We start from the raw sequence: 55447 nt of genomic DNA on the forward strand, positions 1-55447 counted from the left end.
TGGCCTTGCGGGGCCCGTTGATGCACGTCAACCGGGCGCGGGCCGCGGGCGCGTCGCGCGGGCGCCAGCAGCAACGGCGCAACGCCGGCCTATTCCAGCGGGCCGGGGCGGCTGTTGCGGTAGTTGCTCAGGTAAGGCGCGAGGCTCTCGGTGCCGCTGCCGCTGCGCTGGCCGGGGGGCGGCAGGGAATCCGTGGGGGGCTCGTCGCCGCTCGGGGCCGGGGCTGGCCGGGTCAGTCTTTGCAGCAGGCGCTGGAACAGCGTGCGCGCGCCTTCACGCGCGGCTGCGTCGCCGCGCTCGTCTTCGTTCCGTGCGGGCTCCATGCCGTCCCGTTCTTCGCCATTCATGTAGCACGAAGGTTGGCTGCGCCACGGATGAGAATCAAGCCCATCCGTGCAACACGCGTAACGGAGCTCAATACGACTTGGGCAGGCCCAGGACCTTTTCCGCGATGAAGCTGAGGATCAGGTGCGGCGTGATCGGGGCGATGCGGGGCAGCATCGCCTCGCGCAGCCAGCGTTCGACGTGGAACTCCTTCGCGTAGCCCATGCCGCCGTGCGTGAGGACGGCCGTCTCGCAGGCGCGGAAGCCCGCCTCGGCGGCGAAGTACTTCGCGGCGTTCGCCTCCGCCCCGCAGGGCTGGCCCTGGTCGTACAGCCAGGCGGCGCGCTGCACCAGCAGCCAGGCCGCCTCCAGTTCCACCCAGCACCGGGCCAGCGGGTGCTGGATGCCCTGGTTCTGGCCGATGGGGCGGTCGAACACGATCCGCTCGCCGGCGTATTTCGCGGCGCGCTGCAGGGCGACGCGGCCCAGGCCCACCGCCTCGGCCCCGATCAGGACGCGCTCGGGGTTCATGCCGTGCAGGATGGACTCGAAGCCGCGGCCCTCCTCGCCGATGCGGTCGGCCACCGGCACCTCCAGGCCGTCGATGAACAGCTCGTTGGAATCCACCGCCTTGCGCCCGTGCTTGTCGATCTCGCGCACCTGCACCCGGGTGCGATCGAGGTCGGTGTAGAACAGGCTCAGGCCGCGCGCCGGCGCGCTCGCCTCGCCGATCGGGGTGGTGCGCGCAAGCAGCAGCACCTTGTGCGCCACCTGCGCGGTGGAGATCCAGATCTTCTGCCCGTGCACCACGTAGCGGTCGCCCCGGCGCACGGCGGTGGTGCGCAGCTTCAGCGTGTTGAGCCCCGTGTTCGGTTCGGTCACGGCGAAGCAGGCCTTGTGCTCGCCGCGGATGATGGGCGGCAGCCAGCGTTCCTTCTGTTCCGGCGTGCCGAACACCACCGCGGGGTGCAGCCCGAACACGTTCATGTGCAGCGCCGAGGCGCCCGACATGCCCGCGCCGGAGGCGGACACCGCCTCCATCATCGTGGCCGCTTCGGCGATGCCCAGCCCCGCGCCGCCGTACTCGCGCGGCATCGCGATCCCCAGCCAGCCGCCCTCGGCGATCGCGCGATGGAAATCCTCGGGAAAGCCGCCATCGCGGTCGCGCCGCAGCCAGTAGTCGTCGCCGAACCGCGCGCAGATCGCCTCCACGGCGGAGCGCACCGCCTGCTGGTCGGGGCCGGGCGCGAAGTCCACTTCAGGTGTTGGTCTGCTCGGGCGGGACGTCGTGCGGATCCGGCAAGCCCGCGCCGGCGGCGCCGCTGCCCGCGCCGGCGCCCGCCGCGGGGTTCGCGCCCAGCGCATAGCTGGTCATGGTCAGCGACCCCATGGTGCCGCCTTCCGCGAACACGTTCGCCGTCTCGCCGGCCGCCTGGCACAGGCCGGCGAGGTAGGCGAGCGGCAGGAAATGCTCCGGCGTCGGCACGGCCAGCGGGAAATCCGCGTGCTGCGCCACGCCGGGCAGGCTGACCGGATCCGAGGTCATCACGCCCCGGACGGCGCGGTCGAAACGCTCGGCCCATTCGAAGCCGGCCTCGGGCTTCTGCCAATCCAGCCGGCGCAGGTTGTGCACCACGTTGCCGCTGCCCACGATGAAGATGCCGCGTTCGCGCAACGGCGCCAGGCGCGCGCCCAGGTCGACGTGGTACGCCACGTCCGCGCCGCTGTGGATGGACAGTTGCAGCACGGGGATGTCCGCCTGCGGAAACATGTGCGCCAGCACCGACCACGTGCCGTGGTCCAGGCCCCAGCTGTCCTGGTCCAGGCCCACGTGCGCGGGCCTGGCCACGTCGACGATCTCGCGCGCGACCTCCGGCGCGCCCGGCGCCGGATAGTCGAAGGCGAACAGCTCGCGCGGGAAGCCATAGAAGTCGTGGATCACGCGCGGCTGCGCCATCGCCGTGACGGCCGTGCCCGGAATGAACCAGTGCGCGGAGATGCACAGGATGGCGCGCGGACGCGGCAGCGACCGGCCGAAGGCAGCCCACTGCTGCGTGAAGCGGTTGCGCTCCAGCGTGTTCATGGGGCTGCCGTGGCCGATGAAGGCGGCGGGCATCGGGTGGGTGGCGGGCATGCCGCGATTGTGGATCACGCCGCGTCCGCGGGCAGTCCCCGGAGTACCGTTGACATGCGTCAACCTCATCCGGCGCGCTCGGACCAGACTGCATGGAGGCGGCCGCGAGCGGCCGCCGAGGAGTGCAGCGATAGACACCCGGAGCCCCTCCCGTCTCGACCTGCCGCGCTACCTGGCGGCATTGCCCCTGTTCGCCCACGCGGACATCGGCGAGCTGAAGCGGCTGGCAGAAGGCAGCACGCTGCGCGGCTACGACCGCGGCCAGGACGTGTTCCGCGCCGGCGAACGCTGCGAGGGCCTCCACCTGGCCGTCATGGGGCACGTGAAGCTGTACGTGCTGTCGGCGCTCGGGCAGGAGAAGGTGATCGACATCGCCGGCCCGGGCCAGACCTTCGCCGAGTCGCTGATGTTCACCGACGGTCCCTGCAACGCGCACGCGCAGGCGCTCACGGGCGCGCTGGTGCTGACGATCCGCAGGGAGACGGTGGTCGCGGAAATCGAGCGCTGTCCGCGCTTTTCCCTGCGCATGCTGGGCCTGGTTTCGCGGCGCGTGCACGGCCTGGAGCGCGACGTGATGGACTACTGCCTGTGCAGCGGTGCCGAGCGCGTGGTGGCCTACCTGCTGCGCGACTTGCCCGATGCGGCCAGTTGCCGCGGTGAGCTGACGGTGTCGCTGCCGGTGAGCAAGGCCACCGTGGCCTCGCGACTGTCGCTGACGCGGGAGTATTTCTCGCGCGTGCTGCACGAGCTCGAATCGCAGGGCCTGATCGAGATGAAGCGGCGCGAGATCCGCATCCCGGATGCGAGCCGGCTCGCGGCCTGCCAGCTCCATTGAGCGCGGACGCACCGCCCCACGGCCTTGATCTGCGACAGGGACCCCGCGAAACATCCTGCAACAGCGCCGGCGGACACCACGAACGCGGCTAGCATGCCGGACTCCATGCGATCTCCCCTGACTTACCTGCCCGCGCCGGTGCGCGGCGTCCTCGCGTGCCTGGCCCTCGCCGCCAACACGGTCCTCTGCACCCTGCCCCTGTTCGCGTTCGCGCTGGTGAAGCTGGCCCTGCCTTTCGCCTTCGTGCGCCGCCGGGTGGACCCCGTGCTGCACGCGATCGCCGGCGCCTGGGTCGCCGGCAACAGCCTGTGGATGCGCCTGCTGCACCGCACGCGCTGGGAAGTGCAGGGCCTGCCCGCGCCGCGCAGTGGCTGGTTCCTCGTCAACTGCAACCACCAGTCGTGGGCCGACATCTTCGTGCTGCAGCACCTGCTGCACGGGCGCCTGCCGATGCTGAAGTTCTTCCTCAAGCAGCAGCTGCTCTACGTGCCGGTGATCGGCCTGGCCTGGTGGGCGCTCGACTTCCCGTTCATGAAGCGGCACGGCAAGGAGGCGCTGCGGCGCAATCCGGCCAAGCGCGCCGACGACCACGAGGCCACCGTGCGCGCCTGCCGCAAGTTCGCACTGGTGCCCACCAGCGTCATGAACTTCGCCGAGGGCACGCGCTTCACGCCCGCGAAGCACGCGCAGACGGCATCGCCCTATCGCCACCTGCTCAAGCCCAAGGCGGGCGCGATGGCGCTGACGCTGGGCGTCATGGGCGACAAGTTCGATGCGCTGATCGACGTGACGATCGCCTATTCGCCGGGCATCCCGGGCTTCTGGGATTTCGCGTGCGGCCGCGTCAAGCGCGTGGCGGTGCACATCGAGGAACTGCCCGTGCCCACCGAGTTCATCGGCCTGGACTACGCCGGCAACTCGCAGGGCCGCAAGCGCTTCGGCCGCTGGCTCAACGCCCTGTGGGAGAAGAAGGACGCCCGCATGGGCGTGCTGCTGGGAACCGCGCCGGCGGAGACGATGCCGCAGGAGTTCGCGGGGGAGCCGGCGGAGGTGTAAGGCAGGAATCCAACGGCCGGACGCAGAGGACGCAAAGGGTACGCAGAGGACGCAAAAGAAAAACCCTTAAGGTTTTCTTTGTCTTTTTTGCGTCCTCTGCGTACCCTTCGCGTCCTCTGCGTCCGGCAGTCCGGTTTTCAGGCGGCCGATCGCCGCCCTCGCCCTACCCGTGCAGCTGGGTGTACTTCTCCAGCAGCTCGTCCCGCGATTCCACGAAGTCCGGATGCTGCACGATGCAGTCGGCCGGGCAGGCCAGCTTGCATTGGGGTTCGTCTTCCGCGCCGACGCACTCGGTGCACTTGAGCGGGTCGATCACGAAGATGATGTCCCCGGCGGTGATCGCCTCGTTGGGACACACGGGACGGCAGGCGTCGCACGCCGTGCAGCCGTCGTTGATCAGCAAAGCCATGTCGGTCTCCTCTCCTGCCTGAATCAAGCGGCCGCGCGCTGCTGCAACTCCTGCAGCTTCGCGTGGCGGTAGGCGCCCCACAGGGCGGCGCCGATCGCGCCGGCATAGATCGCGTCGGGATGCGTCACGACCTCCACCGGCACCTTCTCGTTGGCCATCTCCTCGCGGATCGCCGCGGTCAGCCCCACGTCCATGCCCAGGCCGCCGGTGATCAGCGCCTGCCCCGACTTGATGCCCGTCACCTTCAGCAGCTTGACGATGCGCGAAGCCATCGACAGGTGGATCCCCTTGAGGATGTCCGGCGTGGCGATGCCGCGGCTCACCATGTTGATCACGTCCGTCTCCGCCAGCACGGCGCAGATCGAGCTGACCTTCTCCGGGTCCTGCGAGCTCTTGGACAGCGCGCCGATCTCCTCCACCGCCACGCCGAGGTAGCGCGCGATGTTCTCGAGGAACTGCCCCGAGCCCGAGGCGCACTGCGAGGTCATCTTGTACGACAGCACCTTGCCGCGCTCGTCGACGTAGATCGCGCGGCCGTTGAGCGCACCCACGTCCACCACGGCGTTGATGCCGGGCGACAGGAACACGCCGCCGCGCGCGTGCGTCGTCATCGAGTAGAAGTGGCCGGTGGCGAACTTCACGTTCTCGCCCTCGCCCGTCGTCGCGATGTAGGCGATGTCGTTGGCGGCCAGCCCCGCCTCGTGCAGCACGGACTCGAGCCCTTCCTGCGCCAGCGTCATGGGGTCGCGCCGGCGCATGCGCTCGCAGCGCTTGGCCACCCAGTGGGTGCTGCCGTCCTCGTCGACGCGGAACAGGGTGCTCTTGACCGCGCCCGAGCCGATGTCGATGCCGATGGTGTGAATGGTCATGCCGCAACCCTCCGTTCGATTTCCTTGCCGTCTTCCACCACGGCGCGCCACGCGAAGGTGGCGGCGCCGAGCGCACCCGTGTAGATCGAGTCGGGGTCGATGTTCAGCTGCAGCTGGCCGTAGTTCTCGAACACCAGCTCCTTCAGCGCCTTCACCGCCGCCTCGTTCTTGGCCACGCCGCCGGTGAACGTGAACTGGTCGCGCACGCCGCCCGAACGCGCCAGGATCGACATGGCGCGCAGGATGATGGCGCGGTGCAGGCCGGCCATGATGTCCTCGCGCTTGTCGCCCAGGCTCAGGCGGTCGCGCAGCTCGGCGCCCGCGAACACCGTGCAGGTGGAGTTGATGCGCACGGCCTTGGTCGACTTCATGGCCATGGGGCCCAGCTCGTGCAGGCCCATGTTCATCTCGTCGGCGATGTAGCCGAGGTAGCGGCCGCAGCCCGCGGCGCAGCGGTCGTTCATCTGGAAGCTTTCCACGATGCCGTTCGGGTCCACCTGGATCGCCTTGGTGTCCTGTCCGCCGATGTCCAGCACGGTGGCCGTTTCCGGGTACATCACGTGCGCGCCCAGGCCGTGGCACAGGATCTCCGAGCGCACGTGCTCCTTCGAGAAGGGCAGGCGCGCGCGGCCATAGCCGGTGCCGATGACGTAGGTCTCCTCCATCTCGGTGTCCAGCACGCCCTTGATCGGCGCTTCCACCCTGGTGCGGCGGTCCAGCGTTTCCGGCAGCGCGTGGAAGGTGTTCTCCAGCGCGGCCAGCAGGTGGTGCCGCATCTGGTCGCCGTAGACGTGGTTCTCGACCTCGATGATCGAGCGGTCGAACAGGTTCAGCAGGTACTCGTAGCGCGTGCCGGCCTCCTTGGCGACCTGTTCGCTGATCGCCATGTACTGGCCGCCGGCGATGTCGCGGAAGAAGTCGCTCTTGCGCTTGGCGCCGGGGGCGAACAGCAGGTGCGCCTCGCCCTTCAGGCGCAGGAACACCTCGCCGAGCGCCTCCGTCACCACCCCGGTGGCGGCGCCGAAGTGGCCCGTCTCGACGTTCTTGGCGCAGGTCTCCTCCAGGTCGCCGAGCTGCTCGAGGTACTGCTCGGCGCGGAAGTCGCGTTCGAGCTGCTCGATGAAGGTGTCCAGGCCGCCATTGAGCGCGCCGGTGCGGCCCAGCGCCTGCCGGAACAGGTAGAAGCGGCCATTGAGCATGGCCTCCTGCTTGGCGACGGCCGCGGCCGTGTCGTAGTTCGAACGCGAGTTGGTGATGCCGCGCCCGATGATGTTCTGGTTCTCGTCGACCACCACCGCCTTCGTGGTGGTCGAACCCAGGTCGATGCCGATGAAACAGCGCATGGATGGGCCTCCTCTTATTGCACCGCGTGCAGCGGGATCACGGGACGCACGCCTTCGCCGATGCCGGTGGTGCGCTTCTGCTTGACCATCTGGAAGTAGCTTTCCAGCCGGTTCTTGACGTTGGCCGCCGAGAAATAGCGCGGGTCGACCAGGTCGGTCTCGATGAACGCCGCCGGCTTGCCGGTGCGCTTCTCCACTTCGCGCAGGATCAGCAGCTGCCCGGCGGAGAAGCTGTTGCAGCTCTTGATCGAGTTGATCAGCAGGCCGTCGGCCTGGTACTCCTCGATGTACTTGCAGATCATGTCGATGCGCGAGGGCAGGTTCAGGTTGGTGTAGCAGCCCAGGCAGTAGTCGGCCAGCGACTCCAGCGGATGGTCCGGGTCGTGCCGGAAGCCGAAGTCGTACAGGCCCCCCACCTTGGCGTAGGTGGACGACACCACGGTCGCGCCCTCGTCGTAGAACATCTTCCAGAACTCGCGGAAGCTGGTCCAGTTCGGCGGGCCCTCCACCACCAGCCGGTAGTTCTCCTGCTTCATCTCGCCTTCCGGCGTGATGGGGCCCTTGCCCAGGCGCACGCGCTCGTCGATCTCGGCGCGCAGCACCTCGTAGTAGCGCGTCGCCTCGGCGGTGCCGCGGAAGGCCGTGAAGATCGGGCCGATGTAGTACACCGCGCCGAAGTAGCCGTCGATCGGCGAGGGCCGGTTCTTCGCCGACTGCAGCACGTGGACCAGGTTCTCCTCCGCCTTCACCGACTCCCGCATGTACTGGCGCAGCAGGTCGATGTCGAACTTGACGCCGGAGATTTTCTCCAGCCCCGGGATCACCGTTTCCTTCAGCTGCCGCACGACGTAGTCGCGCATGTTGGGGTCGATCCGCCCCGAGCCCTGGTAGGGCACGTGCAGCATCAGCGTGGGGACGTTGTACTTGTGGCGGATCAGCTCGAACCACTTCATGAACGTGAAGCAGCCCGTGTACGACAGCAGCAGCACGTCGGGCGTGGGCAGCGGCTCGCCGGTGGGGCCGATCTCGCCGCCGAGCATCATCCCGAGGTCCGCCTTCACGTAGGTGCAGACGTCCTCGGAGTGGCCGTCGCGCTCGGCGTCCATGATGAACTTGCCCGACTTCTTGCGCATGCCGTTCTGCAGCGCGTTGGTCTCGGGGAGACTGCGCGCCAGGCCGAAGCACATGAGGAGTTCGTTCAGGTTCCCCGGCACGAAGGTGGCCGCCACCTTGCGGCCGATCTTGTGCGCCTCGGCGAGTTCGCGGTAGTTCTGGTTGATGAGCTCCTTCTGGAGGTTCATCGCGTCGTCCTTGATGGCGACGGGCTTCGGCTTCTTCGAAGCCGGCAACTGGATCACGGTGTCGTTCATGCTGCGTCGCTCCAAAGCTTGATCGAATCGGCGAAGGTGCCGGCCTGCTCGCGGATGGGCGCCATCTGCCCGGTGTTCTCGGCGTACTTGAAGGCGGTGTAGGGGACCTTGGCCTTGGCCAGCACGTCCTGCAGCATCGGCCGCTCGAGCAGCGCCGGGTCGCAGAAGGAAGGCGCGGCGAACACCACGCCCTCGGCGCCGCGGGTCTTCACCTGCTTGAGGAGGAACACGCCCTTTTCCTCGCGCGTGGCGTCGTACTTCGCCGCCATCGAGGCGGAGCGGTGCAGGAAGGCCTTGGACAGTTCGTCCAGCGGATCCGCATCGGCCGGCACTTCGTCCAGCAGCCAGCGCGTGACCAGCATGTAGTCGTCGTCCACCACGTAGCAGCCCGCCATCTCCAACGACTTGATCAGCGCCAGGGGCGGCTGCTCGCAGAAGGAGCCGGTGACCACCACGCGCGCGTTGTCGCGCTTCGGGCGCGGGATCTTGTCGGTCTCGCGGAGGTACTCGCGGATCAGCTGGGTGTGGTCTTCCGGCGGCAGCACCATGCCGGCGCGCAGCACCAGGTAGACCTCGGAGGTCGGTGCCTGCTGCGGCTGCGCGGCGCGGTAGGCATACAGCTCGCGCACGGCGGCCCGGTTGTCGTTGTAGACGCGGATCGAGTCATTGAGCTCCTCGTCGGTGACGGGCGAGCCGCGCAGCTTGCCCAGGTCCTCGCGCAGGCCCTGCATCTCGTGGATGTAGAACTTGCCGCCGACGCTGTCCAGGTAGTTCTGCGGCACGTCGAAGTAGCGCACGTACTTGTCCGGGAACAGGATCTGCCACATGCCCGAGAGGTTGCGGATCACGTCGCAGATCGAGGGGAACAGCATGCCGTCCAGGCAGTCGAGGCGGCCGGTGAGCCCCAGTTCGATGGTGGAGCGCGGGATGCGGCAGATGTAGCTCTGGTAGTAGGCGTCGCCCTGGATCACCTCCAGGCTGTCGCCGCCGCCGAGGATGCCTACCGGCAGCATGCCCGCGGCGTGCACCAGCTCGCGCGGCACGTACCAGGGCATGTAGCCGATCGCCTTGCGGCCCGGAACGGCGGCCTTCCACTCCTTGACGGCGGTGAAGTCCAGGTCGTCGAACAGCTGCTGGCAGCGCTCGACGATGGCCTGCACGGGATTGAGGACTGCGGTCATGTCTTGCGCTCCTTCATTGATGGGTCCAGGCCGGCTGGCGCTTCTCGAGGAAAGCGGCCAGGCCTTCATTGGCGTCGTGCGTGCGCATGAGCCATTCCAGGTACAGGCGTTCGAGTTCGGCCAGGCGCTCGCGCACCTGCTTCTGCATCACGCCGCGGGCAGCGACGGTGGCGCAGGCCAGCGCCGCGGCGCTCTTGCCCACCAGGTGCTGGTCGAACCACAGCTTGGCGGCGTTGGCGGGGTCCTCGGTCAGTTCCTGCACGAGGCCGATCCGCAGTGCCTCTTCGGCGGTGATCGAGCGGCCGGTGAGCAGCAGGTCCTCGGCATCGGGCTGGCTCACGCGATACGGCAGCAGGGCGGAGGCAGCGGGAGCGAACACGCCCAGCTTGATCTCCGGCTGGCCGAACTGCGCCGAGGGCGCGGCGAAGATGCGGCCGCAGGCCAGCGCGAGTTCGAGGCCGCCACCGAGGCACTGGCCGTGCACGGCGACCATCACGGGCACCGGGAACTCCAGCAGCTCGAGCAGCAGCCCGTGCAGCGACGCGAGCATGGAGGCGCACTTGGCCGGCAGGTGTTCCTCGACGCTGGCGCCGAAGCTGAAATGCGGGCCCTCGGCGTCGATCAGCACGCCGCGCAGCATCACGTGGCGGCGGTACTGCGCGAGCGCCGCGTGCAGCGCCGCGATCATCGCGGCGTCGACCAGGTTGGCCTTGGGCTTGTTCAGGCGCAGCCGCAGCAGCGCGCCGTCGCGTTCGAGCCAGGCCTTCAGGGGCGAAGCGTTGGCGTCCATCACTTCTTCGCCTTCGGCTGGATCTCGTCGTGCAGGCTGCCGACCCAGCTCTGCCCCGCGGCGAGCTTCTGGCGCAGCAGCACGAAGTCGACTTCGCGGTCGTCCTTCGGCCCTTCGTTGAACGCCGTGAAGCCCGAGCGCGCCTCGGTCATCATGTTCAGCGCCAGCCAGTCGCGCGCGTCCTCCTTGTTCGCGTTCCAGGCCGCGAGCTTGGGCTTGCGCAGCTCCTCGATCGTCTTGAGCGTGCACTCCGGGAAGGTCATGAGGATCTTGGCGCACAGTTCCTCCACCTTCGCGTCCAGCAGCGACAGGTCCACTTCGCCGCGCGCCATCACGGCCTTGCCTTCCTTGGCCGCGTCGCCGCTCTTGAATTCGCCGAAGGCGTTGCGGCCGTAGTCGTCCACCATGCGCTGCGTTTCCACCAGCGGGTTGGCGACGAACTTGCCGTCCACCTTCAGGGCCGGAACGACGTCAGTGATCATCCCCATCTGGTAGGCCTTGTGCGCCGAGAAGGGCTCGCACAGCACGCAGGCGGCCATCGCGCGCTCGGCGCCCACGATCACCGGCAGGAAGTCGGTCGCGCCGCCGATCGGCGCCGAGCCATGCTTCGGGCCGGCCTGGCCGAACTTGGCGAGGTCCTGCGCCACGGTGAAGTCGCAGGCCATGCCGATCTCCTGCCCGCCGCCGATGCGCATGCCGTTGACGCGGCAGATCACCGGCTTGTCGGCCGCCAGGATGGTGCTGACCATGTCGTTGAACAGGCGCATGTACTGGCGGTATTCCTGCGGCTGGCCGGCGTAGTACTCGGCGTACTCCTTGGTGTTGCCGCCGGTGCAGAAGGCCTTGTCGCCCGCGCCCGTGAACACGATGCAGTTGACGTCGCGCGCGTTGGAGGCGGCCTTGAACGCGAGGATCACGGCCTTGACCATGTCGGTCGTGTACGAGTTGTACTGGGTCGGGTTGTCCAGCGTGATCCAGGCGTTGAACAGGCCGGGCGCCACCGAGCCGTCCGGCTTGCGCGCCGGGCGCTTCTCGTAGCGCACGCCGGGGGTCTTGGGCTGCGGCGCCAGGTCGTGGTTCTTGAACTCCAGCATGGGCGTGACGGGTGCGTTCATTGGGGATGTCTCCTCTCGGGTTCAGCGGGGTTGCAGCACCACGCGGGCGCGGATCTCGTGGCGGTGCACCGCCGCGAAGATGGAATTGATCTCGGACAGGGGATGGGCCTCGACGAAAGGTGCGACCTGCACCTTGCCGTCGAGGACGAGGTCGAGCGCGGCGGGGTACTGCTCGGGCGGGCAGCCCCAGTTGCCGATGGCGCGCGCGTCGAACGCCATCAGGTTGGACAGGCGCACTTCCACCTTGTCCATCGTGAAGCCGACCACGCTGAGCGTGGCGCCATGCACCAGCAGGTTCCACGCGGTCTGCTGGCCGGCGGAAGTGCCCGAGCACTCGAAGATGAACCACTCGGTCGCGCGCAGGCCCTGCTCCTTCGCGAAGGCCTGCACGGCCTGCTTGACCTGCTTGGCCTCCAGGCCGCGGCTGTTGACGGTCTTCGCCGCGCCGTACTTGCCGATCGCCTCGAGCTTGCGGTCGTCGACGTCGATCGCCACCACCTTGGCGCCGAAGGCATTGGCGACCTGCACGCAGTAGCCGCCGACACCGCCGGCGCCGATCACCACGGCGAGGCTGCCGGGCGTGACGCCGGCGCGGCGCACGGCCTGGTACGGCGTCGTGAGCGCATCGGCCACCACCGACACCTGCCACAGCTTCAGCCCGGCCTTGGCGAGCCGCTGCTCGTCGACCAGGCACAGGCCGCGGGCCGGCACCACGATGTGCGAGGCGAAACCGCCCTGGATGTCGTTGCCCGGCATCTTCTGCGCGCGGCAGATGGTGGTGAGGCCGCGCTGGCAAAGGTCGCATTCGCCGCAGGGCAGCACGGCCGGCACGATCACCGCCTTGCCCTTCCACGACTCGGCGCCCGCGCCCGTCTCCACCACGTAGCCGCTGATCTCGTGGCCGAGCGCGAGGGGCAGCGGCTGGTTGGTGCGCACGCCGTCGTAGTAGTAGCCCAGGTCGGTGTGGCAGACCCCGCAGCCGGACACCTGCACCACCACTTCGCCGGGCCCGGCCGTCGCGAGGAACTCGCGCTTCACCAGGGGTTCCTGCGGCGCGGCCATCAGCCAGCGGTACGCATCGATGCTCATCTTTTGTCTCCTCGCGTTCGGGTTTACCCGCAGGATCCGCGGCGGGTACCGGCCGGCAAACGGTAAATAGGTACCCGAATGCCGATTTAGCGCATTCTGGGTGCCGTCTCGAAGCAAAACCTTGATCTGGTTCAAGGTCCCGCCGCGGCCCTGAACGTTTACTCCCGTCCATAGCGACACGAGGAGACAACAGCGTGGATGCATCCCTGACGAGCGAAACCCGGCCGCATTCGGCCGCTCCCCCTTCCCGTTCCACCGCACTCGAGAGCATCTCGATCGCGATCGCCGGCAGCGGCGGCAGCGGCGTGATGAGCGCGGGCAACTGGCTGCTCGAGGCAGCGGCGCGCAGCGGCGTCTACGGGCTCATGGTCAAGACCATGGGCCCGCAGATCCGCGGCGGGGAAGCGGCGGCGCTGGTGCGGCTGGCGACTTCGCAGCTCGAATCGCTCGACGACGCGTTCGACGTGATGCTGGCGATCGACTGGCAGAACGTGCACCGCTTCGCCGACGAGATCCCGATCAGGGCCGGCGGCCTGCTGGTCTGCGATGCCGACGGCGGCGAGATCCCCGAGGTGTTCACCAGGAGCGGCGTGCGCGTGCTGTCGCTGCCGCTGAAGAAGATGGCCAAGGCGAGCGGCAGCTGGATCAACATGCTGGCGCTGGGCATCACCGGCGCACTGGCCGGCCTGCCCGCCGAAGCGCTGGAGGAAGCGGTGCGCACGGGCTGGACGCGCGGCGACGAAGCCCTGCAGGTGAACTTCCGCGCGCTGCGCGAAGGCATGGCCGCCGCGCGCGAGCACGCACCGCAGCCGCGCCGCATCGACGCGCAGCAGGGCAAGCGCTGGCTCGTGAGCGGCAACGAAGGCGCGGGCTACGGCGCGATCCGCGGCGGGGTGCGCTTCGTCGCCGCCTACCCGATCACGCCGGCCACCGAGATGCTCGAGTGGATGGCGCCGGCGCTGGTGCAGGCCGGCGGCTCGCTGCTGCAGGCCGAGGACGAGCTCGCGTCGATCAACATGATCATCGGCTCTTCCTTCGGTGGCGTGCCTTCGCTGACGGCGACCGCGGGCCCCGGCCTGTCGCTGATGACCGAAGGCATCGGCCTGGCGGTGGCCGCCGAAGTGCCGATCGTGGTGGTCGACGTGATGCGCGGCGGCCCCTCCACGGGCATCCCTGCCAAGAGCGAGCAGAGCGACCTCTCCTACGCGGTGGGCGGCCTGCACGGCGATGCACCGCGGCTCGTGCTGGCCCCCAGCTCGATCTCGGACTGCATCCAGACCACGCAATGGGCGGTGGAACTGGCGGAGACCCTGCAGTCGCCGGCGCTGCTGCTGTCCGACCAGTTCATGGGCCAGTCGCGCGCGATCGTCGACGCGCCGCAGCTTCCCGCGCCCAAGGGCAAGCGCCTGGTCGCGGAGGCCAACACCCCGAACTACAAGCGCTACGGCGACACGCCCAGCGGCGTCTCGCCGATGGCGATTCCCGGCACGCCCGGCAATACGTACACGGCCGACGGCCTCGAGCACAGCGAGACCGGCGTGCCGAGCAGCCAGGCCGCCGACCACGCGCGGCAACTGGACAAGCGCTCCCGCAAGCTGCTGCGGCACGACTACGGCAGCCGCTGGGCCGACATCGAAGGCGAGGGCTCGCTGGCCGTGATCACCTTCGGCTCCGCTGCCGGGCCCGTGCACGAAGCCGCGCGCCGGGCCGCCGCGCAAGGCGTGGACGTGCGCGTGATCGTGCTGCGCCTGCTCGCGCCGATCCAGCCCGCCGCGATGGCCAAGGCGCTGGAAGGCGTGCAGCGCGTGATGGTCGTGGAGCAGAACCACGAAGGCCAGCTGCTGCGCTACCTGCGCGGCGTGGTGGACCTGCCCGGCCGCCCGGCCGGCTTCCACCGCCCCGGGCCGCTGCCGCTGCGCCCCGCCGACATCTGCGCCGCCCTGCGCGAATGGGCCGATGCCAAGGAGGAGACGAAGTGAACGACATGTGCCATCCCCCCGGGCTCGCGGCCGCCGAGCCGTACACGCCCCTGAACTACAAGTCCGCCACCAAGCCGATCTGGTGCCCGGGCTGCGGCGACTACACGGTGCTCAACGCGGTGACGAAGGCGCTCGCGCTGGTGCAACGGCCGCCGCACGAGGTGGCGGTCGTGTCGGGCATCGGCTGCTCCTCGCGCATCCCGGCCTACACCTCCTGCTACGGCTTCCACGGCGTGCACGGGCGCTCGCTCGCCGCGGCCACGGGCCTGAAGGTCGCGCGGCCGGACCTCACCGTGCTGGTCGCGAGCGGAGACGGCGACGGCTATTCGATCGGCGGCAACCACTTCCTGCACGCCTGCCGCCGCAATGTGGACCTGACCTACATCGTGATGGACAACCACGTGTACGGCATGACCAAGGGCCAGGCCTCGCCGACGACGGAACCGGACTGGGACAACAAGCTGTCGCCCGGCGGCACCGGCGTGCGCTCCTTCCACCCGCTGGTGATCGCGCTGGCGGCCGGCGCGAACTTCGTGGCCCGTGCCTTCGCGGGCGACCAGAACACCACGGCGGAGATCATCGCCGCCGGCATGCGGCACCCGGGCTTCTCCTTCATCGAGATCCTGAGCCCCTGCGTGACCTTCCGCCCCGAGCAGAAGGAATGGAAGAACCTGACCCATCCCGCACCCGTCGGCCCCACCGACGACGCCGCGCGCGCCGCCAAGCGGATCATGACCGACGACGGCTTCAACATCGGCGTGCTCTACGCCGGCCACCGGGCGCCCTACAGCGGCGGCCCCTGCACGCCGACGCGCTCGCTGGAGGAGATGGAATCCGCGTTTGCCCTTTGAGGGAGGTCCCCACCATGAAGATCCAATCCGTCTACGCTCCGCGCGACCTCGCGGAGCTGATGGCGCAGGCCTATGCGCTGGAGCGCGAGGCGGTCGAACGCTACGGCGAGCTCGCCGACGTGCTGGCCACGCACAACAACCAGGAGGTGGCGGCGCTGTTCCGGCGCCTCGCGAGCCAGGAGGCCCTGCACGCCACCGAGATCCTGCGCACCATGGGCTGGACGCGCGCGCCGCAGCCGCCGCGCGTGCCGGACGCGCCCGAAACCCCCGGCCCCGAGGCGGCGCACTACCTGATGCACCCCTGGCACGCCTTGCGCATCGCGCTCGACGCCGAACAGCGCGCGCACGATTTCTTCGAAGCCCTGGCGCAGCGCTGCGAGGCCGACGAGATGCGCCTGGCCGCGCAGCGGCTGCAGGCCGACGAGCGCGAGCACATCACCCTGCTCGAGGCGTGGCTGCAGCGGGTGCCCGAGCCCCCGGCCGGCTGGGACGAAGACCCCGACCCGCCACGTTACCCGCACTGACGCCATGAAGACACTGCTGCCCGAAGGCTGGGCGCCGCCGCAAGGCTACGCCAACGGCATCGAGGTGCGCGCGGGCCGCATCGTGTTCCTGGCCGGCCAGGTCGGCTGGGACGCGGACCAGCGCTTCCGCTCCGAGGAGATCGCGCCGCAGTTCGCGCAGGCGCTGGACAACATCCTCGCGATCCTGCGCGAGGCCGGCGGCCGGCCCGAGAACATCTGCCGCATCACGGCCTTCTGCTGCGACAAGCCGCGCTACCTCGCGGCCCGCAAGGAGCTGGGCGCCATCTGGCGCGAGCGCATGGGCCGCCATTACCCCGCGATGAGCATGATCTTCGTGGCCGACCTGCTGGACCGCCCCGCGGTGATCGAGCTCGAAGCCACCGCGGTCCTTCCCGAGTGAACGATCCCATCCGTCAGTGAGGCTGCCATGCTGCAGATCATGATCCAGGGCCGCGGCGGCCAGGGCGCGCAGACCGCCGGCAACGTGCTGGCCCGCGCCTTCTTCGCCGACGGCCGCCAGGTGCAGGCCTTCGCCAGCTACGGCGGCGCGCGGCGCGGCACCCCGGTCAGCTCCTTCATCCGCGTCGACGACCAGCCCATCCGCCTGCGCTGCGACATCGAGCAGGCCGACGCGATCCTGTGCTTCGATGCCAGCCTGCTGCAGCCACCGCTGCTGTCGCGCGCGCGGCCCGACACGATCATCGTGGTGAACTCGGTGCACACGCGCGCCGAGTGGCGCGAGAACCTGCCCGGCTACCGCGTGCTGCCGGTCGACGCGATCGCCATCTCGCGCTCGCAGGGCCTGGGGCGCATCGTGAATTCGGCGCTGCTCGGCGCGCTCGCGCGTGCGATCGCCGCGCCGCGCCTGGACGTCCTGCGCGACCTGCTGCGCGAAGGCCGCCAGGGGGCCGAGAACGCGGCGGCCTGCGCCCTGGGCTACGAAGCGGCCGGCGCCGAGGAGGTGTCGTCATGAACATGCCCCTGCCCCCCACGGCCTGGACCACCGGCACCACCGAAGTCTTCAAGACGGGCACCTGGCGCTCGGCGCTGCCGCAGCACCTGGCGCGGCCCTCGCCCTGCCACCAGGCCTGTCCGGTCAACGGCCACATCGCCGAGTGGATAGGCCACGCCCGCAGCGGCGACCTGCGGCGCGCGTGGGAGGTCCTGGTCCTCAACAACCCCTTCCCCGCGATCGCCGGCCGCATCTGCCACCACCCTTGCGAGACCTCGTGCAACCGCGCCGGGTACGACGAGGCGCTGGCGGTGTGCCGCCTGGAGCGCGCGGTGGGCGATGCGGCGCTCGCGGCGGGATGGAATTTCGAGCGGCCCGGCGCGGAAAAGGAGGGGCACGTCGCCGTGGTCGGCGGCGGTCCCTCGGGCCTCTCGGCGGCCTACCAGTTGCGCCGGCGTGGCTGGCGCGTGAGCCTGTACGAAGCGAAACCGCGGCTGGGCGGCCTGCTGCGCTACGGCATCCCGCCCTATCGGCTGCCGCGGCGCGTGCTGAATGCGGAGATCGACCGCATCGTGCAGCTGGGCGTGGACGTGCACCACGGCTTCACCATGAAGGGCGCCGCGGACCTGGAGCAGCTTCGCGCCCGGCACGACATGGTGTACCTGGCCCTGGGCGCGGGCCGCCCCAAGTCCCTGCCCCAGCTGCCGGGGCAGGCGCCGTGGCTGATGCAGGGCACCGAGTACCTGGCGCGCTGCGCCGAGGGCGAGGCACCGCAACTGGGTGAGCGGGTGGTCGTGATCGGCGGCGGCAGCAGCGCCATGGACGTGGCACGCAGCGCCCGCCGCAACGGCTGCACCGTCACGCTGCTCTCGCTGGAGGCGCGCACCGCGCTGCCGGCGCAGGCCGAGGAGGTGCAGGAAGCGCTGGAGGAAGGCGTGCTGCTGTGCGACAGCACCATGCTGCGCGGGGTGACGGGCGAAGGCCCGCTGCTGCTGGAATGCGTGCGCGTGCACTTCGAGCCCGGCACGGCCGGTGCGCCCCCGCGCATCGAGGTCACCGGCAGCGGCGGCTTCACGCTCGCCGCCGACGCGGTGCTGACCGCCATCGGCCAGGACGCGGACCTGTCGCTCTTCCCGGCCACCGCCGTCGGCGGCGGCCTGCTGCAGGTGGATCCGCAACAGGCCACTGCGTTCCCCGGCGTCTGGGCCGGCGGCGACCTCGCCAGCATGGCGCGCTTCTTCAGCGAGGCGGTGGGCATGGGCAAGCGGGCGGCCGTCGACATCGACCGCGCGCTGCGTGGCGGCGAGCGCGTCGAGGCGCCCGTGGCGCAGGCGCCGCAGCTGGCCGAGATCGCGACCTGGTACCACCCGAAGCGGCGCCGGCCGGACCAGGGCCGGCTGCCCGTGGCCCAGCGGCTCGCCAGCGGCGAGGAGGTGCAGCTTGCGCTCTCCGCGGAGCAAGTGCAGGCCGAGGCCGCGAGGTGCTTCTCCTGCGGCAGTTGCACCAGTTGCGACAACTGCTTCCAGTTCTGCCCCGACCTGGCCGTCACGCACGGCGACGGCGGCTACGCGGTGCTGGCGGATTACTGCAAGGGCTGCGGGCTCTGTGTGCGTGAGTGCTCGACCGGTTCCATGGTCTTGCGGGAGGAACTGCGATGAGCGATGGCCAGACCCTTCTCCTGAACGGCAACCATGCCGTCGCCTGGGCTGCGCGGCTCGCGCGGCCCGAGGTCATCCCGGTGTACCCGATCACGCCGCAGACGCCGATCCTGGAGCAGATCACCGAATTCCAGGCCAGCGGCGACCTGCACGCGCAGATCCTCACGCCGGAGTCCGAGCATTCGGTGCTGGCGGCGTGCATCCCCGCGGCGCTGGCGGGCGCGCGGGTCTTCACCGCTACCGCTTCGCAGGGCCTGCTGCTGATGCACGAGGTGCTGCATTACGCCAGCGGCGCGCGCGCGCCCATCGTGATGTGCAACGTCAACCGCACCGTCGCCTCGCCGTGGGCCTTCTGGCCCGACGAGACCGACAGCCTGGCGCAGCGCGACACCGGCTGGGTCCAGTTCTACAGCGAGAGTCCGCAGGAGTCGCTCGACACGGTGCTGCAGGCCTTCCGCATCGCCAAGACGGTGCAGCTGCCCGTGATGGTGAGCCACGACGCCTTCTACGTCTCGCACTCGCTGGAGCCCGTGCACGTTCCGTCGCAGGCCACGGCAGACCGCTACCTCGCCGGCTGCCAGCGCATTCGCCACCTGGACACCGCCGCGCCCTCGGCCTGGGGCAACGTGGTGACGCCCGAGATGTACAACCGCCATCGCCGTTCCGTGGAGGAGGCCATGGGCCGCGCGCTCGAAGTGGCGCAGGAGGCCGACCGCGTCTGGGGCGAGCTCACGGGCCGCAGCTACGGCCTGCTGGAGCGGTACCGCTGCGACGACGCGCGCATCGTGGTGGTGGCGCTGGGCAGCCTGTGCGGCACGGCGCGCCAGGCCATCGACGAACTGCGTGCCGAGGGCATCGCGGCCGGTATGCTCAAGCTGCGCCTGTTCCGCCCCTTGCCGCAGCAGGCGCTGCGGGTGGCGCTGGCGGGCGTGCCGGACGTGCTGGTGCTGGATCGCAACCACTCGCCGGGCCTCGGCGGCATCCTGCACCACGAAGTGCGCAGTGCCTTGTACGGCCTGCCCAACGCCCCGCGCGTGCATGGCGTGCTGGCCGGCGTGGGCGGTGTCGACGTGCAGCCGCGGCACATCCGCGACATGGTGGCCTCGGCGCTGCTGCATGCGCCGCAGCCCGAATCGACCTGGGGATAAGCCATGGAAGCACTCGAACACCGCGACCCGATGCTGTGCTCCGGCCATGCGGCCTGCCCGGGCTGCATGGAGGCGCTCTCGGCGCGCCACGTGCTCGCCCGCATGGGCCCGGACACCATGGCCGTGATCCCGCCCTCCTGCATGGCGATCATCGCGGGCCCGCAGCCGTACAGCTCGCTGCGCATCCCCGTCTACCAGCCCACCCTGGAGGCGAGCGCGGCCGCCGCCTCGGGGCTGCGCCGCGCCCTCGATGCGCAGGGCCGCGGCCATACGCAGGTGCTGGTGCTGGCCGGCGACGGCGGCACCTACGACATCGGCCTGCAATGCCTGTCTTCGGCTGCCGAGCGCAACGAGGACATGCTGTACGTGTGCCTGGACAACGAGGGCTACATGAACACCGGCGCGCAGAAGTCGTCCTCGACGCCGCACTTCGCCCGCACCAGTTCCACGCCCGAGGGCAAGCCCACGCGCAAGAAGAACCTGACCGCGATCATGGCGGCGCACGGCGTGCCGTATGCGGCGACGGCGAGCGTGGGCTTCCTGCCGGACATGCTGCGCAAGATCGAGAAAGCCAAGGCGATCCGGGGCTTTCGCATCCTCACGCTGCTGGTGCCTTGCATCGACGGCTGGGGGCTGGAGGACAGCGGCGGCTTGCAGGCGGCGCGGTATGCGGTGGAGTGCGGGGCGTTTCCGCTGTATGAAGTCGAGGATGGGACGCGGTATACGCTGAACTATTCGCTGCGTCCGCGCCGGGTCGCCGAGTACTTGGCGTTGCAGAAGCGGTATCGGGATCTCGCTGCTGCCGATGTTGAAGCTTTGCAGTCTGAGGTGGATCAGGGGTGGGCTTGGTTGATGCGGTTGATCCAGCCGGAGGAAGAGCAGGCGCTCCTCTAGGGTTTCTTCCGGGGGCGTCGCGGCAGGCGGTGCGCGGTGCGGGACCGCGATCGAGCCGCTGAAAGCGGCGTAGTCGTGCGAATGCACGTAAGGTGCAGGTCCGGCGGCTTCGCGCGCCGGACTTCCCCGAAAAATCGGGCCCGCCGCCGCGGCGCCATAACTCACTGCGCGTTTGCCGCGAGCGGCAAACGCTCCGTTCAAACAGAAGTCGCCAGTCAGAAACGTACGGAGGCTCACATCGCTGACGCTGTGTAGCCTCCTGCGGCGGCGGGCCCGATTTTTCGGGCAGCCCCAACGCGGTCCCGCACCGCACACCACCTGCCGCGACGTTGGGCCGTGCAGGGGACCTCCGCTCGTCCCCGTCGCTCTCGCGCAGGCGGGAACCAAGAGGGCGTGAAGCGCCGGACGGCCGGCCACCGGACGGTGATCGTCGTGCCAAAGAAGACGCTGCCCATCGTCGCGACGGCCGGCGCACGGCGCGGGCCCGCGTTGGTGGCGCCCGGAAAATCGGGCCTGCCGGCACAGCACGGCTACGCAGCGACAGCGATGCGAGCCGTGCGTACGTCTCTGACTCGCGGCATTTGTCCGAACGCAGCGTTTGCCGCGAGCGGCAAACGCGGAGTGAGTTATGCCGCGGTGCCGGCAGGCTCGATTTTCCGGGGAAGTCCGGGCGCGCGAAGCCGCCGGACCGACACCTTCGCGGGCCCGCGCCGTGCGCTGGCCGGCGCGACGCACCCGGAAGACGGGAGAGGGCACTACCCGCGCCCCCTCTGGGTCCCCGCCTGCGCGGGGATGACGGCTTCGCCCGGCTTCGCCCACGACAGCTTGCCCTCTCCATCCCTGCACGGGAACGACAAAACCATCTGCGCCAACGCTCTACTGCCTCTGCCGCTCCACCAACCGCAACATCGTCGCGATCGTGATCGAGCTGAAGGTCGCGCGCGTGATCTGGTCGATCTCCGTCAGCACCTGGCCGATGGCGCGGTCCACCGGCGTGGCGGGCTCGGTGTGGTGGTGCGAGGCGGGCGAGAAGTCCTCGAACAGCTGGATGATGTCCATCATCGTCAGCCGCCGCACGTTGGCCGTGAAGCGATAACCGCCACCGACGCCGCGCACAGAGGCGACGACGCCCGCACGCGCCAGTTCGGCCAGCACCTTCGCCAGGTGATGCGCCGAGACGCCGTACTTGTCGGCGATCTCCGAGGCCGGGATGTGCCGCTCGGGATCGGCGGCGAATTCCATGACGCTGTACAGCGCCAGCAGCGTATTGACCTGCAGCTTCATGCGCGTGCCTTCGCCGTCGTGGCCGGAAGATCCATCTCCAGCGGGATGATCGGCGCGGCCATCATGCCCTGGCTGCGGAAGAACGACAGCACCAGCGTGTTGTCCCGCGACAGCAGCGTGCGCAGCTTGCGCACGCCTGCCGCACGCAACGCCTCGCAGAAGGTGCCCATCAGGCGCGAACCGATGCCCGCCAGCCGCGCCCCCTGCGAAATGTTGATCGCGAACAGCCAGCCGCACGGCGGCTGGCCGAATTCCCAGTCGCGCACCTCGCCGATCACGAAGCCGACGATCTGGCTGCCCGTGACCGACACCAGGAACCAGCTCTGCTCGCCGCGCACCGTGCGCCCGTAGCGCTTGTAGACGCGCTCCCAGTAGTCGCGCTTTTCCAGCCCCGTCTCCTGCGCATCCAGCGCGATCACCTGGTCGAGGTCGCTGCGCCGCACCGGGCGGACGGTGACGGCGCCGGAGGTCGGCGGAATCGCCGGCCGGGCGCGGCGGACCGAGGGTAAGCGTGGGGGCGATGCGCGAGTCAAGGTTGTGGCAGATCAATGAATTCCGGCATCAGGCTACCACAATGCCCCGAACCCCTGCCATCACACGAGCCGGGTGTACACACAGGAGACAAACCATGGGCTTTTCCTCTTCCCTGAAGGCCGCGGCGTGGCGGCTTCCCGCCGCGGCGCTGGCGCTCGGCGGCCTGGTCGGCGGCGCGCAGGCACAGGAGGCGATCCGCATCGGCGCCTTCCTCTCCGTGACCGGCCCCGCCGCCTTCCTCGGCGACCCCGAGCTGAAGACCCTGGAGATGTACGTCGAGCGCATCAACACCGAAGGCGGCGTGCTCGGCCGCAAGCTGCAGCTCGTCTCCTACGACGACGCCGGCGACGCCGAGAAGGCCCGCACCTTCGCCAAGCGCCTGATCGAGCAGGACAAGGTGGACATCATCGTCGGCGGCACGGCCACCGGCACCACGATGGCGGCCGTGCCGCTCGTCGAGCAGTCGGGCACGCCCTTCATCTCGCTGGCCGGCGCGGTGCCGATCGTGGAACCCACGAAGAAGTGGGTGTTCAAGACGCCGCACACCGACCGCATGGCCTGCGAGAAGATCTTCGAGGACGCCAAGGGGCGCAAGCTCACGAAGATGGCGCTGATCTCCGGCAGCGGCGGCTTCGACAAGTCGATGCGCGGCGAATGCCTGAAGGTGGCCGCGAAGTACGGCGTCGAGTTCGTGGCCGACGAGACCTACGGCGCGACCGATACCGACATGACCGCGCAGCTCACCAAGATCAAGGCCAGCAGCGCGCAGGCGGTGCTCAACGCCGGCTTCGGCCAAGGCCCCGCGATCGTCACCCGCAACTACCGCCAGGTCGGCCTGGCGCTGCCGCTGTACCAGTCGCACGGCGTCGCCTCGCGCGAGTTCATCCGCCTTGCCGGCCCCGCCGCCGAAGGCGTGCGCCTGCCGGCCGCCGCGCTGCTGGTGGCGGACCAGCTCGCCGCCAACGATCCGCAAAAGCCCGTGGTGGTCAACTACAGCAAGAACTACGAGCAGAAGTGGAAGAGCGAAGTCTCCACCTTCGGCGGCCACGCCTACGACGGGCTGATGCTCGCCGTCAACGCGATCAAGGCGGCGGGCTCCACCGACAAGGCCAAGGTGCGCGACGCGCTGGAAGCCACCCGCGGCTACGTGGGCACCGGCGGTGTCGTCAACATGAACGCGAACGACCACATGGGCCTGGACCTCACCGCCTTCCGCATGCTGGAGGTGAAGGACGGCAAGTGGTCGCTGGCCAGGTAAGCTGACACACCGGCCGCGAACGGAACCGCCATGACGGGAGCCTGGCTCCAGTTCATCGCCAGCGGGCTGACCGCCGGCGCGATCTACGCGCTCGTCGCGCTGGGCTTCACCATCGTGTTCAACGCCAGCGGCGCGATCAACTTCGCCCAAGGCGAGTTCGTGATGGTGGGCGGCATGAGCGCCGTCACCTTCGTCGCGGCCGGCCTCTCGCTGCCGGTCGCCATCCTGCTGGCGGTCGCCGTGGCGATCGTCGTCGGCCTGGTCGTCGAACGCATCGCCATCGCGCCCGCGCGCCACGCCGGCACCGTCACGCTGATCATCATCACGATCGGCGTGTCGCTGTTCCTGCGCGGCCTCGCCCAGCTGGTGTGGGGCAAGGGCGTGTTCCGGCTGCCGGCCTTCTCCGGCGAGGAGCCGATCGCGTTCGGCGGCGCCACGCTGCTGCCGCAGAGCCTGTGGGTGCTGGGCGGCGCGGCGGTGGCGGTGCTGGCCCTGCGCTTCTTCTACGGCCGCACGCTGGCGGGCAAGGCGATGCTGGCCACGTCCTTCAACCGGCTGGCGGCGCAACTGGTGGGCATCAACACCCGCGCCGTGCTGTTCGCCAGCTTCGGCCTCGCCGCGCTGCTGGGCGCGCTGGGCGGCGTGCTGATCGCGCCGATCGCCTTCACCTCCTACGACGCCGGCATCATGCTGGGCCTCAAGGGTTTCGCGGCCGCCATGCTGGGCGGCCTGGGCAGTTTTCCCGGCGCCGTGCTGGGTGGCCTCGTGCTTGGTTTGCTCGAGGGGCTCGGCGCCGGCTTCGTCTCGTCCGCGTACAAGGACGCGATCGCCTTCGTGGTGATCCTGGCCGTCCTGTTCTTCTTCCCGGGAGGCTTCCTTGGTGCCCGCAGCAGCGACCGTGTCTGAGCCGGCGGCGCCCTCGCGCGCCTGGTTCGCCCGCCCGCGCAGCGGCGGCACGCTGCTGCTGGCCGCGCTGGTGGTGCTCGCGCCCCTGGTGCTGCCCAACAACTACTCGTACGAGATCGCGATCCAGGTCGCGATCAATGCGGTGGTGTGCGTCGGGCTGAACCTCCTGATCGGCTACGCGGGCCAGATCAGCCTCGGGCATGCCGGCTTCTTCGCGCTGGGCGGCTATGCGAGCGCGATCCTGGCCTCGCGCTACGGCGTGCCGGTCTGGCTGTCGCTGCCCGGCGCCTGCGCGGCGGTCGGCGCGCTCGCCTACGTGCTGGGGCGGCCCACCCTGCGCCTGAAGGGTCACCCGCTGGCCATGGCCACGCTGGGGCTGGGCGTGATCATCTCCATCGCGATCACCACCGAGGACAAGTGGACCGGCGGCCCCGACGGCATGCAGGTGCCGCCGCTGGTGCTGTTCGGCTTCGCGGTGCAGGGCGAACACGCCTGGTACTGGATCACCGGCGCGCTGCTGGTGGGCACCGTCTGGCTGGCGCTGAACCTGATCGATTCGCCCAACGGCCGCGCGCTGCGGGCCCTGCACGGCTCCGAAGTCGCGGCGCAGACGCTCGGCATCGATTGCACGCGCTTCAAGCTGCAGGTGTTCACGCTGTCCGCCGTGCTCGCCGCGCTGGCCGGGGCGCTGACGGCGCACTACGCCGGCTTCATCACGCCGGCCAAGGCGTCCTTCCTGCATTCGGTCGAACTGGTGATCATGGTCGTCTTCGGCGGCATGGCCTCGGTGTTCGGCGCCGTCGTCGGAGCCGCGGTGATGACGCTGCTGCCGCAACTCCTCACCGTGCTGAAGGACTACGAGATGATGGTCTTCGGCGCGGTGCTGGTCGCCACCATGGTGCTGTTCCCGCAGGGCCTGGTGCCCACGATGGCGCGCTGGTGGGGCGGGAGGCCGCAATGACCCTGCTCAAGGTCCAGGGCCTCAACAAGTCCTTCGGTGGCGTCAAGGCGATCACCGACCTCGACCTGCGCATCGCGCGCGGCGCCGTGCATTCGATCATCGGCCCCAACGGCGCCGGCAAGACCAGCCTGATCAACATGCTGAGCGGCATCTACCGGCCCGACACCGGCAGCATCACGCTCGAAGGCCAGGAGCTCGCCGGCCAGCCGGCCCACCGCTTCGCCGCCGCCGGCATCGGCCGCACCTTCCAGAACCTGCAGGTGTTCTTCAACATGACGGCGCTGGAGAACGTCATGACCGGGCGCCACCTGCGCGAACGCCATTCGCTCGCCGCCGCCCTGCTGCGCACGCCGGCCCTGCAGCGCGCCGAGGTCGAATCGCGCCAGGCCGCCCGCGAGCTGCTGCGGCTGGTCGGCCTGTGCGGGCAGGACGACACGCGGGCCGACGCCATGCCCTACGGCGCGCTCAAGCGCCTGGAGATCGCGCGCGCGCTGGCGGCGCAGCCCCGCCTGCTGCTGCTGGACGAACCGGCGGCCGGCCTCAACGCCACCGAGGCGCGCGAGATCGACACGCTGATCCAGCGGCTGGCCGAGGGCGGCACCACCATCGTGCTGGTCGAACACAACATGGCGCTGGTGATGGAGGTGTCCGACCACGTCGTCGTGCTGGACCACGGCCGCAAGCTGGCCGAGGGCACGCCGCAGGAAGTGTCGGCGCATGCCGGCGTGATCGAGGCCTACCTGGGCAAGGCCGACACAGCGGAAGAAGACGCAGCGGAGGCAGCGGATGCTTGAAGTCAAGGCGCTCGGCAGCCGCTACGGCCGCATCCCCGCGCTGGCCGACGTGAGCCTGCACGTGAAGGCGGGCGAGCTGGTCGCGATCGTCGGCGCCAACGGCGCCGGCAAGACCACGCTGCTGCGCACCATCTCCGGCGTACAGCCCGCCAGCGGCGGCAGCATCGAATTCGAAGGGCAGGACCTGCTCAAGCTCCATGCGCGCCAGCGCGTGCAGGCCGGCATCATCCAGGTGCCCGAGGGCCGGCAGGTGTTCGCGCCGATGACGGTGGAAGACAACCTGCGCCTGGGTGCCTTCGCGCGCGGCAGCGCCGACCACCTCGAGCCGATCCTCGACCTGTTCCCGGTGCTGCGCGACAAGTTCCGCGAGCTCGCCGGCAACCTCTCCGGCGGCCAGCAGCAGATGCTGGCCATCGGACGCGCGCTGATGGCGCGCCCGCGCCTGCTGCTGCTCGACGAGCCCGGCATGGGCCTCGCGCCGCGGCTGGTCGCAGAGATCTTCGCCCGCATCTCCGCGCTCGGGAAAGTGGGCACCACCATCCTGCTCGTCGACCAGAACGCCCGCGCCGCGCTGGGCGTCGCCCACCGCGGCTACGTCATGGAGACGGGCCGCATCGTGCTGGAAGGCAGCGCCCGCGACCTGCTGCACGACCGCCAGGTGCAGCGCGCCTACCTCGGATCCGCCTGAAACAAGGAAAACCCCATGAAAGCCACCCTGCAACCCGGCGTGAAATCCACCGCCAAGCTCGAAGTCACGCGCGACCGCACCATCGACTTCATGGGCGAGAAGGCCCGTGTCTACGCCACGCCCATGCTGGTGCGCGACATCGAGGTCGCCTGCCGCAACCTGCTGCTGCAGCACCTCGACCCCGCCGAGGACTCGGTGGGCACGCGCGTCGAGATCGACCACCTCGCCGCCTCGCTCATGGGCATGCCCGTCACGCTGGAAGTGGAGATCACCGCCGTCAACAAGCGCGCCGTGACCTTCACCGTCACCGGCAGCGACGGCATCGACACGATCTGCCGCGCGGTGCACAACCGCTTCGTGGTCGACAAGGCCGCGACGGAACAGCGGCTGGCCGAGAAGGCGAAGAAGGCCGGACTCGCCTGAGGGCAGCACCATGACCGCCCAAGCCGCCACCCGCAAGGTGCCCACGTACTGCTACCAGTGCGTGGCCGGACCGGACCTGCTCACCGTGAAGGTGCAGGGCGGCGTCGCCACGGAGGTGGAGCCGAACTTCTGCGCGGCGGCGGTCCATCCCGGCGGCGGCAAGGTGTGCGTCAAGGCCTACGGCCTGATCCAGAAGACGTACAACCCGAACCGCGTGCTTACGCCCATGAAGCGGACCAACCCGCGCAAGGGCCGCAAGGAGGATCCGGGCTTCGTGCCCATCTCCTGGGAAGAGGCGCTGTCGACCATCGCGGACAAGCTCAACGCGGTCCGCGCGGAAGGCCTCACCGACGAGTCCGGCTATCCGCGGGTGGCCGCGAGCTTCGGCGGCGGCGGCACGCCGCAGTCGTACATGGGCACCTTCCCCGCCTTCCTCGCGGCGTGGGGCCCGGTGGACATGGGCTTCGGCTCCGGCCAGGGCGTCAAGTGCTACCACTCGGAGCACCTGTACGGCGAGTTCTGGCACCGCGCCTTCATCGTGTCGCCCGACACGCCGCTGTGCAACTACCTGATCTCCTGCGGCACCAACATGGAGGCCTCCAGCGGCGTGGCAGGCATCTGGCGCCATTCGCGCGCCCGGGTGCGCGGCATGAAGCGCGTGCAGGTGGAGCCGCACCTGTCCGTCACGGGCGCCTGCTCCGCGCAGTGGGTTCCCATCCGGCCCAAGAGCGACGCCGCCTTCCTGTTCGCGCTGATCCACGTGATGCTGCACGAGTCGGGACGGCACCTGCTGGACGTCGACTACCTCGCGCGCCGCACCAACTCGCCTTACCTCGTCGGCCCGAACGGCACCTTCCTGCGCGACCGCGCCAGCCGCAAGCCGCTGGTGTGGGACGAAGGCAGCCGCACCGCCGTGCCGCACGACACGCCCGGCATCCGCGAGGCGCTGGAAGGCAGCCACGAAGTGGACGCGGTCGAGATCGGCGCCGACGGCGACGTGCTGGCCGAGGGCCTGCTGCGCGGCGAGACCTCCTTCACGCGCATGGTCGGCCACATGCGCAGCTACACGCCCGAGTGGGCAGCCAAGGTGTGCGACGTGCCGGCCGCGACGATCCGCCAGATCGCCACCGAGTACCTCGAGCACGCCTGCATCGGCGAGACGATCGAGATCGACGGCAAGACCATGCCCTACCGGCCGGTGGCGGTGACGCTGGGCAAGACGGTGAACAACGGCTGGGGCGGCTTCGAGTGCTGCTGGGCCCGCACCGTGCTCGCCACGCTGGTCGGCGCGCTGGAGGTGCCGGGCGGCACCATCGGCACCACCGTCCGGATCGCGCGCCCGATGGCGCAGCGGCTCGAAAGCGCCAAGGCGGGGCCCGACGGCTTCATGCACTTCGGCCTGAACCCGACCGACAAGGAACACTGGTCCGCCAAGCCGAACATCCGCAACGCCTACCGCACCATGGTGCCGCTGGCGAGCGACGGGCCCTGGAGCCAGGCGCTGGGGCCCACGCACTTCTCGTGGATGTTCCTCGACGCCACGCCGACCGGGCTGCCGCGCGTGACGCTGCCGGACGTCTGGTTCTTCTACCGCACCAACCCCGTCATCTCGTTCTGGGACACCGAGGCGCTGGCCGAGAAGGTCGCGCGCTTCCCCTTCGTGGTGGCCTTCGCCTACACCCACGACGAGACCAACCACTTCGCCGACATCCTGCTGCCGGACGCCGTGGACCTCGAGAGCCTGCAGCTGATCCGCATCGGCGGCACCAAGTTCATCGAGCAGTTCTGGGACCACCAGGGCTTCGCGCTGCGCCAGCCCGCCGTCCAGCCGCAGGGCGAGGCGCGCGACTTCACCGAGATCGCCACCGAGCTGGCCCGGCGCACCGGCCTCACCGCGAAGTACGTCGCCTCCATCAACAAGGGCGCCGCGGGCGTGCCCCTGAAGAATGCGCACGGCGACTTCTCGCTGCCCACCGACAAGCCCCCCGCCTGCGAAGAGGTGTGGGACGCGGTCTGCCGCGCGGCGAGCGCCGAACTCACCGACGGTGCCGAGAACCACGGCCTCGACTGGTGGAAGGAAAAGGGCCTCGCGACCCGGCCCTTCCCCCGCAGCGACTGGTACCTCTATCCCACCATGGTGGAACGCGGCCTGCGCTTCGAGCTGCCCTACCAGGAGCGGCTCGCGCGCGTCGGCGTGGAGCTCGGGCGGCGCCTGCACGAGAACGGCATGGACTGGTGGGACGAGCAGCTCAAGGAGTACCAGGCACTGCCGGCCTGCAAGGACTTCGGCGCGCCCTGGGTGACGGCGCTGCGCAAGGACGGCGGCACGCCCGAGACGTACCCGTTCTGGCTGCTGACGGCGCGCAGCATGCAGTACGCCTGGGGCGGCAACGTCGGCATGCAGATGATCAAGGAGGTGGCCGACAACATCGCCGGCCACCGCGGCGTGATCATGAACACGCGCACGGCCGGCGAACTGGGCATCGCCGACGGCGACATGGTGGAGATCGCCACCCCGCAGCGGCGCATCACCGGCCGCGCCGTGCTGCGCCAGGGCATCCGGCCCGACACGCTGCTGGCCATCGGGCAGTTCGGCCACTGGGCCACGCCGCACGCGAAGGACTTCGGCGTGCCGAGCATGAACTCGCTCACCAGCATGAGCATGGAACTCACCGACGCCACCGGCTCCGGGGCCGACGTGGTGCGGGTGGCCCTGCGCCCGACGACGGAGGCAGCATGACACGCTGGGCCATGGTCGCGGACCTGCGGCGCTGCGTCGGGTGCCAGACCTGCACCGCCTCCTGCAAGCACGCCAACGCCACCCCGCCCGACGTGCAGTGGCGCCGGGTGCTGGACGTCGAGGTGGGCGAGTACCCCGACGTGCAGCGCGCCTTCATCCCCATGGGCTGCCAGCACTGCGACGAGCCGCCCTGCGCCGAGGTCTGCCCCACCACCGCGACGCGCAAGCGCGCCGACGGCATCGTCACCATCGATTACGACCTGTGCATCGGTTGCGCGTACTGCACCGTCGCCTGCCCGTACCAGGCCCGCTTCAAGTCGCCCCGCGGCGCGTTCGCCTATGGCAGCAAGCCCACCGACAACGAGGAACTGCGCGAGGATGCCTCGATGCGCGACGTGGCCACCAAGTGCACCTTCTGCGTGGAACGCATCGACGCCGGCACGGCCAGGGGGCTGGTGCCCGGCGTGGATCCGGAAGCAACGCCCGCCTGCGTGAACGCCTGCATCGCGGAGGCGCTCGCCTTCGGCGACATCGAGGATCCGACGAGCAACGTGTCGCAGCTGCTCGCGCGCAACCAGCACTTCCGCATCAACGAGGAGCTGGGCACCGGCCCGGGCTTCTACTACCTCTGGGACAAGAAGCCATGAACTCCCGCCACCTGCAGCGGGCCCAGCCGCACTGGGACTGGCGTGCCGCGGGCAACTTCGTCTGCGGCGGCGCCGGCGCGGGGCTCGCCTTCTTCGCGGCGCTGTGCGCGCCCGCGCCGCTGCTGGCGCCGCTGGCGCTGGCCGGCATGGGCCTCGTCGGCCTCGGCCTGTTCTTCGTCTGGCTGGAGATCGGCCGGCCGCTGCGCGCACCCAACGTGATCGTGCACCTGCGCACCTCGTGGATGTCGCGCGAGTCGCTGGCCGCGATCGTGCTGTTCCTGCTCGGTGCCGGCCTCGTCCTCGGGCTGCCTTCGCCGGCCTGGGCCATTGCGCTTGCCGCGGCAGCATTCCTCTACTGCCAGGCCCGCCTGCTCGGCGCCGCGCGCGGCATCCCCACCTGGCGGCATCCGCTGACCGTGCCGCTGCTGGTCGCGACCGGCCTCACCGAGGGCCTGGGGCTGTTCTGGCTGCTGGGCGCCTGGGCGCATCCGCCGCTCGTGCTGGCCGTGCCCTTCGCCGTGCTGCTGCTCGCCCGCGCCGTGTTGTGGCGGTTCTGGCGCGTGCGGCTCGGCCCCGACGCGGCCCTGCCCGCCCTGCGCGCGATCGACGGCAATGCGCCCGTCATGCACTGGGCCGGCACGGCCGCGCCGCTCGCCGCGCTGGCGCTCGCCTCGGCGACCGCCTCGATGCCCGCGCTGGAGACCAGCCTGCTCGCGCTCGCCGGCCTGCTGGCCACCGCCGCGGGCTGGTCCTTCAAGTTCACGCTGGTGACCCGCACGGGTTACCAGCACGGTTTCTCGCTGCCGCGCATGCCCGTGCGCGGCGTGCCACGCACCGCCCCCGTCAAGGAGTGACCATGGCCGCCGTTGTCCGCCCTTTCCAGACCAGTGCGCCCGCGCGCCACCTGCATCCCGAACTGGAGACCATGCCGCGCGAGCAGCTGCGCACCCTGCAGCTGCGCCGCCTGCGCGACACGGTCGAGAACGTGTACGCCAACGTGCCGCCGATCCGCCGGCGGATGGAGGCGGCCGGCGTGCGCGGCGGGGACCTGCGCTCGATCGAGGACGTCGCGCTGCTGCCCTTCACGCTCAAGTCGGACCTGCGCGACAACTATCCCTTCGGCCTGTTCGCCCGCCCCCTCGACGAACTGGCGCGCCTGCACGCGTCCTCCGGCACGACGGGCAAGTCCACCGTCGTCGGCTACACGGCGCAGGACCTGGACCAGTGGGCCGACCTGATGGCGCGCTCCTACTTCGCCGCCGGCGCGCGCGCGGGCGACGTCGTGCACAACGCCTATGGCTACGGCCTGTTCACCGGCGGCCTGGGCGCGCACTACGGCGCCGAGCGGCTGGGCGCCGTGGTGGTGCCCGTCTCGGGCGGCGCCACCGAGCGCCAGGTCACGCTGATGCAGGACTTCGGCGCCACGGTGCTGTGCTCCACCCCCTCGTACGCGCTCGCCATCGCCGAGGCCGCGGAACACCAGGGCATCGACCTGCGCATGGGCAAGCTGCGCATCGGCATGTTCGGCGCCGAACCCTGGAGCGGCGCCATGCGGCGCGAGATCGAGGCCCGCCTGGGCCTGAAGGCGGTGGACGTGTACGGCCTGTCGGAAATCATGGGCCCGGGCGTGGCCTGCGAATGCGAAGTCCGCGACGGCCTGCACGGCTGGGAGGACCACTTCCTGTTCGAGGTGATCGACCCCGAGACCGGTGCGCCGGTGCCCGAGGGCCATGCCGGCGAACTGGTGATCACCACGCTGACCAAGCAGGCGCTGCCGATGATCCGCTACCGCACGCGCGACATCACGCGCGTGACCACGGCGCCCTGCGACTGCGGCCGCACCCACCTGCGCATCCTGCGCATCACCGGGCGCAACGACGACATGCTGATCATCCGCGGCGTCAACGTCTATCCCTCGCAGGTGGAGGCGGTGATCGTCGGCCGGCCGCAGCTCGCGCCGCACTACCAGCTGGTGGTGACGCGCGAAGGCGTGCTGGACGAGGTGCGCGTCGAGGTCGAGGCCCAGCCCGGCGTGGACCGCTCGACGTACACCGCGCTGGCGCGCGAGCTCTCGCACGCCGTGAAGGTGCAATGCGGGATCAGCAGCGCCGTGACCATCGTGGACCCGGGCAGCGTCGCGCGCTCCCAGGGCAAGGCCGTGCGCGTGCGCGACCTGCGCAAGAAGGAAGCCTGAAATGCCGATGCGATTGCTGAAACTGAAGGTGAACGGGCGCGTGCGCGAGTTCGCCGCCGCCCAGAGCGCGCTACTGCTGGACGTGCTGCGCGACACGCTGAACCTGACCGGCAGCAAGCAGGGCTGCGACGGCGGCGAGTGCGGCGCCTGCACGGTGCTGGTCGACGGCCAGCCGCGGCTGGCCTGCATCACGCTGGCGGCGACGGTCGAAGGCCAGGCGATCGAGACCATCGAGGGCCAGGTGCGCGGCGGCGAGATGAGCCGGCTGCAGCAGGCCTTCCACGAGAAGCTCGGCACCCAGTGCGGCATCTGCACGCCGGGCATGGTGATGGCGGCCGAAGGGCTGCTGCGGCGGGTGCCGAATCCGAGCGAGCAGGAGATCAAGGAGGCGCTCGCCGGCAATCTCTGCCGCTGCACCGGCTACACCAAGATCATCGAGGCGGTGCAGGCCGCCGCGGCGGAGGTCACGCCATGAAGGACGCCCACGCCCCCGCGCGGCCGGCCGCGCCGCCCACGCATTCCATCGGCGTGCGCACGCCGCTGATCGACGGCGTGGAGAAGGTCACCGGCTCGGCGCGCTACACCGCCGACCTGCCGGTGGGCCCGACCCTCGTCGGCGCGATCGGCCGCAGCCCGGTGGCGCATGCGCGCATCCGGTCCATCGACGCCAGCGCCGCGCTCGCGCTGCCCGGCGTGCGCGCCGTGGTCACGGGCGAGGATTTCAGCGCCGCCTACGGCGTGATCCCGATCACGCAGAACGAATGGCCGCTCGCGCGCGAGCGGGTGCGCTACCGCGGCGAGCCGGTGTTCGCCGTGGCCGCGGAGGACGAGGCCAGCGCCTTCGCGGCGCTCGCCGCCGTGAAGGTGGACTACGAGGAGCTGCCGGCCTATTTCACCGCCGAAGCGGCGCGTGCGCCCGACGCGGTGCAGCTGCACGAGAAGAAGCCGGGCAACCTCGAACGCGTGGTCGAACAGGATTTCGGCGACGTCGATGCGGGCTTCGCCGGCGCGCACCTCGTCGTGCAGAAGCGCTTCGAATCGGCCGAGGTGTACCACGGCCAGATCGAGCTGAATGCGACCATCGCGCAATGGGATCCGGTGCAGCAGCGCCTGACCGTGCATTCCGTGACGCAGGTCCCGTACTACCTGCACCTGATGCTGGCGCAGACGCTCGGCCTGGACGAATCGCAGGTGCGCGTCGTCAAGCCCTATGTCGGCGGCGGCTTCGGCCACCGCGTGGAACCGCTCAACTTCGAGATGGTGACGGCGGCGCTGGCCCGGGCGGCGGGCGGCACCGTGAAGCTGGAGCTCTCGCGCGAGGAAGTGTTCCTCACGCACCGCGGGCGGCCGCACAGCGCGATCGACCTGAAGATCGGCCTCACGGCCCGGGGCGAGATCACGGCGCTGCAGGCCGAGGTGGTGCAGCGCGGCGGCGCCTACGGCGGCTACGGACTCGTCACGATCCTCTACGCCGGCGCGCTGCTGCACGCGCTGTACAAGGTGGGCGCGGTGCGCTATCGCGGCTACCGCGTGTACACCAACCTGCCGCCCTGCGGCGCGATGCGCGGCCACGGCGCGGTGAGCGTGCGCTTCGCCATCGAGGCGCTGCTCGACGAAGCGGCCGCGCAGCTCGGGCTCGACCCGTTCGCGCTGCGCCGGGCCAACCTGATCGAGGCGCCCTACCGCACGCTCAACGACCTGCAGGTCAATTCGTACGGCCTGCCGCAGTGCCTGGACGCCGTGGAGCGCGCCTCGGGCTGGCACGAGCGCCGCGGCAAGCTGCCCAAGGGCGTCGGCCTGGGGCTGGCCTGCTCGCACTACGTGAGCGGCTCGGCCAAGCCGGTGCACTGGACGGGCGAGCCGCATGCGGTGGTGAACCTCAAGCTCGATTTCGACGGCAGCATCACGCTGCTGACGGGCGCCTCCGACATCGGCCAGGGCTCCAGCACGCTGATGGCGCAGGTGGCGGCGGAGGTGCTGCTGCTGCCGATGAACCGCATCCGCGTGATCAGCGCCGACAGCATGCTGACGCCGAAGGACAACGGTTCCTATTCGTCGCGGGTGTCCTTCATGGTCGGCAACGCCACGCTGCGTGCGGCCGAGGCGCTCAAGCGCCTGCTGGTGGAAGCGGCGGCCAAGCGGCTCAACGTCGCGCCGGAGCAGGTCGAGTGGCTGGGCGAGCGCTGCGTCGTGCCCGGCACGGACCAGGGCCTGGGCTTCGCCGATTGCGTGCAGGCGGCACTGGCCGAAAGCGGCACGATCACCGTGAAAGGCGCCTGGTCCACCCCGCCCGAGACGCAGGGCGGCAAGTTCCGCGGCGCGGCGGTCGGCTCCACCGCCGGCTTCAGCTACGCGGCGCAGGTGGTGCAGGTGCGCGTCGACGAGGACACGGGCAGCGTGCAGGTCGAGAAGATCTGGGTCGCGCAGGACTGCGGCAAGGCGCTCAACCCGCTGGCGCTGGAAGGCCAGATCCAGGGCGCCGTGATCATGGGCATGGGCGAGGGGCTGCAGGAGGAGACCGAGTACCACGAGGGCCTGCCGCTGCGATCCAACCTGGTGGACTACCGCCTGCCCACCATCACCGAGACCCCGCCGATCGAGGTGGCCCTGATCGAGAGCAACGACCCGCTGGGACCCTTCGGCGCCAAGGAAGGCAGCGAGGGCGCCCTGCACGGCTGCCCGCCGGCCATCGCCAACGCGATCGCCGATGCGCTGGGGCTGCGGCTGGACGCGATCCCCCTCACCCCCGACCGCGTGCTCGACGCCCTGCGCGCGCGCCAGCGGGAACGCAAGCTCGCGGCCTTGAAGCGCGAGAAGGAGATGGCGTGATGCGTGCCCTGGCCGACTTCACCCTGCACCGGCCCGACAGCCTGGCCGAGGCCGTGGCGCTGGGCGCCGCCAGCGGCGCGCGCCTGCTGGCCGGCGGCACCGACCTCGTCCCGAACCTGCGGCGCGGGCTGGAGCAGCCTGCATCCCTGGTCGACCTCTCCCGCCTGCGCGAACTGCGGGGGCTGGAGCAGGCCGCCGATGGCAGCCTCGCCATCGGCGCCGGCGTGACGCTCGCCACCCTGGCATCCGACGTGCTGGTGGCCTGCACCCTGCCCGCCCTCGCCGAAGCGGCACGCGCGGTGGCCGCGAACACGCATCGCGCGAGCGCCACGCTGGGCGGCAACCTGTGCCAGGACACGCGCTGCGTGTTCTACAACCAGAGCGAGTGGTGGCGCGCCACCAACGGCTACTGCCTCAAGCGCAACGGCACGCGCTGCCATGTCGCGCCGCAAGGCGAGCGCTGCCACGCGGCTTTCTGCAGCGACATCGCCCCGGTGCTGCTGGTCGCCGGCGCCGAGGTGCAGCTCGAAAGCGCGAGCGGCTCGCGCACCGTGCCGCTGGCGCAGATCTATCGCGACGACGGCGCCGCGCACCTCGCGCTGCGCCCGGGGGAACTGCTGGTGCGCGTGCGCATCCCGACGAGGACTCCGGGCGAGCGCATCGGCTTCGCCAAGTCCCGCGTGCGCGGGGGAATGGACTTCCCGCTGGCCGCTGCGGCCGTCGCCCTGCGCCTGCACGACGGGCGCATCGCCAGCCTGCGCGCGGCGCTCTCGGGCACCAATTCGCTGCCGCTGCTGATAGCAGGCACCGCCGCGCTCGAAGGCAGCGCCGTCGACGAGGCCAGCACCAGGAAACTGCGCCAGCTGGTGCTCAAGCAGGTGCAGCCGATGCGCAGCACCGTGACGCCGCCGCAATACCGGCGCGAGGTCGCCGGCGTGCTGGCCGGGCGGCTGCTGCGCGAGCTGGCGGCATGATGGACGACGACCGCATCAACGCCGCTGCGCTGCTGCTCGCCCGCGGCGCCCCGCAGCGGCCCGCGCTCGTGTGCGGGCGGCGCAGCGTCTCCTACGGCGAGCTGCGCCGGGCCGTGGCGCGCACGGCCAGCGCCTGGCGCGTGCGCGGCGTCGAACCCGGCGAGCTGGTGATGCTGCGCGGGGACCATGGCCTGGACCACGTCATCGCGTTCCTCGGCGCGGTGTGGGCCGGCGCGGTGCCGGTCCCGCTGCGCGCCGGGCTGCCGCTCGAGGGCGAGGACACGGCGCACGAGGTGCAGTTCGCCCTCGACGCGGCGCGGGCCCATCCGGGCCAGGCGAATGGCCACGGCAGCACGCGCTGGATCACGTGGCAGGCCGACGTCGCGGGACTGCCTCCCTTGCCCGAAACGCCCTGCGAACCGTGGGCGCCGGCCTGCTGGACCGAGCCGCGGACCTGGAGCGCAGGCAGCGCGCGCGTGCTGCCGCACCGCTTCGCGCTCGCCCTGAGCGCGCAGGAGGGCGTGCTGGCGCTGACCCCCGCGCGGACCATGCTGGGGACGCTGCGCGCGCTGCGCCGCGGCACCACCGTCGTCCTGCACGCGGATACACCCCGCATGGCCGCATGAGCGCCGCGCGGCAAGGCTGGCCATGACCGAAGCCCGCGAGTGGACGGAGGACGGCGGCGCGCACATCGACGTGCGCGGCCTGCCGCCGCCGCAGCCGCTCGTGGCGATCCTGCGCCGCGTGCACACCCTGGCCGCCGGCGAGGAGCTGATCGTGCACCACGACCGCGACCCGATGCTGCTGTACCCCGAACTCGCGGAGATCGGCTGGGAGGCCGAGCGCATCGCGGCACCGGCCGGCGAGGTGCGCCTGCGCCTGAGGGCGATCGCGTGACCGTGGCCAGCGCCTTCCTCGGTGGCGCGAGCGGGCGCCTGCTGCCCGCCTCGGTGCCCCTGCGCTTCTTCGGTTCGGCCGTCGCCTACCACGTGCTCGGCTGGCTCGTGCTGGCCGTCGCGCCGGGCGACTGGCTCGCCTTCCGCGGCGGGCTCGGCTGGCCGCTCGCCGCACTGCATCTCTTCACGCTGGGCGTGCTGGGCATGACGGCGCTCGGCGCCGCGGCGCAACTGCTGCCGGTGGCCACGCGGCAGTCGCCCGTCGGCGCGCGGGCGCTCGCATGGATCTGGGGCCTCTACACGCCCGGCGTCGCACTGCTCGCGCTCGGCATGGGGCTGGCGCTGCCGGCGCTGCTGGCGCTCGGCGGCGTCGCCGTGGCGGCGGCCCTGGCGACCTGGGCGACGCTCGCGGCGAAGCACCTGCGCGGCGCGCGCGGCATGCCGGGCGTGTGCGCCCATGCGTGGTCCGCGCTGGCCTCGCTGTTCGTGCTGCTCGCCAGCGCTCTGCTGCTGGCCGCCGGCTGGCTGGGGTGGGACGTGCCGGGGCGCCAGCTCACCTTGCCGCTGCACCTGCTGTTCGCCCCCTTCGGCTTCATGGGCCTGCTGGCCCTGGGCCTGTCGTACCTGCTGGTGCCGATGTTCGCGCTGTCGCGGCCACCGCGCGAGTCGACCCAGCTCGCCTCCTGCGCCTGCATCGTGGCGGCGCTGCTGCTCGCTGGCGCAGCGGTGTTCGGCGTGCTGCCGGATCTCCTGCACGCGCTCGCCTGGACGCTCGGCGCCACCGGCGTGCTGCTGCACCTGCACCTGATGCGCCGGGCGCTCGCCACCGGCATGCGCAAGGAACTGGGGCGCTCCTTCGTCCTGGTGAAGCTCGCATGGGGCGCGCTGCTCGCCACGCTGGTGCTGGGCGGCGTGCTGTGGGCGGGGCTAGCCCTGCCGCACGCCGAGCCCGCCTTCGGGCTGGCCCTGCTCGCGTGGCTGCTCACCTTCGTGCTCGGCATCCTGCAGCGCATCCTGCCCTTCCTCGCCGCGCTGCATGCCGCGGCGGGCAAGCGGCGCGGGCCCACCGCCTCCATGCTCACGCACGACAAGGCCCTGCATGTGCACTTGCGCTGCCATCTCGCCGCCATCGCTGTCCTCGCGCTGGCCATCGTGCTGGATGCGGGATGGCTGGCGCGCGCGGGGGCCGTGATCGGCCTGGCCGGCGCCGTCGCCTTCTCGGTTTTCCATCTTCACCTGCTGCGCAAGCTGCGCGCGGCGGGCGTTTGAGCTGGCGCAAGCCGCAGCGCCTTGCTCGGGTTAATTTCTCGCCATCGCAGCGAAGGAGACCGCACATGACGACGCAAACCGGGCGCATGCTCGACGAGGAACACCGCAGGAACCTCGACCTGCTGGAGCGCATGGAGCGCGCCATTGCCGGCGCGCCGGAGGCCACGCCGGAACTGCGCAAGCTGCTGGGCGAGTTCGCGCGCAGCATGGAGGTGGACATCGGCCGGCATTTCGAGTTCGAGGAGCAGCAGCTGTTCCCGCGCATGGACGACTCCGGCGACGGCGCGATCGCGGCCCTGATGCGCGAGGAGCACGACGCGATCCGCGAGGTGGCCGAGGAACTCCTGCCGCTCGCGCGCGAGGTCGCGCAGGGCGTCGTCGACGAGGAAGCCTGGGACCGCCTGCGCCTGGGGACGCTGGAACTGATCGAGCGCCAGGTCTCGCACATCCAGAAGGAAACGATGGCGGTGCTGCCGCTGCTGGACGACCTGCTCGATCCGGAGACGGACGGCGAGCTGGCACTCGAATACGCGGCAACGGCTTAGGCAGCTTCCCGCGCCCGGGCCCCGGCCGTCGGTTGCTGCGCCGCCGCAGCCCCGCCGGCCTCATCCTGCCTTCGGATTGGTCATTGTGTCGGGCGCCAGCACTGGCGCGGGCCTGGGCACTTGCGCACCCGGTTGTCCACAGCTTCATCCACCGTTCCTGTGGGAATCCCCCTACGATTGCTTGCACCTGGCACTGGACATGCAACCCCTTTTCGTGGTCTACGAGGACGCCGAGCTGGTCGCCATCGACAAGCCGGCCGGCCTGCTCGTGCATCCCAGCGCACTCGACGCGGGGGAGGAACGCAGCGCGCTGAAGCTGCTGCGCGATGCGCGCGGCGAGTGGCTGTGGCCGCTGCACCGGCTGGACAAGGGCACCAGCGGCGTGCTGGTGCTCGCGCGCAGCCAGCAGGCGGCGCGGGAAGGCGGTCGCGCGTTCGAGGACGGCCATGTGCGCAAGCGCTACCTCGCGCTGGTGCGCGGTTGGCCCCCCGAGCGCGGCATGATAGACCAGCCGCTGGCCCGCGATCCCGAGCTTCCTTCACAGGGCCAGGAGCGCATTCCCGCCGTCACGCGCTTCGAGCGCCTGGCCTGCTTCGAGTGGCCCTTCCAGGTCGATGCGCGCCATGCGAGCAGCCGCTACGCGCTGGTGGCCGCCGAGCCCGTCACCGGCCGCCGCCACCAGATCCGCCGCCACTTCAAGCACATCGCGCATCCCCTGGTCGGCGACACCACGCACGGCAAGGGCGCGCACAACCGCGCGGTGGCGCAGTGGCTGGGGGCCACGCGGCTGTGGCTGCATTGCGAATGGATGGAGCTGCCGGGCCGCCCGCGCATAGCCGCGCCGCCTGGGCCCGAATGGAAGGCGCTGCTGGCGTGATCGGCGCCGCCGGAACTTCTGCACGCGCTTGCCGGTGTCGGCCTCACTGGCATGCACGGCTCGTTGGCAGGCGCGGCGCGCACGGCGGGGAGTGACAGGAGCCGCCTAATCGACGGTCGCCGTGCGCAAGGGCGCCTGCACCGCCTGCAGGCCGCCGAGGAACAGGTCGGTGACCACGGGCGCCATGTCGTCGTACGCCAGCGGCCCCTCGGGCTTCATCCAGGTGAACATCCAGTTCACCATCCCGAACAGCAGCATCGTGAGCGGCTTGCTCATGGCCGCCTCCTGCAGGTCCGGTCGCAGCGCGGCGACCACCCGCGCGAAAGCCGCCACCACTTCGCGCTCCTTGCCCAGGATGCGCTCGCGGTCGGGGGCATCGAGGAACTTCACGTCCTCGGTGAGCACGCGGTGTTCGTTCTGCGCGCTGGCGTATTCCTCGACCAGCCGGCGGATCAGCATGCGCATCCGGCCGGCCGGCGTGGCTTCCTCCGCCAGCGCCTCGTCGACGATGCCCTGCAGCCGCGTGACATGCCCTTCGGCGATGCTCACCAGCAGCGCGTACTTGTCGCGGTAGTAGTGGTACAGCGTGGCCTTCGACAGGCCGCAGGCCTCCGCCACCTGGTTCATCGACGTGCCCGGATAGCCGCCGCGCGCGAACAGGGCCGCCGCATGCGCGAGGATCATCTCGCGCTGTTCGTCGTAGCCGGCGTGGCGTCCGCGGCCCATGGAGATCAGCCGCCGCCGGGCCGCCCCAAGGCGGCTGAAGCCCCCCCGGGGGGCAGCGCAGTACACGAAGTGACAAGCGTGGGGGCCGACATCCTTATCTTTCGTCGAAGGACAGCACCACGCGCTCGGTGAGCGGGTGCGCCTGGCAGGTCAGGACGTAGCCCGCCGCGACCTCCTTCTTGTCTAGCGCGAAGTTGCGCTCCATGCGCACCTTGCCCTCCATCAGCTTGGCGCGGCAGGTGCCGCACACGCCCGACGTGCAGGAGTACGGCACCTCCAGCCCCGCCGCCGACGCCGCATCGAGGATGCTGGGCTGCTCGCGCGAGAACAGGAAGTCGCGCTGCAGGCCGTCGCGCACGATGGTGATGCGGGCCTTGGCGGCGTCGCTGGCATGCGACTGGTGCAGCACCGCGCCGACCTGCCCGCCGGGCTTGTGCGCGATGCCGAAGCGCTCGATGTGGATGCGCTCCTCGGGCAGGCCGGCCGCGAGCAGCGCCGCCTCGGCCTCGTCGTTCATCTGGAACGGGCCGCAGATGTACGCGTGCGCGATGCGCTCGGGCGGCACCAGCACCCGCAGGAACTCGCCGAGCTTCTCGCGGTTCATCACGCCCATGGTCAATGGCGACTCGGTGTGCTCGTCGGAGAACACGTGGTGGACCCCCAGCCGCGCCATGTAGCGGTCCTTCAGGTCGTCGAGTTCCTCCTTGAACATGGTGGAGCGCAGCTTGCGGTTGCCGTAGATCAGGGTGAAGCGGCTGGCGGGCTCGCGCGCCAGCACCGTCTTCATGATCGACAGGATCGGCGTGATGCCGCTGCCGCCCGCGATGCCCAGGTGGTGCCGCTGCGCCTGCGGCTCGATCGGCACGAAGAAGCGGCCCTGCGGCGCCATCACCTGCAGCATGTCGCCGGGCTTCAGGTGCTCGTTGATCCAGTTGGAGAAAACGCCGCCCGCGACCTTGCGCACGCCCACGCGCAGTTCGGCGTCGTCGACGCCGGCGCAGATCGAATAGGAGCGGCGCAGGTCCTGGCCGTCGATCTCGCGGCGCAGGGTGAGGTACTGGCCCTGCGTGAAGCCGAAGACGGGCCGCAGTTCCTCGGGCACGTCGAAGGAGACGATCACGGCCTCCTCGGTGTCAGGCTGCACCGAGCGTACGCGCAGGGGATGGAACAGGGAGGACATCTAGATCGGCTTGAAGTGTTCGAAGGGCTCGCGGCAGGCCAGGCAGCGCCAGAGGGCCTTGCAGGCGGTGGAGCCGAAGGGGGAGAGGCGTTCGGTGTGCGCGCTGCCGCAGTGGGGGCAGGCGAGCGCTTGCGGCTTGCGCCGGAAGACCAGGATGCTCCGGGTTCCCGCCTGCGCGGGAATGACGTGGGAAGGAGGAGCGATGCCGTACTCGCGCAGCTTGCGCCTGCCGTCCTCGCTGATCCAGTCGGTGGTCCACGCGGGGGCCCGGCGCAGGGTGGTGCGCGCGGGGCCCAGGCCTTCGGCGTCGATGGCCGCAAGCACGCCCTGCTCGATCGCCTCGGTGGCGGGACAGCCCGAATAGGTGGGCGTCAGCACGACCTCGAGTTCCCCGCCGTGGTCGATCACGTCGCGCACGATGCCGAGATCCCGCACCGACAGCACCGGCACCTCCGGGTCCAGCACGCCGGCCAGCACCTGCCAGGCGCGCTCGGTGCGTGTCACCACACGCCTCCCGGATACGCGCGCTGCAGGTGCTGCAGGTCGGCCAGGATGAAGCCCATGTGCTCGCTGTGCACGCCCTGCTTGCCGGTGCTCAGGAAGGGCACCGTCTCGGGCAGCGCGAGGCCGGCCTCCTCGAGGATCTGCGCCATGTCCGTGAGCCAGGGTTCGCGCAGTTCGCTCCAGCGCGGGCCGAGCCCCGTCTGCGCCGCATGCTCGTCCACCGCGTCGGGGGCGAACAGTTCCGCGTGATAGGGCCAGAGATCGGCCAGTGCCTTTTCGGTGCGCTGGCGCGACTCCGCGGTGCCGCCGGCCAGCCGCACCAGCCAGTCGGCCGCATGCTGCTGGTGGTAGCGCGCCTCTTTCACCGCCTTGCCGGCGATCGCGGCCAGCTCGTTGTCGCCGGATGCGGCGAGCCTCTGCCAGAGCAGCTTGAAGAAGGTGGCCATCATGGTGTTGCGCACCACGGTGAAGGCGAAGTCGCCGCGCGGCAGTTCGACCAGCGTGACGTTGCGGTAGTCGCGCTCCTCCCGCAGGAAGGCGAGCTGGTCCTCGTCGTGCCCCGCGCCTTCCACGGCGCCGGCATGCGCCAGCACGGCGCGGCACTGGCCGATCAGGTCGAGCGCCATGTTGGCCAGCGCGATGTCCTCCTCCAGCACCGGCGCGTGGCCGGTCCATTCGCCCAGGCGCTGCGCGAGGATCAGCGCGGTATCGCCGATGCGCAGGAGGTACTGCAGTTGCGGCGTGTCGGCCATGCGGATGGAAGCCTGCATCGCCCGCCCCTCACATGTGATCCACGGACTCGGGCAGCTGGTAGAAGGTCGGGTGGCGGTACACCTTGTCCTCCATCGGGTCGAAGTACATGGACTTCTCGCCCGGGTCGCTGGCGACGATATGGTCGCTGCGCACCACCCACACGCTGGTGCCTTCCTGCCGGCGCGTGTACACGTCCCGCGCCATCTGCACCGCCATCTTCGCGTCCGGGGCATGCAGGCTGCCGCAATGCTTGTGGTCCAGGCCCGACTTGCTGCGGATGAAAACCTCCCACAGCGGCCACTCTTGCTTCACGTCGCTCATATCAGATCCTGTTCGGAATCAAAACCGGACATCCGGACGCAGAGGGCGCAAAGGGTACGCAGAGAGCGCAAAAGAACATCCATGAAGATGAATTCTTTGCGTCCTCTGCGTACCCTTTGCGTCCTCTGCGTCCGGCTGTCCTTTCTTCATGCAGCCCTGGCCTCACGCGCTGCCTGCTTGCGCGCGAACTCCAGCGCCGCCTCGCGCACCCACGCCCCCTCTTCCCAAGCGTCCACGCGCGCGGCCAGGCGCTCGCGGTTGCACGGGCCGTTGCCGGCGATGACGCGCCAGAACTCGGCCCAGTCGATCGCGCCGAAGTCGTAGTGCTCGCGCTCCTCGTTCCACTTCAGCTGCGGATCGGGCAAGGTCACGCCCAGCACCTTCGCCTGTTCGGCCGTGGCGTCCACGAAGCGCTGGCGCAGTTCGTCGTTCGACACCCGCTTGATGCCCCAGCGCATCGACTGCGCGGTGTTGGGCGACTGGTCGTCCGGCGGGCCGAACATCATGACCGAGGGCCACCACCAGCGGTTCACCGCGTCCTGCACCATCGCGCGCTGGGCATCCGTGCCCTTCTCCATCATCGTCAGCAGGCTCTCGAAGCCCTGGCGCTGGTGGAAGCTTTCCTCCTTGCAGATGCGGATCATGGCGCGCGCATACGGCCCGTACGAGCAGCGGCAGATCGGCACCTGGTTCATGATCGCCGCCCCGTCGACCAGCCAGCCGACCACGCCGACGTCGGCCCAGGTGAGCGTGGGGTAGTTGAAGATCGAGCTGTATTTGGCCTTGCCGCTGTGCAGCGCCTCTATCATCTGGTCGCGCGAGGTGCCCAGCGTCTCGGCGGCGGAATAGAGGTACAGGCCGTGCCCGCCCTCGTCCTGCACCTTGGCCAGCAGGATCGCCTTGCGCTTGAGCGTGGGCGCGCGCGTGATCCAGTTGCCCTCGGGCAGCATGCCCACGATCTCCGAATGCGCGTGTTGGGATATCTGCCGCACCAGCGTCTTGCGGTAGTGCTCCGGCATCCAGTCCTTGGGCTCGACGAATTCGCCCGCGGCGATGCGCGCCTCGAAGGCGTCCTCGAGCTGCATGTCCTCGGCGGAGCGCACCGGCTTGCGGGCATCGCCGTCCTTGCCCTGGGTGTCCATGGCCTGCGTGTACATCGCGTCTCCTTGGCGGGTCGGGCGCTTATTGCCGACCGGTCGGTAGATCATAGGCGATCTGCTGTCCTTGCGGCGGATCAAGGAATGCGGGGGAAGCACCAGCTTCACGCTGGCAGCGCCTCCCATCGGAAAGTTCGATATTGGCGCATTATCGCTTTTGCCGATAACACATTGATATCACCAATATCGATATACTGCATATATCGGAAATTCCGCTATGCCACCATCCGCCCAGCCCATCGTCACACCCGACCAGCTTGCTTCGCTGCTCCAGGGTCGGCGCAAGAGCCGCAAGCTTTCGCAGGCGCAGCTCGCCGCGCGGCTGGGCCTCAGCCAGAACCGGCTTTCGGAGCTGGAGCGGGATCCGGGGACCCTCAGCGTCGAACAGCTGCTGGCCCTGTGCGCCCAGCTCGGGCTGCAGCTCACGCTGCAGGCGCGCGACGAAACCGGCGCACCCCCTCCGCCGCCCGCCACGGACTGGTAAGCGATGGGCCGCCGGTCTCTCTCGAGCCCGCTCACGCTCTGGGCCAACGGCCTGCGCGTGGGTTCGTGGACCCCGCCGGGGCGCAAGCCCACGGAGCTGCGCTACGACGACAGCTGGGTCGCATCGGCCCACGGGCGGCCGCTGTCCTTGTCGCTGCGCTTCCAGGAAGGCAACCCGCCCCTGCGCGGCGAGGTGGTCGAGAACTACTTCGAGAACCTGCTGCCGGAGAGCCAGACCATCCGCCGCCGGCTGGCGCAGCGCTACGCCGCCGGCTCGGAGAGCGCCTTCGACCTGCTGGCGGCGATCGGCCGCGATTGCGTGGGCGCCATCCAGCTGCTGCCGCAGGACCAGGAGCCCCAGGGCTTCAACCGCATCGAGGGCAGCGCGCTCTCCGACGAGGAGGTCGCGCAGCTGCTGCGCGGCGCGGTCGCCCCGCCGGCACCGGGCCAGCGGGACGACGGCCAGGACCTGCGCATCTCGATCGCCGGCGCGCAGGAGAAGACGGCGCTGCTGCGGCACGACGGCCGGTGGTTGCGCCCCGCAGGCGCGACGCCCACGACGCACATCCTGAAGCTGCCCCTCGGCCTCGTCGGGAACATGCAGGCCGACATGCGCACGTCGGTGCACAACGAATGGCTCTGCCTGAAGCTGCTGGAACAGTTCGGCCTGCCCGTTGCGCGCGCGGAGATCGCGCGCTTCGCCGACCATCCGGCCGTCCTGGTCGTCGAGCGCTTCGACCGCCAGCTGCATGCGTCCGGCCAATGGATCCTGCGGCTGCCGCAGGAGGACTTCTGCCAGGTGCTGGGGGTGGGCCCGCTGCGCAAGTACGAATCCGACGGCGGCCCCGGCGTGCAGGACCTCGCCCGCTTCCTGCTCTACTCCCATGCGCGCGCCGACCTGAAGACGCTGCTGCAATCGCAGGTGCTGTTCTGGCTCATGGCGGCCACCGACGGCCATGCGAAGAACTTCAGCCTCCGGCTGCTGGCAGGCGGCGGCTACCAGCTCACGCCGCTCTATGACGTGCTCTCGGCCTGGCCGATCATCGGCAACGGCCGCAACCGGCTGCCGTGGCACGACGCCAAGCTGGCGATGGCGGTGAGCGGCAGGAGCCGCCACTACCGGCTGTCCGAAATCATGCGCCGCCATTTCAATGCCATGGCCGCGCGCTGCGGCTGGGGCGACGACGCCGAGGACATCATCGGCGAGCTGCTCGAAAAGGTGGACTCCGCCATCGACGGCGCGGCAAGGCAGCTGCCCGCGGACTTTCCGCAGGACGTGGCCGGCGCCGTCTTCGATGGCATGCGCGCCCAGGCGAAGCGCCTGCAGGCGCAGCCGCCGGCCTGACCGGCCAGGCCGCGCTTTCAGGACCGGCGACGCCGCGGCGCTGGTGCGCGCTCGCCGCCTGCCAGCGGCAGCCGCGTCTCCGCCTTCACTTCCTTGAGCACCACGCTCGAACGCACGTGCGTCACGCCGGGGAGCTTGAACGCCGTGCCGTGCAGGAAGGCCTCGTAGCTCTTGATGTCCGGCACCAGCACCTTGAGCACATAGTCGGCCTGGCCGGTGGTGGCGTAGCAGCTCACGATCTGCGGACTGGCGGCCACGGCTTCCTCGAAGCGGCGCACGTCGTCCTCGCTGTGCCGCGTGAGGTTCACCTCGGCCAGCACGGCGAGCGTGAGGCCCACCTTCTCGCGGTCCACGAGCGCGGTGTAGCCGAGGATGATGCCGGCGCTTTCCATCTCCTTCACGCGCTTCCAGGCCGGCGTCGCCGACAGGCCCGCGGCCGCCGCGAGCTGCTGCACGGTCTGGCGCGAATCGCGCTGGAGTTCGCTCAGGAGGAGCACGTCGTGACGGTCGAGTTGATTCATTCCTGATGACCCCAGATTCTGGAAACTGCATTCTCCAGTGCCGGCTTCCCCGCGGGAAAGAAGAATCACATTCTTCGCCTGCGCAACTAAGCTGTACCTGCTGAAGGAGACCCAGCGATGCCAGAGAGCACCCTCGCCGATACCTCGCCGATCGCGCGCCCCGAATACCGCCTGAGCGACAGCCTGTGGGCGCCCGGCGGCGCCATCTTCCTCACCGGCACGCAGGCGCTGGTGCGGCTGATGCTGATGCAGCGCCAGCGCGATGCGGCCGCCGGCCTGGACACGCGCGGCTTCCTGAGCGGCTATCGCGGATCCCCCCTGGGCATGGTGGACCTCGCCGTGTGGAAGGCCGGCAAGAAGTTCGAGGAAGCCGGTGTGCGCTTCCTGCCCGCCATCAACGAGGAACTCGGCGCGACCGCGGTGCTCGGCACCCAGCGCGTGGAAGCCGACCCCGAGCGCACCTGCGAAGGCGTGTTCGCGCTGTGGTACGGCAAGGGCCCGGGCGTGGACCGCGCGGGCGACGCCTTGAAGCACGGCAACGCCTACGGGTCCTCGCCGCACGGCGGGGTGCTGATGGTGGCCGGCGACGACCACGGCTGCGTTTCCTCCTCCATGCCGCACCAGAGCGACCAGGCCTTCCAGTCCTGGCACGCGCCGGTCGTGTCGCCCGCGAACGTGGCGGAGTACCTGGAGTTCGGGCTCTACGGCTGGGCGCTCTCGCGCTTCTCGGGCAACTGGGTCGGCTTCACCGCGCTGTCGGAAGTGGTGGAGAGCGCCGCCACGGTGGACCTCGACCTGGTGAACGCGCGCATCGCCACCTGGCAGGACGCCGATACGGTGCGGCAACTCACCGGCTACGCGCCGCCCGCGGGCGGCCTGCACTACCGCTGGCCCGACCTGCCCTCGCTCGTGATCGAGCAGCGGCTGCACGCCAAGCTCGACGCGGTGCGGGCCTTCGCGCGCATCAACAGCATCGACCGGCACGTCGTCGCCAGCCCGCGCGCCACGGTGGGCATCGTCACCGCGGGCAAGGCGCACTACGACCTGATGGAGGTGCTGCGGCGCCTCGACATCCCGCTGGAAACGCTCGCCGCGCACGGCGTGCGCATCTACAAGCTCGGGCTCACGTACCCCGTCGAGCCCACGCGCATGCGCGAGTTCGTCCGCGGCCTGAAGGAAGTGCTGGTGATCGAGGAAAAGGGCGCGGTCGTCGAGGAGCAGCTGCGCTCCCTGTTCTACAACGAGCGCGAGCGCCCGGTGATCGTCGGCAAGACGGACGCCGAAGGCCGGCCGCTCGTGTCCGCGCTCGGCGAGCTGCGGCCCTCGCGGCTGATCGAGATCGTCGCGCAATGGCTGGTGGGCCACTTCGCCGACCTCGACCGGCGTCACCTGGTGCGCGACTTCACCCTGCCCGAGCTGCTCTCCAACGCGGGCGACACGGTCAAGCGCGTGCCCTACTTCTGCGCCGGCTGCCCGCACAACATCTCCACGCGCGTGCCCGAAGGCTCGCATGCGCAGGCGGGCATCGGCTGCCACTTCATGGCGAGCTGGATGGACCGCGAAACGGAGGGCCTGATCCAGATGGGCGGCGAAGGCGTGGACTGGGTGTCGCACGCGATGTTCACCAAGGTGCCGCACGTGTTCCAGAACCTGGGCGACGGCACCTACTACCACTCGGGCTACCTGGCGATCCGGCAGGCGGTGGCCGCGCGCGCGACGCTCACCTACAAGATCCTGTTCAACGACGCGGTGGCCATGACGGGCGGCCAGCCGGTGGACGGCATCATCAGCGTCGACGGCATCGCGCGCCAGGTCGAGGCCGAGGGCGTCAAGCAGGTCGTGGTGGTGTCCGACGACATCGCGAAGTACCACCGTATCAAGGACCGCTTCCCCGCCGGCACCGAATTCCACGACCGCGACGCGCTCGACGCGGTGCAGCGCCGCCTGCGCGAAGTGCCCGGCGTGACGGTCCTGATCTACGAGCAGACCTGCGCGGCGGAGAAGCGCCGCCGCCGCAAGAAGGGCGAGCTGGTGGACCCGGCGCGGCGCGTGTTCATCAACGACCGCGTGTGCGAAGGCTGCGGCGACTGCTCGGTGCAGAGCAACTGCGTGGCGGTGCAGCCGCTGGAGACGCCGCTGGGGCGCAAGCGCCGGATCGACCAGAGCAGCTGCAACAAGGACTATTCGTGCGCCAAGGGCTTCTGCCCCAGCTTCGTCGGCGTGCTCGGGGGTCGGCCGCGCAAGCGCTCGGGCGCCCTCGCCCGCGGGTCCACGCCCTTCATGGCGCAGGTCGACGCGCTGCCGCCACCGGCCCCGCACGTATGGAACGCACCCTACGACCTGCTGGTCACCGGCGTGGGCGGCACCGGCGTGGTCACCATCGGCGCGCTCGTGGCGATGGCCGCCCACCTGGAGGGCAAGAGCGCCAGCGTGCTGGACTTCATGGGCTTCGCGCAGAAGGGCGGCTCCGTGCTGAGCTTCGTGCGCTTCGCGGACACTCCCGCGCGCCTGAACCAGGTCCGCATCGACACGCAGCAGGCCGACGCGCTGCTCGCGTGCGACTTGGTGGTGGGCGCCTCGTCCGATGCGCTCGCCACCGTGCGCCACGGCCGCACGCGCATCCTGGCCAACACGCACGAAGTGCCCGTGGCCGAGAGCCTGCGCAATCCGGATGCGAGCCTGAAGGTGCCGCAGCTGCTGGAGAAGCTGCGCTTCGCGGCCGGAGCCGATCGCGTCGAGACCCTGGATACGCAGGCGCTGGCGGAGGCCTTCCTCGGCGATGCGATCTTCTCCAACATCATCGCGCTCGGCTCGGCATGGCAGCGCGGGCTGGTGCCCGTGAGCCTGGATGCACTGATGCGCGCGATCGACCTCAACGGCGTGGCGGTGGACCACAACAAGCTTGCGTTCTCGCTGGGGCGGCTCGCGGTCGGCGCGCCGGAGGCGATCGGGCCGCTGCTGCGCGGCGAGGTGCTCGAGGCGCCGGACGGGCCGCAGACGCTCGATGCGATCGTCGCGCGCGGCATGGCGCACCTGACCGGCTACCAGGACGAGCGCTATGCGCGCCTGTATGCGGATTTCGTGGCGAAGGTGCGCGTGCGCGAGCAGGCGCTGGGCGCGGATGCCTCGCTGCCCTTCGCCCGTGCCGTGGCGCAATCGCTGCTGAAGCTGATGGCGTACAAGGACGAATACGAGGTCGCGCGATTGTTCACGGACGGCGAGTTCCGGCGTTCGCTGCAGCAGCAGTTCGAGGGCGACATCGCGCTGGAGTTCTTCATGGCGCCGCCGGCGCTCGCGCGCGCGAAGGACGGGCAGCCGCCGCGCAAGGTGCGGCTGGGCGCCTGGATGATGCCGGCGATGAAGCTGCTGGCGCAGGGGAGGCGGTTGCGCGGCACGATGTGGGATCTGTTCGGGCGCACGGCGGAGCGGCGGATGGAGCGGGAGCTGATTGCAGCCTATCGTTCACGCGTCGAGGCGCTGCTGCCGGCGCTCACGCCGGAGCGGCTGAAGACGGCGACGGACATCGCGGCCTTGCCGCTGTCGATGCGCGGCTTCGGCCATGTGAAGCTGGCGAACGTGGCGCTCGCACGGGCGCGCGAGGCGGAGCTGCTGCACAAGTTCGACCCGGCGACCTATGCGCGTCCGGCGCCGTCGCGCGAGGCGGGGCAGATCCGCGGCATTCGCGTCACCGCCACGGCTTGACGGTTTTCCTCCCTCCCCCTCCGGGGGAGGGTTGGGGTGGGGGCACTCCCGAGGGCATTTGAGCGCCCGAGCGCCCCCACCCCGGCCCTCCCCCGGAGGGGGAGGGAGGAAGGCATCAATCCACGGAGAGCAGCAGCGCCGCGCCCATGTCCCCCGCGGCGCAACCGGTGAAGAGCCCGATCCCGCCGCCCTGCATCCGCAACGCGTGCACCAGCTCCACGATCCCCCGCATCCCCGTCGGCCCTTGCGGGTGCCCGTAGATCAGGCTGCATCCCAGCGGGTTCATCTTCTCCAGCGGATACTCCATCGCCTTGGCGAACCAGAGGTCGTTCACCGCGAAGGGGTTGTGCGTGACCACCGCCTTCACGTCGCGCATGGTCTTGCCGGCGGCATCGAGCGCGCGCTGCGCCGCCAGCGCCGGCGCCTTGGGCATGCGCGCCTTCTCCGCCCGCGCCTGGCCGGCCGAGAGCAGCCGCACCACGCCCTGCCCGCGCGCCAGCGCCTTCGCCTGGTCGCGGCCCGTCACCACGAGACCCGCGGCACCGTCGGCCGGATGCGTCTGCGAGCCCGGCGTCGTCACGCCGCCCGGAAACACAGTCTTGAGCCCCGCGAGCCCTTCCTTGCTGTACGGGCTGATCCCCTCGTCCTGCTCCAGCACCAGCTGCCCCTTGCGCTGCGGGATCACGATCGCCTGGAAGTACTGCTTCTGGATCCGGCGGTCGTCCGCCAGTGCCTGCTGGTACTGCGTGTAGCGCAGCAGCGCCACCTCGTCGGCCTGCGCGCGCGTGAAACCGCCCTCGCGTGCGGTCTCTTCGGCCGTGTGGATCATCGACTCGCCGGTCCACGGATCGCACTTGAAGTTGTCCAGCACCCAGTGCTCCGTCACCGGCGCGCCACCCATCGCGTTGGGGCGCGGATAGAGCATCAGCGGCCCGTTGCTCACGCGGTCCGCGGTCACCACCAGTTGCGCGTCGCCGCCCGAAAGCTGCGCCGCGGCGGCGGCCTGCATGACGCACGCGACGGAGGTCGCGCAGGCCTGCGAGATCGTGGGGCCGCCCACACCTGGCAGGCCCATGCGCGCCGCGATCACGGGCGCCGCATAGAAGCTGCCCACCTGCGGCACGGTCGTGCCGTACACCAGTTGCGCGATCGCGGAAGGATCGAAGTCGCGCGCAGCCAGCGCGTCCCGCGTGACCTGCACCGCGAGGTCCATGCTGGACACGTCCGCCGCCGACCCCTGCCAGCGGATGAAGGGCGAGGACCACAGCAGCGGGCCCGGGATGTACGCGTTGTCGAATCTCATGGCAGTTCCTCCTGGAAGAGTTTCAGGGCCGGATCACGCGCGGGTCGGTCCCGGCGTAGAGCGCGGCGACGTCGGATGCGCGGCGCGACAGCACCGCGCGCTGGTTGAGGTAGCCCTTGTCCGTGATCTCGCCCGCATCCGCGCTGGGCGGCTCCGCCTGCACGATGGCGCATGTCGGGCATTGGGAAGAGCCGCTGCCTTGCGCGTGCAGCTGCTGCAGCACGCTGCGCACATGCGCGGCGAGTGCGCCCTCGGGCAAGGCCTTGGCCTGCGGTGTCGGAAACACCAGCAGGCCGATCTCGGACTGGTCGTGCCCCGTGATGACGACATCGGACACGTGCGGCGCCAGCGCGCTCACGATGCGCGGGCGCAGCGTGCCCACGCTCACCCAGGTGCCGGTGGTCAGCTTGAAGTCCTCCGCCACGCGGCCGTCGAAGGCCACGCCCTGCGCGATGTCGCCGGCGTCCACCAGCTTGCCGGCGTCGCCGATGCAGTAGTAGCCCTCCTCGTCGAAGGCCGCGTCGGTGAGGTCCTGCCGGTCGAGGTAGCCGGGGAAGATGTTGGGCCCGCGGGCGCGCATCTCCAGCTTCTCGCCGTTCCTCACGAACTTGAGTTCGGCGCCGGGCAACGGCAGGCCGAGGCAGCCGGCGCGGTCGATTCGCCAGTGCACCGTCGTGATCGCCGGCGCCGTTTCGGTCGAACCCCAGGACGACGTGAACCACAGCGGCCGCTCGCGCACCTTCGCGGCCACCGCTTCCAGCCGCGACCACAGGCTTTGCGGCAGCGCCGCGCCCGCGTAGAAGATCCCTTCCATGCCGCCCAGCACCTCGCGCGCGCAGGCCTCGTCCTCCTCCAGGAAGGGCAGCAGCATGTCGAAGCCGCGCGGCACGTTGAAGTGGAAGTTCGGCTTCACGTCGCGCAGGTTGCGCACCGTCTTCTCGACCAGCCCCGGCGCGGGCCGGCCCTCGTCGATGTACAGCGCCCCGCCATGCGCCAGCACCATGTGGAAGTTGTGGTTGCCGCCGAAGGTGTGGCTCCAGGGCAGCCAGTCCAGCAGCACGAGCCGGTGGCGCGTGAGGAAGGGCCAGGCCTGCGCCATCATCTGCTGGTTGGCGCACAGCATGCGGTGGTTGTTGATCACCACCTTGGGATGGCCGGTGGAGCCGCTCGTGAGCAGGTACTTGGCGTGGTGCTCCGGCCGGATCGCGGCGAAGGCCACCCCCACCTGCTCGGATTCCTCGGCCTCGCACAGCACCGGGAAGGCGCGCGCGCCGGGGACCTCCTGCGCATGCGCGCCGAAGACGGTCGCGCACTTGCCGCCCCAGTGCCGCACCGCCGGCCCGTACACCCGCGCGTCCGCGGCGTACACCAGCGCCGGCTGCAGCATGTCCAGGATGCCCGCGATCTTGGTGTAGTCCTTCGTCAGGCGGCAATAGGCGCTGGAGACCATGCAGAAGGGCCGCCCCACGTGCATCGAAGCCAGGCCCAGCAGGGCGGCATCGATGCCGTTGTCGGACAGGATCACGACCGGCCTCATGGCCGGCAGCCGTGCGTCCAGCAGGCCCTGGGCGATGCGGCCGACCTGCTCGCGCACCTCGTGGTAGGTGAGCCGGCGCCAGTCGCCCTGCGCATCGCGCTCGGCGAGGAACAGCGCATCGGGCGTGGTGGCGGCCCAGTGTTCGAGCCAGTCGCCCACGCAGCGTGCGTAGGGTTGCAGCGGGCGCGGATGGCGCAGCACGAAGCTGCCGTCGGCGCGCGCTTCGCGCACCACCTCGGGCGGCGCGAGCGCGTGCCCGTCCGCGAAGGGGGCATTCACCATGGGCTTGTCTCCTGGGTCTTGTTCTGCCGCTCGCCGGGTCGAGCCGGCGAGCCCCGATCTTGTCACGCGCCGCGCGGGCGTTTCCTTGCCTCAGGACAAGGTGCGGGCGAAGGCTTCCCAGGCGGCCGCGAAGGCCTCGGGGCACTCCACGGCCGACTGGTGTCCCGCCGGCAGGCGGGCGAGCCGCGAGCCGCGAATGCGCTGCTGGATGAACTCGCCGGCGGCGGGCGGCGTCGCCTGGTCCTGCTCGCCGACGATCACCAGGGTGGGCGGGCGGATGGAGGCCAGGATCTCGGCGTGCGCCAGGTCGCGCACGGCCGCCGCGCAGCCGCAGAAGCCGCGCACGTCCGTCTGCGCCGCCAGCGCCCGCATGCGCTGCACCGGCTCGGGGTTGGCGGCCAGGAAGGCGGGCGAGAACCACCGCTGCAGCGTGGGTTCCACCAGCGCCGCGACGCCCTTCTCCCGCGCCGTGGCGATGCGCTCCTGCCACGCCTGGGGCGCGCCCTGCACGGCGGCGGTGTTGGCCAGGGTGACGGACAGGAAGCGCTTGCCGTGGAGGGCCGCCACCCGCTGGCCGATCATGCCGCCCAGCGAGGAGCCGATGAAGTGCACGCGCTGCAGGTCCAGCGCATCCAGCAGCGCGATCGCGTCCTGGGCCAGCCGCTGCATCGTGTACGGCGGCTCGCTCGCGCGCGTGCCGCCGTGGCCACGCAGGTCGTAGCCCAGCACGCGCCAGCGGGGCAGCAGGGCCTGCGCCACCCCGCGCCACATCCCGTGCGTGGTCAGGATGCCGTGCGCCAGCATCACCACGGGCGCGCCGGCCGGGCCTTCCAGCTCGTAGGCCATGTCGATGTCGCCGACGCGGCCGGTGTTCATGGCGCCTTCGCGATGGCGGCGTTCACGCGGGGCATCACCTCTTCGGCCATGAGCTGCATGGAGCGCCTGCCCAGGGCCGGGTCCACCCAGTCGTGGGAGGCATAGAGCAAGGTGCCGAAGTCGCCGACCTGCTCGCGGAACGACAGGATCTGGTCGACCACGCTGTTGACGGTGCCCGCGATCACCAGGCGGTTGGTCACGTAGTCCGGCGTGATCTCGCTGTCCGGCTGGTTCTGGTCCACCTTGAACAGGTTGGAGCGGCCCGCGAAGCCCACCAGCTTGCGAACCAGCTGCCTGAAGTAGAAGTGATACGGCCCTTCCGCGCCCTTGCCATAGCGCTGCGCCACCTTGTCGTCGTCGGCGACGAAGATCGACTTGGCCACGCGCCAGTCGGCCGGCGAGGCCTTCGCACCCACG

Annotated in this window: 55 protein-coding genes (1 of these 55 cut by a window edge); 31 read left to right on the top strand and 24 right to left on the bottom strand. The window is 70.4% G+C overall.

Annotated features, from left to right (window positions below):
• Positions 1–89 precede the first annotated feature (89 nt).
• From WG923_RS01025 to ygiD, 3 genes are all read right to left on the bottom strand, one after another.
• Entirely contained in the window at positions 90–323 is a 234-nt protein-coding gene (locus WG923_RS01025; RefSeq protein ID WP_340349049.1) for a hypothetical protein, read from the bottom strand.
• A 91-nt stretch (positions 324–414) separates the two neighbouring features.
• Positions 415–1581 carry an acyl-CoA dehydrogenase family protein gene (locus tag WG923_RS01030; RefSeq protein WP_340349050.1) on the bottom strand — a complete coding sequence of 389 codons (1167 nt, stop codon included), beginning with the start codon at positions 1579–1581 and terminating at the stop codon, positions 415–417.
• A gap of 1 nt (position 1582) precedes the next feature.
• Positions 1583–2458: a 4,5-DOPA-extradiol-dioxygenase gene (gene ygiD, locus WG923_RS01035; protein ID WP_340349051.1), complete on the bottom strand. Its 876-nt coding sequence runs from the start codon at positions 2456–2458 to the stop codon at positions 1583–1585.
• A 181-nt stretch (positions 2459–2639) separates the two neighbouring features.
• Between ygiD and WG923_RS01040 the strand changes: the two genes are divergently transcribed.
• Both WG923_RS01040 and WG923_RS01045 read left to right on the top strand, forming a co-directional pair.
• The gene (locus WG923_RS01040; protein WP_340349052.1) at positions 2640–3293 is read left to right on the top strand and encodes a Crp/Fnr family transcriptional regulator; all 654 of its coding nucleotides are present in this window, start codon (positions 2640–2642) and stop codon (positions 3291–3293) included.
• Positions 3294–3398: 105 nt separating this feature from the next.
• Complete coding sequence (locus WG923_RS01045) at positions 3399–4349, top strand: acyltransferase (RefSeq protein ID WP_340349053.1); 951 nt, start codon at positions 3399–3401, stop codon at positions 4347–4349.
• Between the two features lie 163 nt (positions 4350–4512).
• On the opposite strand, the gene WG923_RS01050 is transcribed toward WG923_RS01045, so the two are convergent.
• From WG923_RS01050 to had, 8 genes are read right to left on the bottom strand one after another with little or no spacing between them, the layout of a single operon-like run.
• Positions 4513–4758: a YfhL family 4Fe-4S dicluster ferredoxin gene (locus WG923_RS01050; protein ID WP_340349054.1), complete on the bottom strand. Its 246-nt coding sequence runs from the start codon at positions 4756–4758 to the stop codon at positions 4513–4515.
• Positions 4759–4781: 23 nt separating this feature from the next.
• Complete coding sequence (gene bcrD, locus WG923_RS01055; RefSeq protein WP_340349055.1) at positions 4782–5627, bottom strand: benzoyl-CoA reductase subunit D; 846 nt, start codon at positions 5625–5627, stop codon at positions 4782–4784.
• Positions 5624–6970: a benzoyl-CoA reductase subunit A gene (gene bcrA, locus WG923_RS01060; protein WP_340349056.1), complete on the bottom strand. Its 1347-nt coding sequence runs from the start codon at positions 6968–6970 to the stop codon at positions 5624–5626. The genes bcrD and bcrA overlap by 4 nt, the downstream gene beginning before the upstream one ends.
• Positions 6971–6984: 14 nt before the next feature.
• The gene (bcrB, locus tag WG923_RS01065; protein WP_340349057.1) at positions 6985–8340 is read right to left on the bottom strand and encodes a benzoyl-CoA reductase subunit B; all 1356 of its coding nucleotides are present in this window, start codon (positions 8338–8340) and stop codon (positions 6985–6987) included.
• Positions 8337–9521, bottom strand: a complete 1185-nt coding sequence (gene bcrC, locus WG923_RS01070; protein ID WP_340349058.1) for a benzoyl-CoA reductase subunit C — start codon at positions 9519–9521, stop codon at positions 8337–8339. The genes bcrB and bcrC overlap by 4 nt, the downstream gene beginning before the upstream one ends.
• 13 nt (positions 9522–9534) lie before the next feature.
• Entirely contained in the window at positions 9535–10311 is a 777-nt protein-coding gene (locus WG923_RS01075; protein ID WP_340349059.1) for a cyclohexa-1,5-dienecarbonyl-CoA hydratase, read from the bottom strand.
• Positions 10311–11426 carry a 6-oxocyclohex-1-ene-1-carbonyl-CoA hydratase gene (gene oah, locus WG923_RS01080; RefSeq protein WP_340349060.1) on the bottom strand — a complete coding sequence of 372 codons (1116 nt, stop codon included), beginning with the start codon at positions 11424–11426 and terminating at the stop codon, positions 10311–10313. The genes WG923_RS01075 and oah overlap by 1 nt, the downstream gene beginning before the upstream one ends.
• A 21-nt stretch (positions 11427–11447) precedes the next feature.
• A complete protein-coding gene (gene had / locus WG923_RS01085; RefSeq protein WP_340349061.1) occupies positions 11448–12515 on the bottom strand; it encodes a 6-hydroxycyclohex-1-ene-1-carbonyl-CoA dehydrogenase in 1068 nt (355 codons plus the stop codon).
• Positions 12516–12709: 194 nt separating this feature from the next.
• Here had and WG923_RS01090 point away from each other — a divergent pair, with 194 nt between their 5' ends.
• Genes WG923_RS01090 through WG923_RS01125 form a run of 8 tightly spaced genes read left to right on the top strand, consistent with a single transcriptional unit; the run spans position 12710 to position 20521 of the window.
• Positions 12710–14494, top strand: coding sequence for a 2-oxoacid:acceptor oxidoreductase subunit alpha (locus WG923_RS01090; RefSeq protein ID WP_340349062.1), 1785 nt, complete (start codon positions 12710–12712; stop codon positions 14492–14494).
• A gap of 5 nt (positions 14495–14499) precedes the next feature.
• Entirely contained in the window at positions 14500–15345 is an 846-nt protein-coding gene (locus tag WG923_RS01095) for a 2-oxoacid:ferredoxin oxidoreductase subunit beta (protein WP_340349326.1), read from the top strand.
• A gap of 14 nt (positions 15346–15359) precedes the next feature.
• Positions 15360–15869 carry a ferritin-like domain-containing protein gene (locus WG923_RS01100; protein WP_340349063.1) on the top strand — a complete coding sequence of 170 codons (510 nt, stop codon included), beginning with the start codon at positions 15360–15362 and terminating at the stop codon, positions 15867–15869.
• A gap of 4 nt (positions 15870–15873) precedes the next feature.
• Positions 15874–16269 carry a RidA family protein gene (locus WG923_RS01105; RefSeq protein WP_340349064.1) on the top strand — a complete coding sequence of 132 codons (396 nt, stop codon included), beginning with the start codon at positions 15874–15876 and terminating at the stop codon, positions 16267–16269.
• A gap of 27 nt (positions 16270–16296) precedes the next feature.
• Positions 16297–16842: a 2-oxoacid:acceptor oxidoreductase family protein gene (locus WG923_RS01110; RefSeq protein WP_340349065.1), complete on the top strand. Its 546-nt coding sequence runs from the start codon at positions 16297–16299 to the stop codon at positions 16840–16842.
• Positions 16839–18479 (top strand): FAD-dependent oxidoreductase, encoded by a 1641-nt coding sequence (locus WG923_RS01115; protein ID WP_340349066.1) that lies wholly within the window; start codon positions 16839–16841, stop codon positions 18477–18479. Before WG923_RS01110 ends, WG923_RS01115 begins: the two co-directional genes overlap by 4 nt.
• Entirely contained in the window at positions 18476–19627 is a 1152-nt protein-coding gene (locus WG923_RS01120; RefSeq protein WP_340349067.1) for a transketolase C-terminal domain-containing protein, read from the top strand. The genes WG923_RS01115 and WG923_RS01120 overlap by 4 nt, the downstream gene beginning before the upstream one ends.
• Before the next feature lie 3 nt (positions 19628–19630).
• Positions 19631–20521 (top strand): thiamine pyrophosphate-dependent enzyme, encoded by an 891-nt coding sequence (locus tag WG923_RS01125; protein WP_340349068.1) that lies wholly within the window; start codon positions 19631–19633, stop codon positions 20519–20521.
• An 876-nt stretch (positions 20522–21397) separates the two neighbouring features.
• Here WG923_RS01125 and WG923_RS01130 read toward each other — a convergent pair.
• Together WG923_RS01130 and WG923_RS01135 are read right to left on the bottom strand one after the other, a co-directional pair.
• Positions 21398–21805 (bottom strand): RrF2 family transcriptional regulator, encoded by a 408-nt coding sequence (locus WG923_RS01130; RefSeq protein WP_340349069.1) that lies wholly within the window; start codon positions 21803–21805, stop codon positions 21398–21400.
• Positions 21802–22248, bottom strand: coding sequence for a GNAT family N-acetyltransferase (locus WG923_RS01135; protein ID WP_340349070.1), 447 nt, complete (start codon positions 22246–22248; stop codon positions 21802–21804). Before WG923_RS01135 ends, WG923_RS01130 begins: the two co-directional genes overlap by 4 nt.
• A 185-nt stretch (positions 22249–22433) precedes the next feature.
• On the opposite strand from WG923_RS01135, the gene WG923_RS01140 reads away from it, so the two are divergent.
• The 18 genes from WG923_RS01140 to WG923_RS01225 all read left to right on the top strand — a co-directional run bounded on the left by WG923_RS01140 (position 22434) and on the right by WG923_RS01225 (position 40340).
• Entirely contained in the window at positions 22434–23597 is a 1164-nt protein-coding gene (locus WG923_RS01140) for an ABC transporter substrate-binding protein (RefSeq protein ID WP_340349071.1), read from the top strand.
• Between the two features lie 30 nt (positions 23598–23627).
• A complete protein-coding gene (locus tag WG923_RS01145) occupies positions 23628–24503 on the top strand; it encodes a branched-chain amino acid ABC transporter permease (protein WP_340349072.1) in 876 nt (291 codons plus the stop codon).
• Positions 24496–25464 carry a branched-chain amino acid ABC transporter permease gene (locus WG923_RS01150; protein WP_340349073.1) on the top strand — a complete coding sequence of 323 codons (969 nt, stop codon included), beginning with the start codon at positions 24496–24498 and terminating at the stop codon, positions 25462–25464. Before WG923_RS01145 ends, WG923_RS01150 begins: the two co-directional genes overlap by 8 nt.
• Complete coding sequence (locus WG923_RS01155; protein ID WP_340349074.1) at positions 25461–26258, top strand: ABC transporter ATP-binding protein; 798 nt, start codon at positions 25461–25463, stop codon at positions 26256–26258. The genes WG923_RS01150 and WG923_RS01155 overlap by 4 nt, the downstream gene beginning before the upstream one ends.
• Positions 26251–26946: an ABC transporter ATP-binding protein gene (locus WG923_RS01160; protein ID WP_340349075.1), complete on the top strand. Its 696-nt coding sequence runs from the start codon at positions 26251–26253 to the stop codon at positions 26944–26946. Before WG923_RS01155 ends, WG923_RS01160 begins: the two co-directional genes overlap by 8 nt.
• Before the next feature lie 15 nt (positions 26947–26961).
• Positions 26962–27369 (top strand): thioesterase family protein, encoded by a 408-nt coding sequence (locus tag WG923_RS01165; protein WP_340349076.1) that lies wholly within the window; start codon positions 26962–26964, stop codon positions 27367–27369.
• Between the two features lie 10 nt (positions 27370–27379).
• Entirely contained in the window at positions 27380–30109 is a 2730-nt protein-coding gene (locus tag WG923_RS01170) for a molybdopterin-dependent oxidoreductase (RefSeq protein ID WP_340349077.1), read from the top strand.
• Positions 30106–30756, top strand: coding sequence for a 4Fe-4S dicluster domain-containing protein (locus WG923_RS01175; protein ID WP_340349078.1), 651 nt, complete (start codon positions 30106–30108; stop codon positions 30754–30756). The genes WG923_RS01170 and WG923_RS01175 overlap by 4 nt, the downstream gene beginning before the upstream one ends.
• Positions 30753–31610: a hypothetical protein gene (locus WG923_RS01180; RefSeq protein WP_340349079.1), complete on the top strand. Its 858-nt coding sequence runs from the start codon at positions 30753–30755 to the stop codon at positions 31608–31610. The genes WG923_RS01175 and WG923_RS01180 overlap by 4 nt, the downstream gene beginning before the upstream one ends.
• 2 nt (positions 31611–31612) lie before the next feature.
• Positions 31613–32950, top strand: coding sequence for a phenylacetate--CoA ligase family protein (locus tag WG923_RS01185; RefSeq protein ID WP_445322880.1), 1338 nt, complete (start codon positions 31613–31615; stop codon positions 32948–32950).
• Between the two features lies 1 nt (position 32951).
• Positions 32952–33425, top strand: a complete 474-nt coding sequence (locus WG923_RS01190) for a (2Fe-2S)-binding protein (protein ID WP_340349080.1) — start codon at positions 32952–32954, stop codon at positions 33423–33425.
• Entirely contained in the window at positions 33422–35779 is a 2358-nt protein-coding gene (gene hcrA, locus WG923_RS01195; protein ID WP_340349081.1) for a 4-hydroxybenzoyl-CoA reductase subunit alpha, read from the top strand. The genes WG923_RS01190 and hcrA overlap by 4 nt, the downstream gene beginning before the upstream one ends.
• Entirely contained in the window at positions 35779–36753 is a 975-nt protein-coding gene (hcrB, locus tag WG923_RS01200; protein WP_340349082.1) for a 4-hydroxybenzoyl-CoA reductase subunit beta, read from the top strand. The genes hcrA and hcrB overlap by 1 nt, the downstream gene beginning before the upstream one ends.
• The gene (locus WG923_RS01205; RefSeq protein ID WP_340349083.1) at positions 36750–37379 is read left to right on the top strand and encodes an AMP-binding protein; all 630 of its coding nucleotides are present in this window, start codon (positions 36750–36752) and stop codon (positions 37377–37379) included. Before hcrB ends, WG923_RS01205 begins: the two co-directional genes overlap by 4 nt.
• Positions 37380–37401: 22 nt before the next feature.
• Positions 37402–37650 carry a DUF2249 domain-containing protein gene (locus tag WG923_RS01210; protein WP_340349084.1) on the top strand — a complete coding sequence of 83 codons (249 nt, stop codon included), beginning with the start codon at positions 37402–37404 and terminating at the stop codon, positions 37648–37650.
• Positions 37647–38918, top strand: a complete 1272-nt coding sequence (locus tag WG923_RS01215; protein WP_340349085.1) for a hypothetical protein — start codon at positions 37647–37649, stop codon at positions 38916–38918. The genes WG923_RS01210 and WG923_RS01215 overlap by 4 nt, the downstream gene beginning before the upstream one ends.
• 65 nt (positions 38919–38983) lie before the next feature.
• Positions 38984–39463, top strand: a complete 480-nt coding sequence (locus WG923_RS01220) for a hemerythrin domain-containing protein (RefSeq protein WP_340349086.1) — start codon at positions 38984–38986, stop codon at positions 39461–39463.
• A gap of 199 nt (positions 39464–39662) precedes the next feature.
• The gene (locus WG923_RS01225; RefSeq protein WP_340349087.1) at positions 39663–40340 is read left to right on the top strand and encodes a pseudouridine synthase; all 678 of its coding nucleotides are present in this window, start codon (positions 39663–39665) and stop codon (positions 40338–40340) included.
• Positions 40341–40445: 105 nt separating this feature from the next.
• Here WG923_RS01225 and WG923_RS01230 read toward each other — a convergent pair whose 3' ends face one another.
• The 6 genes from WG923_RS01230 to paaA form a co-directional block, all read right to left on the bottom strand.
• On the bottom strand, positions 40446–41066 hold the full coding sequence (locus tag WG923_RS01230; RefSeq protein ID WP_340349088.1) for a TetR/AcrR family transcriptional regulator: 621 nt from the start codon (positions 41064–41066) through the stop codon (positions 40446–40448).
• Between the two features lie 94 nt (positions 41067–41160).
• Positions 41161–42246, bottom strand: coding sequence for a 1,2-phenylacetyl-CoA epoxidase subunit PaaE (gene paaE / locus WG923_RS01235; protein WP_340349089.1), 1086 nt, complete (start codon positions 42244–42246; stop codon positions 41161–41163).
• Positions 42247–42753, bottom strand: coding sequence for a 1,2-phenylacetyl-CoA epoxidase subunit PaaD (paaD, locus tag WG923_RS01240; protein ID WP_340349090.1), 507 nt, complete (start codon positions 42751–42753; stop codon positions 42247–42249).
• On the bottom strand, positions 42747–43520 hold the full coding sequence (gene paaC / locus WG923_RS01245) for a 1,2-phenylacetyl-CoA epoxidase subunit PaaC (RefSeq protein WP_340349091.1): 774 nt from the start codon (positions 43518–43520) through the stop codon (positions 42747–42749). The genes paaD and paaC overlap by 7 nt, the downstream gene beginning before the upstream one ends.
• Before the next feature lie 10 nt (positions 43521–43530).
• Positions 43531–43824 carry a 1,2-phenylacetyl-CoA epoxidase subunit PaaB gene (gene paaB / locus WG923_RS01250; protein WP_340349092.1) on the bottom strand — a complete coding sequence of 98 codons (294 nt, stop codon included), beginning with the start codon at positions 43822–43824 and terminating at the stop codon, positions 43531–43533.
• A gap of 146 nt (positions 43825–43970) precedes the next feature.
• A complete protein-coding gene (gene paaA / locus WG923_RS01255; RefSeq protein WP_340349093.1) occupies positions 43971–44981 on the bottom strand; it encodes a 1,2-phenylacetyl-CoA epoxidase subunit PaaA in 1011 nt (336 codons plus the stop codon).
• Positions 44982–45198: 217 nt separating this feature from the next.
• On the opposite strand from paaA, the gene WG923_RS01260 reads away from it, so the two are divergent.
• Together WG923_RS01260 and WG923_RS01265 are read left to right on the top strand one after the other, a co-directional pair.
• Positions 45199–45465, top strand: coding sequence for a helix-turn-helix domain-containing protein (locus WG923_RS01260; protein ID WP_340349094.1), 267 nt, complete (start codon positions 45199–45201; stop codon positions 45463–45465).
• A 3-nt stretch (positions 45466–45468) separates the two neighbouring features.
• Positions 45469–46809 carry a type II toxin-antitoxin system HipA family toxin gene (locus tag WG923_RS01265; RefSeq protein WP_340349095.1) on the top strand — a complete coding sequence of 447 codons (1341 nt, stop codon included), beginning with the start codon at positions 45469–45471 and terminating at the stop codon, positions 46807–46809.
• 17 nt (positions 46810–46826) lie between these two features.
• On the opposite strand, the gene WG923_RS01270 is transcribed toward WG923_RS01265, so the two are convergent.
• On the bottom strand, positions 46827–47330 hold the full coding sequence (locus WG923_RS01270; protein WP_340349096.1) for an Lrp/AsnC family transcriptional regulator: 504 nt from the start codon (positions 47328–47330) through the stop codon (positions 46827–46829).
• Between the two features lie 117 nt (positions 47331–47447).
• Between WG923_RS01270 and WG923_RS01275 the strand changes: the two genes are divergently transcribed.
• The gene (locus tag WG923_RS01275; RefSeq protein ID WP_340349097.1) at positions 47448–51032 is read left to right on the top strand and encodes an indolepyruvate ferredoxin oxidoreductase family protein; all 3585 of its coding nucleotides are present in this window, start codon (positions 47448–47450) and stop codon (positions 51030–51032) included.
• Positions 51033–51147: 115 nt separating this feature from the next.
• Here the strand turns inward: WG923_RS01275 and WG923_RS01280 are convergent, their stop codons facing one another.
• From WG923_RS01280 to WG923_RS01295, 4 genes are all read right to left on the bottom strand, one after another.
• A complete protein-coding gene (locus tag WG923_RS01280) occupies positions 51148–52335 on the bottom strand; it encodes a thiolase family protein (protein WP_340349098.1) in 1188 nt (395 codons plus the stop codon).
• 22 nt (positions 52336–52357) lie between these two features.
• Complete coding sequence (locus tag WG923_RS01285) at positions 52358–54154, bottom strand: feruloyl-CoA synthase (RefSeq protein WP_340349099.1); 1797 nt, start codon at positions 54152–54154, stop codon at positions 52358–52360.
• 90 nt (positions 54155–54244) lie between these two features.
• Entirely contained in the window at positions 54245–55030 is a 786-nt protein-coding gene (locus WG923_RS01290; RefSeq protein WP_340349100.1) for an alpha/beta fold hydrolase, read from the bottom strand.
• Positions 55027–55447, bottom strand: partial view of an LLM class flavin-dependent oxidoreductase gene (locus WG923_RS01295; RefSeq protein ID WP_340349101.1) — the 3' portion only. The gene runs 677 nt beyond the window's last position; only the last 421 of its 1098 coding nucleotides appear in the window; its start codon lies off the right edge, out of view — the gene reads right to left on this strand; it ends in the stop codon at positions 55027–55029. The genes WG923_RS01290 and WG923_RS01295 overlap by 4 nt, the downstream gene beginning before the upstream one ends.

This window comes from Ramlibacter sp. AN1133 (assembly GCF_037890035.1).
GTDB lineage: Bacteria > Pseudomonadota > Gammaproteobacteria > Burkholderiales > Burkholderiaceae_C > Ramlibacter.

What these genes read in the sequence shown, in the direction of transcription:
- paaB (WP_340349092.1), bottom strand. Translation starts at nt 43,824, where the DNA reads ATGAGCGACGTGAAGCAAGAGTGGCCGCTGTGGGAGGTTTTCATCCGC.
- WG923_RS01140 (WP_340349071.1), top strand. Translation starts at nt 22,434, where the DNA reads ATGGGCTTTTCCTCTTCCCTGAAGGCCGCGGCGTGGCGGCTTCCCGCC.
- WG923_RS01265 (WP_340349095.1), top strand. Translation starts at nt 45,469, where the DNA reads ATGGGCCGCCGGTCTCTCTCGAGCCCGCTCACGCTCTGGGCCAACGGC.
- WG923_RS01180 (WP_340349079.1), top strand. Translation starts at nt 30,753, where the DNA reads ATGAACTCCCGCCACCTGCAGCGGGCCCAGCCGCACTGGGACTGGCGT.
- WG923_RS01095 (WP_340349326.1), top strand. Translation starts at nt 14,500, where the DNA reads ATGTGCCATCCCCCCGGGCTCGCGGCCGCCGAGCCGTACACGCCCCTG.
- bcrD (WP_340349055.1), bottom strand. Translation starts at nt 5,627, where the DNA reads ATGACCATTCACACCATCGGCATCGACATCGGCTCGGGCGCGGTCAAG.
- WG923_RS01190 (WP_340349080.1), top strand. Translation starts at nt 32,952, where the DNA reads ATGCCGATGCGATTGCTGAAACTGAAGGTGAACGGGCGCGTGCGCGAG.
- WG923_RS01050 (WP_340349054.1), bottom strand. Translation starts at nt 4,758, where the DNA reads ATGGCTTTGCTGATCAACGACGGCTGCACGGCGTGCGACGCCTGCCGT.
- had (WP_340349061.1), bottom strand. Translation starts at nt 12,515, where the DNA reads ATGAGCATCGATGCGTACCGCTGGCTGATGGCCGCGCCGCAGGAACCC.
- WG923_RS01290 (WP_340349100.1), bottom strand. Translation starts at nt 55,030, where the DNA reads ATGAACACCGGCCGCGTCGGCGACATCGACATGGCCTACGAGCTGGAA.
- WG923_RS01225 (WP_340349087.1), top strand. Translation starts at nt 39,663, where the DNA reads ATGCAACCCCTTTTCGTGGTCTACGAGGACGCCGAGCTGGTCGCCATC.
- WG923_RS01280 (WP_340349098.1), bottom strand. Translation starts at nt 52,335, where the DNA reads ATGAGATTCGACAACGCGTACATCCCGGGCCCGCTGCTGTGGTCCTCG.
- bcrA (WP_340349056.1), bottom strand. Translation starts at nt 6,970, where the DNA reads ATGCGCTGTTTCATCGGCATCGACCTGGGTTCGACCACCACGAAGGCG.
- WG923_RS01165 (WP_340349076.1), top strand. Translation starts at nt 26,962, where the DNA reads ATGAAAGCCACCCTGCAACCCGGCGTGAAATCCACCGCCAAGCTCGAA.
- WG923_RS01130 (WP_340349069.1), bottom strand. Translation starts at nt 21,805, where the DNA reads ATGAAGCTGCAGGTCAATACGCTGCTGGCGCTGTACAGCGTCATGGAA.
- WG923_RS01285 (WP_340349099.1), bottom strand. Translation starts at nt 54,154, where the DNA reads ATGGTGAATGCCCCCTTCGCGGACGGGCACGCGCTCGCGCCGCCCGAG.
- WG923_RS01120 (WP_340349067.1), top strand. Translation starts at nt 18,476, where the DNA reads ATGAGCGATGGCCAGACCCTTCTCCTGAACGGCAACCATGCCGTCGCC.
- WG923_RS01185 (WP_445322880.1), top strand. Translation starts at nt 31,613, where the DNA reads ATGGCCGCCGTTGTCCGCCCTTTCCAGACCAGTGCGCCCGCGCGCCAC.
- paaC (WP_340349091.1), bottom strand. Translation starts at nt 43,520, where the DNA reads ATGCAGGCTTCCATCCGCATGGCCGACACGCCGCAACTGCAGTACCTC.
- hcrA (WP_340349081.1), top strand. Translation starts at nt 33,422, where the DNA reads ATGAAGGACGCCCACGCCCCCGCGCGGCCGGCCGCGCCGCCCACGCAT.
- WG923_RS01025 (WP_340349049.1), bottom strand. Translation starts at nt 323, where the DNA reads ATGGAGCCCGCACGGAACGAAGACGAGCGCGGCGACGCAGCCGCGCGT.
- WG923_RS01145 (WP_340349072.1), top strand. Translation starts at nt 23,628, where the DNA reads ATGACGGGAGCCTGGCTCCAGTTCATCGCCAGCGGGCTGACCGCCGGC.
- paaA (WP_340349093.1), bottom strand. Translation starts at nt 44,981, where the DNA reads ATGTACACGCAGGCCATGGACACCCAGGGCAAGGACGGCGATGCCCGC.
- WG923_RS01220 (WP_340349086.1), top strand. Translation starts at nt 38,984, where the DNA reads ATGACGACGCAAACCGGGCGCATGCTCGACGAGGAACACCGCAGGAAC.
- WG923_RS01205 (WP_340349083.1), top strand. Translation starts at nt 36,750, where the DNA reads ATGATGGACGACGACCGCATCAACGCCGCTGCGCTGCTGCTCGCCCGC.
- WG923_RS01045 (WP_340349053.1), top strand. Translation starts at nt 3,399, where the DNA reads ATGCGATCTCCCCTGACTTACCTGCCCGCGCCGGTGCGCGGCGTCCTC.
- WG923_RS01075 (WP_340349059.1), bottom strand. Translation starts at nt 10,311, where the DNA reads ATGGACGCCAACGCTTCGCCCCTGAAGGCCTGGCTCGAACGCGACGGC.
- WG923_RS01170 (WP_340349077.1), top strand. Translation starts at nt 27,380, where the DNA reads ATGACCGCCCAAGCCGCCACCCGCAAGGTGCCCACGTACTGCTACCAG.
- WG923_RS01260 (WP_340349094.1), top strand. Translation starts at nt 45,199, where the DNA reads ATGCCACCATCCGCCCAGCCCATCGTCACACCCGACCAGCTTGCTTCG.
- ygiD (WP_340349051.1), bottom strand. Translation starts at nt 2,458, where the DNA reads ATGCCCGCCACCCACCCGATGCCCGCCGCCTTCATCGGCCACGGCAGC.
- bcrC (WP_340349058.1), bottom strand. Translation starts at nt 9,521, where the DNA reads ATGACCGCAGTCCTCAATCCCGTGCAGGCCATCGTCGAGCGCTGCCAG.
- WG923_RS01175 (WP_340349078.1), top strand. Translation starts at nt 30,106, where the DNA reads ATGACACGCTGGGCCATGGTCGCGGACCTGCGGCGCTGCGTCGGGTGC.
- WG923_RS01160 (WP_340349075.1), top strand. Translation starts at nt 26,251, where the DNA reads ATGCTTGAAGTCAAGGCGCTCGGCAGCCGCTACGGCCGCATCCCCGCG.
- WG923_RS01270 (WP_340349096.1), bottom strand. Translation starts at nt 47,330, where the DNA reads ATGAATCAACTCGACCGTCACGACGTGCTCCTCCTGAGCGAACTCCAG.
- WG923_RS01115 (WP_340349066.1), top strand. Translation starts at nt 16,839, where the DNA reads ATGAACATGCCCCTGCCCCCCACGGCCTGGACCACCGGCACCACCGAA.
- WG923_RS01110 (WP_340349065.1), top strand. Translation starts at nt 16,297, where the DNA reads ATGCTGCAGATCATGATCCAGGGCCGCGGCGGCCAGGGCGCGCAGACC.
- bcrB (WP_340349057.1), bottom strand. Translation starts at nt 8,340, where the DNA reads ATGAACGACACCGTGATCCAGTTGCCGGCTTCGAAGAAGCCGAAGCCC.
- hcrB (WP_340349082.1), top strand. Translation starts at nt 35,779, where the DNA reads ATGCGTGCCCTGGCCGACTTCACCCTGCACCGGCCCGACAGCCTGGCC.
- WG923_RS01125 (WP_340349068.1), top strand. Translation starts at nt 19,631, where the DNA reads ATGGAAGCACTCGAACACCGCGACCCGATGCTGTGCTCCGGCCATGCG.
- oah (WP_340349060.1), bottom strand. Translation starts at nt 11,426, where the DNA reads ATGAACGCACCCGTCACGCCCATGCTGGAGTTCAAGAACCACGACCTG.
- WG923_RS01155 (WP_340349074.1), top strand. Translation starts at nt 25,461, where the DNA reads ATGACCCTGCTCAAGGTCCAGGGCCTCAACAAGTCCTTCGGTGGCGTC.
- WG923_RS01105 (WP_340349064.1), top strand. Translation starts at nt 15,874, where the DNA reads ATGAAGACACTGCTGCCCGAAGGCTGGGCGCCGCCGCAAGGCTACGCC.
- paaE (WP_340349089.1), bottom strand. Translation starts at nt 42,246, where the DNA reads ATGTCCTCCCTGTTCCATCCCCTGCGCGTACGCTCGGTGCAGCCTGAC.
- WG923_RS01100 (WP_340349063.1), top strand. Translation starts at nt 15,360, where the DNA reads ATGAAGATCCAATCCGTCTACGCTCCGCGCGACCTCGCGGAGCTGATG.
- WG923_RS01230 (WP_340349088.1), bottom strand. Translation starts at nt 41,066, where the DNA reads ATGGGCCGCGGACGCCACGCCGGCTACGACGAACAGCGCGAGATGATC.
- WG923_RS01210 (WP_340349084.1), top strand. Translation starts at nt 37,402, where the DNA reads ATGACCGAAGCCCGCGAGTGGACGGAGGACGGCGGCGCGCACATCGAC.
- WG923_RS01275 (WP_340349097.1), top strand. Translation starts at nt 47,448, where the DNA reads ATGCCAGAGAGCACCCTCGCCGATACCTCGCCGATCGCGCGCCCCGAA.